General features: G+C 65.3%; 56 protein-coding genes (2 of these 56 only partly in view). 26 read left to right on the top strand and 30 right to left on the bottom strand.

Annotation, left to right across the window (positions count from 1 at the left end):
* Together HNP49_RS12480 and ftsH are read left to right on the top strand one after the other, a co-directional pair.
* Positions 1-281 carry the 3' portion of a YceK/YidQ family lipoprotein gene (locus HNP49_RS12480; RefSeq protein WP_184683701.1) on the top strand. 10 nt of this gene lie to the left of the window's left edge, so only the last 281 of its 291 coding nucleotides appear in the window; its start codon lies off the left edge, out of view; it ends in the stop codon at positions 279-281.
* 75 nt (positions 282-356) lie between these two features.
* A complete protein-coding gene (gene ftsH, locus HNP49_RS12475; protein ID WP_184683700.1) occupies positions 357-2,168 on the top strand; it encodes an ATP-dependent zinc metalloprotease FtsH in 1,812 nt (603 codons plus the stop codon).
* On the opposite strand, the gene HNP49_RS12470 is transcribed toward ftsH, so the two are convergent.
* From HNP49_RS12470 to HNP49_RS12455, 4 genes are all read right to left on the bottom strand, one after another.
* The gene (locus HNP49_RS12470; protein WP_184683699.1) at positions 2,165-2,779 is read right to left on the bottom strand and encodes a class I SAM-dependent methyltransferase; all 615 of its coding nucleotides are present in this window, start codon (positions 2,777-2,779) and stop codon (positions 2,165-2,167) included. The genes ftsH and HNP49_RS12470 overlap by 4 nt on opposite strands.
* A 1-nt stretch (position 2,780) precedes the next feature.
* Complete coding sequence (locus tag HNP49_RS12465; RefSeq protein WP_184683698.1) at positions 2,781-3,422, bottom strand: oxidoreductase; 642 nt, start codon at positions 3,420-3,422, stop codon at positions 2,781-2,783.
* A 40-nt stretch (positions 3,423-3,462) separates the two neighbouring features.
* A complete protein-coding gene (locus tag HNP49_RS12460; RefSeq protein WP_184683697.1) occupies positions 3,463-5,172 on the bottom strand; it encodes a C13 family peptidase in 1,710 nt (569 codons plus the stop codon).
* A gap of 76 nt (positions 5,173-5,248) precedes the next feature.
* A complete protein-coding gene (locus HNP49_RS12455; protein WP_095940256.1) occupies positions 5,249-5,704 on the bottom strand; it encodes a MaoC family dehydratase in 456 nt (151 codons plus the stop codon).
* Positions 5,705-5,924: 220 nt separating this feature from the next.
* Here HNP49_RS12455 and HNP49_RS12450 point away from each other — a divergent pair, with 220 nt between their 5' ends.
* The 3 genes from HNP49_RS12450 to HNP49_RS12440 are packed head-to-tail and all read left to right on the top strand — an operon-like array spanning position 5,925 to position 7,598.
* Complete coding sequence (locus HNP49_RS12450) at positions 5,925-6,284, top strand: CidA/LrgA family protein (protein WP_184683695.1); 360 nt, start codon at positions 5,925-5,927, stop codon at positions 6,282-6,284.
* Positions 6,281-6,997: an LrgB family protein gene (locus tag HNP49_RS12445; protein ID WP_184683693.1), complete on the top strand. Its 717-nt coding sequence runs from the start codon at positions 6,281-6,283 to the stop codon at positions 6,995-6,997. The genes HNP49_RS12450 and HNP49_RS12445 overlap by 4 nt, the downstream gene beginning before the upstream one ends.
* A gap of 10 nt (positions 6,998-7,007) precedes the next feature.
* The gene (locus HNP49_RS12440) at positions 7,008-7,598 is read left to right on the top strand and encodes an LON peptidase substrate-binding domain-containing protein (RefSeq protein WP_184683691.1); all 591 of its coding nucleotides are present in this window, start codon (positions 7,008-7,010) and stop codon (positions 7,596-7,598) included.
* A gap of 6 nt (positions 7,599-7,604) precedes the next feature.
* Here the strand turns inward: HNP49_RS12440 and HNP49_RS12435 are convergent, their stop codons facing one another.
* Positions 7,605-8,924 carry a bifunctional DedA family/phosphatase PAP2 family protein gene (locus HNP49_RS12435; RefSeq protein ID WP_184684111.1) on the bottom strand — a complete coding sequence of 440 codons (1,320 nt, stop codon included), beginning with the start codon at positions 8,922-8,924 and terminating at the stop codon, positions 7,605-7,607.
* Entirely contained in the window at positions 8,921-9,646 is a 726-nt protein-coding gene (locus tag HNP49_RS12430; protein WP_184683689.1) for a DNA-3-methyladenine glycosylase, read from the bottom strand. Before HNP49_RS12430 ends, HNP49_RS12435 begins: the two co-directional genes overlap by 4 nt.
* A 105-nt stretch (positions 9,647-9,751) precedes the next feature.
* Here HNP49_RS12430 and HNP49_RS12425 point away from each other — a divergent pair, with 105 nt between their 5' ends.
* Entirely contained in the window at positions 9,752-10,594 is an 843-nt protein-coding gene (locus tag HNP49_RS12425) for a class I SAM-dependent methyltransferase (RefSeq protein ID WP_184683687.1), read from the top strand.
* On the opposite strand, the gene HNP49_RS12420 is transcribed toward HNP49_RS12425, so the two are convergent.
* Positions 10,595-11,818 (bottom strand): alpha/beta fold hydrolase, encoded by a 1,224-nt coding sequence (locus HNP49_RS12420; RefSeq protein WP_184683685.1) that lies wholly within the window; start codon positions 11,816-11,818, stop codon positions 10,595-10,597. It abuts the gene before it with no gap.
* Positions 11,819-12,130: 312 nt separating this feature from the next.
* On the opposite strand from HNP49_RS12420, the gene HNP49_RS12415 reads away from it, so the two are divergent.
* The 11 genes from HNP49_RS12415 (at position 12,131) to lipB (ending at position 22,354) form a co-directional block, all read left to right on the top strand.
* Positions 12,131-13,396: a glutamate-5-semialdehyde dehydrogenase gene (locus HNP49_RS12415; RefSeq protein WP_184683683.1), complete on the top strand. Its 1,266-nt coding sequence runs from the start codon at positions 12,131-12,133 to the stop codon at positions 13,394-13,396.
* A gap of 13 nt (positions 13,397-13,409) precedes the next feature.
* A complete protein-coding gene (gene nadD / locus HNP49_RS12410; RefSeq protein WP_184683681.1) occupies positions 13,410-14,054 on the top strand; it encodes a nicotinate-nucleotide adenylyltransferase in 645 nt (214 codons plus the stop codon).
* Between the two features lie 20 nt (positions 14,055-14,074).
* Entirely contained in the window at positions 14,075-14,434 is a 360-nt protein-coding gene (gene rsfS, locus HNP49_RS12405; RefSeq protein WP_184683679.1) for a ribosome silencing factor, read from the top strand.
* Between the two features lie 9 nt (positions 14,435-14,443).
* Positions 14,444-14,911 carry a 23S rRNA (pseudouridine(1915)-N(3))-methyltransferase RlmH gene (gene rlmH, locus HNP49_RS12400; RefSeq protein WP_095940247.1) on the top strand — a complete coding sequence of 156 codons (468 nt, stop codon included), beginning with the start codon at positions 14,444-14,446 and terminating at the stop codon, positions 14,909-14,911.
* An 11-nt stretch (positions 14,912-14,922) separates the two neighbouring features.
* The gene (gene mrdA / locus HNP49_RS12395; RefSeq protein WP_184683678.1) at positions 14,923-16,836 is read left to right on the top strand and encodes a penicillin-binding protein 2; all 1,914 of its coding nucleotides are present in this window, start codon (positions 14,923-14,925) and stop codon (positions 16,834-16,836) included.
* A complete protein-coding gene (rodA, locus tag HNP49_RS12390; protein ID WP_184683677.1) occupies positions 16,836-17,978 on the top strand; it encodes a rod shape-determining protein RodA in 1,143 nt (380 codons plus the stop codon). Before mrdA ends, rodA begins: the two co-directional genes overlap by 1 nt.
* A 32-nt stretch (positions 17,979-18,010) precedes the next feature.
* Positions 18,011-19,006 carry a lytic murein transglycosylase B gene (gene mltB / locus HNP49_RS12385; protein ID WP_409372547.1) on the top strand — a complete coding sequence of 332 codons (996 nt, stop codon included), beginning with the start codon at positions 18,011-18,013 and terminating at the stop codon, positions 19,004-19,006.
* A complete protein-coding gene (locus tag HNP49_RS12380) occupies positions 19,003-20,007 on the top strand; it encodes a septal ring lytic transglycosylase RlpA family protein (RefSeq protein ID WP_184683675.1) in 1,005 nt (334 codons plus the stop codon). Before mltB ends, HNP49_RS12380 begins: the two co-directional genes overlap by 4 nt.
* Before the next feature lie 94 nt (positions 20,008-20,101).
* Positions 20,102-21,271, top strand: coding sequence for a D-alanyl-D-alanine carboxypeptidase family protein (locus tag HNP49_RS12375; protein ID WP_184683674.1), 1,170 nt, complete (start codon positions 20,102-20,104; stop codon positions 21,269-21,271).
* A 184-nt stretch (positions 21,272-21,455) separates the two neighbouring features.
* Complete coding sequence (locus HNP49_RS12370) at positions 21,456-21,734, top strand: DUF493 domain-containing protein (protein ID WP_184683672.1); 279 nt, start codon at positions 21,456-21,458, stop codon at positions 21,732-21,734.
* On the top strand, positions 21,734-22,354 hold the full coding sequence (gene lipB / locus HNP49_RS12365; protein ID WP_184683670.1) for a lipoyl(octanoyl) transferase LipB: 621 nt from the start codon (positions 21,734-21,736) through the stop codon (positions 22,352-22,354). The genes HNP49_RS12370 and lipB overlap by 1 nt, the downstream gene beginning before the upstream one ends.
* Positions 22,355-22,387: 33 nt before the next feature.
* On the opposite strand, the gene lipA is transcribed toward lipB, so the two are convergent.
* The 6 genes from lipA to leuS all read right to left on the bottom strand — a co-directional run bounded on the left by lipA (position 22,388) and on the right by leuS (position 29,507).
* Positions 22,388-23,440, bottom strand: coding sequence for a lipoyl synthase (gene lipA, locus HNP49_RS12360; RefSeq protein WP_184683668.1), 1,053 nt, complete (start codon positions 23,438-23,440; stop codon positions 22,388-22,390).
* Between the two features lie 101 nt (positions 23,441-23,541).
* Positions 23,542-24,834: a lytic murein transglycosylase gene (locus HNP49_RS12355; RefSeq protein WP_184683666.1), complete on the bottom strand. Its 1,293-nt coding sequence runs from the start codon at positions 24,832-24,834 to the stop codon at positions 23,542-23,544.
* 51 nt (positions 24,835-24,885) lie between these two features.
* Complete coding sequence (gene arfA / locus HNP49_RS12350) at positions 24,886-25,044, bottom strand: alternative ribosome rescue factor ArfA (protein ID WP_095940237.1); 159 nt, start codon at positions 25,042-25,044, stop codon at positions 24,886-24,888.
* An 80-nt stretch (positions 25,045-25,124) separates the two neighbouring features.
* Entirely contained in the window at positions 25,125-26,162 is a 1,038-nt protein-coding gene (gene holA, locus HNP49_RS12345) for a DNA polymerase III subunit delta (RefSeq protein WP_184683664.1), read from the bottom strand.
* 55 nt (positions 26,163-26,217) lie between these two features.
* The gene (gene lptE / locus HNP49_RS12340; RefSeq protein WP_184683662.1) at positions 26,218-26,826 is read right to left on the bottom strand and encodes an LPS assembly lipoprotein LptE; all 609 of its coding nucleotides are present in this window, start codon (positions 26,824-26,826) and stop codon (positions 26,218-26,220) included.
* A gap of 68 nt (positions 26,827-26,894) precedes the next feature.
* Complete coding sequence (leuS, locus tag HNP49_RS12335; RefSeq protein ID WP_184683660.1) at positions 26,895-29,507, bottom strand: leucine--tRNA ligase; 2,613 nt, start codon at positions 29,505-29,507, stop codon at positions 26,895-26,897.
* A gap of 248 nt (positions 29,508-29,755) precedes the next feature.
* On the opposite strand from leuS, the gene HNP49_RS12330 reads away from it, so the two are divergent.
* Together HNP49_RS12330 and HNP49_RS12325 are read left to right on the top strand one after the other, a co-directional pair.
* Complete coding sequence (locus tag HNP49_RS12330) at positions 29,756-30,217, top strand: hypothetical protein (RefSeq protein ID WP_184683658.1); 462 nt, start codon at positions 29,756-29,758, stop codon at positions 30,215-30,217.
* A gap of 169 nt (positions 30,218-30,386) precedes the next feature.
* Complete coding sequence (locus HNP49_RS12325; protein ID WP_184683656.1) at positions 30,387-31,145, top strand: YdcF family protein; 759 nt, start codon at positions 30,387-30,389, stop codon at positions 31,143-31,145.
* A gap of 6 nt (positions 31,146-31,151) precedes the next feature.
* Here HNP49_RS12325 and lnt read toward each other — a convergent pair whose 3' ends face one another.
* The 5 genes from lnt to miaB form a co-directional block, all read right to left on the bottom strand.
* The gene (lnt, locus tag HNP49_RS12320; protein ID WP_184683654.1) at positions 31,152-32,672 is read right to left on the bottom strand and encodes an apolipoprotein N-acyltransferase; all 1,521 of its coding nucleotides are present in this window, start codon (positions 32,670-32,672) and stop codon (positions 31,152-31,154) included.
* Between the two features lie 102 nt (positions 32,673-32,774).
* Complete coding sequence (locus HNP49_RS12315) at positions 32,775-33,611, bottom strand: HlyC/CorC family transporter (RefSeq protein WP_184683652.1); 837 nt, start codon at positions 33,609-33,611, stop codon at positions 32,775-32,777.
* Positions 33,612-33,617: 6 nt separating this feature from the next.
* A complete protein-coding gene (gene ybeY, locus HNP49_RS12310) occupies positions 33,618-34,100 on the bottom strand; it encodes an rRNA maturation RNase YbeY (protein WP_184683646.1) in 483 nt (160 codons plus the stop codon).
* The gene (locus HNP49_RS12305; protein ID WP_184683645.1) at positions 34,097-35,116 is read right to left on the bottom strand and encodes a PhoH family protein; all 1,020 of its coding nucleotides are present in this window, start codon (positions 35,114-35,116) and stop codon (positions 34,097-34,099) included. The genes ybeY and HNP49_RS12305 overlap by 4 nt, the downstream gene beginning before the upstream one ends.
* A 78-nt stretch (positions 35,117-35,194) precedes the next feature.
* Positions 35,195-36,535, bottom strand: coding sequence for a tRNA (N6-isopentenyl adenosine(37)-C2)-methylthiotransferase MiaB (gene miaB, locus HNP49_RS12300; RefSeq protein ID WP_184683643.1), 1,341 nt, complete (start codon positions 36,533-36,535; stop codon positions 35,195-35,197).
* Between the two features lie 125 nt (positions 36,536-36,660).
* Between miaB and HNP49_RS12295 the strand changes: the two genes are divergently transcribed.
* Complete coding sequence (locus HNP49_RS12295) at positions 36,661-36,987, top strand: DUF1820 family protein (protein ID WP_184683641.1); 327 nt, start codon at positions 36,661-36,663, stop codon at positions 36,985-36,987.
* Here HNP49_RS12295 and HNP49_RS12290 read toward each other — a convergent pair.
* Positions 36,984-37,928, bottom strand: a complete 945-nt coding sequence (locus tag HNP49_RS12290; protein WP_184683640.1) for a LysR family transcriptional regulator — start codon at positions 37,926-37,928, stop codon at positions 36,984-36,986. The genes HNP49_RS12295 and HNP49_RS12290 overlap by 4 nt on opposite strands.
* Positions 37,929-38,028: 100 nt before the next feature.
* Here HNP49_RS12290 and HNP49_RS12285 point away from each other — a divergent pair, with 100 nt between their 5' ends.
* Positions 38,029-40,017: an alkyl/aryl-sulfatase gene (locus HNP49_RS12285; RefSeq protein WP_184683638.1), complete on the top strand. Its 1,989-nt coding sequence runs from the start codon at positions 38,029-38,031 to the stop codon at positions 40,015-40,017.
* A 1-nt stretch (position 40,018) separates the two neighbouring features.
* Here HNP49_RS12285 and HNP49_RS12280 read toward each other — a convergent pair whose 3' ends face one another.
* From HNP49_RS12280 to HNP49_RS12265, 4 genes are all read right to left on the bottom strand, one after another.
* Positions 40,019-40,264 carry a hypothetical protein gene (locus HNP49_RS12280; RefSeq protein WP_184683637.1) on the bottom strand — a complete coding sequence of 82 codons (246 nt, stop codon included), beginning with the start codon at positions 40,262-40,264 and terminating at the stop codon, positions 40,019-40,021.
* A 131-nt stretch (positions 40,265-40,395) separates the two neighbouring features.
* Entirely contained in the window at positions 40,396-43,197 is a 2,802-nt protein-coding gene (locus HNP49_RS12275; RefSeq protein WP_184683635.1) for an FAD-binding and (Fe-S)-binding domain-containing protein, read from the bottom strand.
* Positions 43,198-43,210: 13 nt separating this feature from the next.
* Complete coding sequence (lldD, locus tag HNP49_RS12270; protein ID WP_184683633.1) at positions 43,211-44,365, bottom strand: FMN-dependent L-lactate dehydrogenase LldD; 1,155 nt, start codon at positions 44,363-44,365, stop codon at positions 43,211-43,213.
* 52 nt (positions 44,366-44,417) lie between these two features.
* Positions 44,418-46,106, bottom strand: a complete 1,689-nt coding sequence (locus HNP49_RS12265; RefSeq protein WP_184684109.1) for a lactate permease LctP family transporter — start codon at positions 46,104-46,106, stop codon at positions 44,418-44,420.
* Positions 46,107-46,379: 273 nt separating this feature from the next.
* Between HNP49_RS12265 and HNP49_RS12260 the strand changes: the two genes are divergently transcribed.
* The gene (locus HNP49_RS12260) at positions 46,380-47,147 is read left to right on the top strand and encodes an FCD domain-containing protein (protein WP_184683631.1); all 768 of its coding nucleotides are present in this window, start codon (positions 46,380-46,382) and stop codon (positions 47,145-47,147) included.
* A gap of 7 nt (positions 47,148-47,154) precedes the next feature.
* On the opposite strand, the gene fabR is transcribed toward HNP49_RS12260, so the two are convergent.
* From fabR to HNP49_RS12225, 7 genes are all read right to left on the bottom strand, one after another.
* A complete protein-coding gene (gene fabR, locus HNP49_RS12255) occupies positions 47,155-47,796 on the bottom strand; it encodes an HTH-type transcriptional repressor FabR (RefSeq protein ID WP_184683630.1) in 642 nt (213 codons plus the stop codon).
* Between the two features lie 91 nt (positions 47,797-47,887).
* Positions 47,888-48,799, bottom strand: coding sequence for a glycerophosphodiester phosphodiesterase (locus HNP49_RS12250; protein ID WP_184683628.1), 912 nt, complete (start codon positions 48,797-48,799; stop codon positions 47,888-47,890).
* Between the two features lie 91 nt (positions 48,800-48,890).
* Positions 48,891-49,463: a HupE/UreJ family protein gene (locus HNP49_RS12245; RefSeq protein ID WP_184683626.1), complete on the bottom strand. Its 573-nt coding sequence runs from the start codon at positions 49,461-49,463 to the stop codon at positions 48,891-48,893.
* 27 nt (positions 49,464-49,490) lie between these two features.
* Positions 49,491-50,105, bottom strand: a complete 615-nt coding sequence (gene ureG, locus HNP49_RS12240) for an urease accessory protein UreG (protein ID WP_095940219.1) — start codon at positions 50,103-50,105, stop codon at positions 49,491-49,493.
* A gap of 14 nt (positions 50,106-50,119) precedes the next feature.
* Positions 50,120-50,794 (bottom strand): urease accessory protein UreF, encoded by a 675-nt coding sequence (locus tag HNP49_RS12235; protein WP_184683623.1) that lies wholly within the window; start codon positions 50,792-50,794, stop codon positions 50,120-50,122.
* Complete coding sequence (gene ureE, locus HNP49_RS12230; RefSeq protein WP_184683621.1) at positions 50,791-51,291, bottom strand: urease accessory protein UreE; 501 nt, start codon at positions 51,289-51,291, stop codon at positions 50,791-50,793. Before ureE ends, HNP49_RS12235 begins: the two co-directional genes overlap by 4 nt.
* 190 nt (positions 51,292-51,481) lie before the next feature.
* Entirely contained in the window at positions 51,482-52,426 is a 945-nt protein-coding gene (locus HNP49_RS12225; protein ID WP_184683619.1) for a YbhN family protein, read from the bottom strand.
* 251 nt (positions 52,427-52,677) lie between these two features.
* Between HNP49_RS12225 and HNP49_RS12220 the strand changes: the two genes are divergently transcribed.
* From HNP49_RS12220 to HNP49_RS12205, 4 genes are all read left to right on the top strand, one after another.
* Entirely contained in the window at positions 52,678-53,424 is a 747-nt protein-coding gene (locus tag HNP49_RS12220; protein WP_184683617.1) for an ABC transporter substrate-binding protein, read from the top strand.
* Between the two features lie 77 nt (positions 53,425-53,501).
* Positions 53,502-54,254, top strand: a complete 753-nt coding sequence (locus tag HNP49_RS12215) for an ABC transporter substrate-binding protein (RefSeq protein ID WP_184683615.1) — start codon at positions 53,502-53,504, stop codon at positions 54,252-54,254.
* Positions 54,247-55,239: a type II secretion system F family protein gene (locus HNP49_RS12210; RefSeq protein ID WP_184683614.1), complete on the top strand. Its 993-nt coding sequence runs from the start codon at positions 54,247-54,249 to the stop codon at positions 55,237-55,239. The genes HNP49_RS12215 and HNP49_RS12210 overlap by 8 nt, the downstream gene beginning before the upstream one ends.
* 164 nt (positions 55,240-55,403) lie before the next feature.
* A protein-coding gene (locus tag HNP49_RS12205) for an oxaloacetate decarboxylase (protein ID WP_184683605.1) crosses the window boundary here: on the top strand, positions 55,404-55,806 show its 5' end (the start). 461 nt of this gene lie beyond the right edge of the window; 403 of the gene's 864 nt are visible here — the first part of the coding sequence; the start codon lies at positions 55,404-55,406; its stop codon lies beyond the right edge, outside the window.

Here is a 55,806-nt window from a genome sequence, read left to right as displayed (position 1 = left end):
CGCTGTCAGTCCTGCTGCTGGCCTGCGTACTCCTGCCGGGTTGCGCCAGCGTCAGCACACTGAATGCGGCCAAGGCTGATGCGCCGGTGATCTATGCCGGCACCCGGCTGGACTGGTACGCCATCAACGGCGGCTGCTGCCCGACCGAGCGCTTCGGCACATCGGCTCCGGCTTATCCCAGTGTCGACCTGCCATTCAGCGCGCTGCTCGATACCCTGCTGCTACCGTTTGCCGTGGCCGCCGAACTGGGCGTGACCCTGGGCGTTAGCGGCGGCCTGTAAACCGGTGGCCTGATCTGCGGCAGGACCGACCGGCCCTGCACCTGCCACACTCCTGAGACGACAAGGAGGAGCGGCATGAAAGAACAGATCCAGTTCAACCTGCGCTACTGGCTGGTGGCGGTGCTGCTGTTCAGCGGCTTGCAGTACCTGATGGCGCTGCAGCAGCGAACCGTGGAAATCCCCTACAGCGAATTCGAACAGTACCTGCAGGAGGGGCGCCTGGAGTCGGTGGCCGTGTCCGAGCGCTTCGTCGAAGGGACACTCAAGGAGCCCCTGGCCAGCGGCCAGAATCTGGTGCGGGCCAACCGTATCGAGCCCGAACTGTCCGCTCACCTGCAGCAGTACGGGGTGCGTTACAGCGGGCGCATCGAGAGCACCCTGCTGCGCGATCTGTTGTCCTGGCTGCTGCCGTTGCTGCTGTTCTTCGGCGTCTGGTTCTTTCTCATGCGCCGTTTGGGCAATGGCATGGGCGGCGGCATGATGCAGATCGGCAAGAGCCGCGCGCGCATCTACATGGAAACCGACAGCAAGGTGAGCTTTGCCGATGTCGCCGGGGTCGACGAGGCCAAGGACGAGCTGCGCGAGATCGTCGAGTTCCTGCGTGATCCCCAGACATACGGCCGCCTCGGCGGGCGCATGCCCAAGGGCGTGCTGCTGGTCGGCCCGCCGGGCACCGGCAAGACCCTGCTGGCCAAGGCGGTTGCCGGCGAGGCGCGGGTGCCGTTTTTCTCCATTTCCGGTTCGGAGTTCGTCGAGCTGTTTGTCGGCGTGGGCGCCGCGCGGGTGCGCGACCTGTTCGAGCAGGCGCGCAGCAAGGCGCCGGCCATCATCTTCATCGACGAGCTGGACGCTCTGGGGCGCGCGCGGGGCATCGGCCCCATGGGCGGCGGCCATGACGAAAAGGAACAGACCCTCAACCAGTTGCTGGCCGAGCTGGATGGTTTCGATACCTCCAGCGGGCTGGTGCTGCTGGGGGCAACCAACCGCCCGGAAATCCTCGACCCGGCCCTGCTGCGCGCCGGGCGGTTTGACCGGCAGGTGCTGGTCGACCGGCCGGACAAGCTTGGACGCCTGCAGATTCTCACCCTGCACCTGAAAAAGGCGCGGCTGGCGGCCGATGTCGATGCCCAGGCCATCGCCGCGCTGACGCCGGGCTTCACCGGTGCGGACCTGGCCAACCTGGTCAACGAGGCGACCCTCTTGGCGACCCGGCGTCAGGCTGAGGCGGTGGCCATGGGCGATTTCAATGCGGCCATCGAGCGCATCGTCGCCGGTCTGGAAAAGCGCAATCGCCTGCTCAACCCGCGTGAGCGCGAGACCGTGGCCTATCACGAGATGGGCCACGCCCTGGTGGCCATGGCGCTGCCGGGCGTCGACCCGGTGCACAAGGTGTCGATCATTCCGCGTGGCCTGGGCGCGCTGGGCTACACCATCCAGCGGCCCACCGAGGACCGTTTCCTCATGAGCCGCGAGGAGCTGGAGAACAAGATGGCGGTGCTGCTGGGCGGGCGCGCGGCCGAATGGCTGGTGTTCGGCCAGCTGTCCACCGGTGCGGCGGACGATCTGGCCAAGGTCAGCGACATCGCCCGCGCCATGGTCACCCGCTATGGCATGAGCGAGCGCCTGGGGCCGGTGGTACTGGAGCGCGAGCGCCAGCGCTTTCTCGACAGCGAGGCTATGTACGGCCTGACCCGCGCCCACGATTATGGTGAAGCCACCGCGGATGCCATCGACGAGGAAGTCCGGCGTCTGGTCGAGGAGTCATTCCAGCGCAGCCTGACGCTGCTGGAGGCGCGCCGCGAGCTGCTCAAGCGCTGCGCCAGTGAGCTGCTCGAGCACGAGACCCTCGATGCGGCGCAGCTGCAGGCGTTGCTGCAGAGCGTTTAGCTTGCCCAGCCGCGATAGACCCAGGTCATCGGACGCGGGCCCTTGAGGTAGCTGGTTTCCAACTGGCCGATGGTGAAACCGCCGGCTTCGAGCAGGGCCGGGATGTCGCGGTTGAGGTGGCAGCCGCCGGCCAGGGGCTTCCACACTGGGGTGAGGCGGTGCTGCCAGCGCACCACGCTGGCGTCGGGGGCCAGGCCGTGTTCGCTGAACAACAGCTTGCCGCCGGGCTTGAGCACCCGGCGCATCTCGCGCAGAGCGGCGACGGCGTCGGGGATGGTGCACAGGGTGAAGGTGCAGACGATGCTGTCGAAGCGGGCATCCTCGGCCTGGATCTGCCCGAGTTCGAGGGCAATCATCTCCACCGGGATGCTGATCTGCTCGGCACGCTGGCGGGCCAGCTTCTGCATGTCGGCGGAGGGGTCGACGCCGACGATGCGGCGGACTCTGGCCGGGTCATAGAAGCTCAGGTTGAGACCGCTGCCGATGCCGATTTCCAGCACCTCGCCTTCGGCCAGCGGAACAACCTGGGCGCGGGTCTTCATCACCGCGCCCATGCCGCAGGCGTAGTCGATCAGGTGCGGCAGCACATGGCGTTCGTACAGGGCCTTCATCTCAGCGTCCCAGCTGGCGCAGTTCGGTGGATTCGACGATGCGCACGCCCTGGCCTTCTTCTAGGGCGAGGCGCCACAGGGCGCGGGCCAGGGTGCATGCCTCTATGGCGCGGTAGTTGCCGGGGATCAGGCGCATCAGCGGGGCGGCCAGGCCTTCGCCGGGGCGTGGTTGGCTGCGGTTGCCCAGCAGCAGCGAGGGGCGGGCGATGGTCAGTTGCTCAAAACCGAGGCTCTGCAGGGCCTGCTCCAGCTCGCCCTTGACCCGGTTGTAGAACACCAGCGAGCGGGCATTGGCGCCCAGTGCGCTGATTACCAGCAGATGGCGCACGCCGAGGGCCTTGGCACGCTCGGCGAAGGCCAGCACCAGTTCATAGTCGACCGCGCGGAAGGCTTCCTGCGAGCCGGCCTGCTTGATCGTGGTGCCCAGGCAGCAGAAGGCGGTATCCAGCGGGCCCTGCAACTGGGGCAGCAGGTCAGCTAGTTCACCCACGGGATTTTCCAGATGCGGGTGTTCGGCCAGCGGCCGGCGGCTCGGGGCAAGCACGCGCTCGACGGTGCGCTCGTTGAGCAGGCGGTCGAGCAGGTGTTCGCCGGTCAGACCGGTGGCGCCTGCAAGGAGAATGCGTTGTGGCGTCAGATACATCGTGAACTCCCTGGTGCCTGTTCTAAAGACTTATGTGGGCTCATGGCGCGCTCTCCTGGCGGCTGTTCTGCGCCAGTGCGGCGCGTTGCTGCTGGCGCAGATCGTTCCAGGCCTTCTGCACCTTTGGTGCGTCGGCCAGTTGCGGCTCGGAGGCCTCGAAGTCCTCGGCCTGCTCGCGTTCGCTGACATAGCGCTTGGCCAAGGCAAAGGCCTGGCCGAGGTCGTCGGTTTGCTGTAGAGCCTGCTCGAACAGGGCGCGGCCGAAGTAGGTGAAGTCGTTTTCCTCGGAGCAGCCGAAGGAGACCCGGTCGGCGCGGGCGGCCGTCATGATCAGGGTCTTGTCGTCCTGCAGCGGGGCAATGAAACCGCCGGAGAAACAGGCGGAAATCACCAGCACCTTGTGCCGTTCGCGCAAGGGTTTGAGCAGCTCGGCCAGCTCGGCGGCCGGCAGGTTGTTGAGTTCAAGACCGGGCTGTTGCAGCACCAGCTGGTGATCGCGCGAGCCGTGGCTGGTGAGGTAGAGGAAGATCAGGTCTTCGTTGCCGCTGCGTTCGGCCAGCGTCTCGATGGCCTGACGCAGACTTTCGCGGCTGGCCAGCGGGCGTTTGGCAAACTGTTCGCGGTGGTTGATCAGGGTGATATTGCCGCGCGCGCCGAAGCGCTCACGCAGCAGCCGGCTGACGTAGTCGGCCTCGCGCAGAAACACGCTCTGCTGGCCGTCGCCGGCCAGGGTCAGGCTGTACAGCTCGCTGGCCGGGGTGGAGGGCGGTACTGCCGCGAGGGCGTCCTGCAGCAGCTGCCCCTGCCTGAGAATGCCCTGTTCCAGCGGGTCGGCCAGTGGCTGCCCCTGGGCATCGCGCAGGCGCACGCCGTTCTGCCAGTGACCGGCCTCAATCTGGCCGTCGGCCAGGGTCAGGCGACCCTCACCCTGATACTGGCCATGGGCGAACTGGCCCTGATAGCGGCTGCCGTCGCTCAGGCTCAATGTGCCTTGCCCGTGGTACTGCCAGTTGCGCAGCTCACCGACGTAGTGTTCACCGTCGGCACTGCGGAACTCGCCCTGGCCGCGCAGTTCGCCGTGACGGAACTGGCCGCTCCATACGTCGCCCTCGGCGCTTTCATAACGGCCCTGGCCATGAAAGCGCTGATCCTTGAACTGGCCGCTGTAACGGCTGCCGTCACTGCCGACAAAGCTGCCTTCGCCGTTCAGGCGGCCGCGCTTGAACAGTCCACTGAACTGATTGCCATCGCCGTCGACCAGTACGCCCTGGCCGGTGGCTTCGCCCCTGACGAACTGCCCCTGATGGCGGCTGCCGTCGGCCAGTTCGAGGGTGCCGTAACCGTGGAAGCGATCTTTGCGAAAGCCGCCGCTATAGCTCAGCTCGCCCTGGCTCAGGCGCCCTTCGCCGTGCATGCGGCCGTGCTTGAAGGTGCCGACATACTCGCTGCCGTCGGCATAGGTCAGGTGGCCCTGGCCGGAAAATTCACCCTCGACGAATTCGCCCTGATATTGACCGCCCTTGGGATCGCGCCATTCCCCCGGGCCGTTGAGCTGGCCGTTGACAAAACGGCCGCTGAGCCAGCTGCCATTGGGGTAGTCGAGGCGGCCCTGACCCTGCAGCAGTCCGTCGACGACGGCGCCGCGGTAACGCGAGCCGTCAGGCAGGCGGGCATCGGGCGGTGTCAGCGGCTCACCGTCGCCGCAGGCGGCGAGCAGAAGCGCAAGGCTCAGTGGCAGTAGGCGGTGCATGACAGGTCCTTGGCAGTATTGCTTCCATTCTGGCGCAAAAAAGCCCGCCGGAGCGGGCTTTTCCGTGGAGCCGGACTCAGACGAAGCAGAGGGTCAGCGGCTCGGCGATGTAGGCCGGTTTTTCCTGGCCTTCGATCTCCAGCACGGCCTTGGCCTTGAGCAGCCACTGGCCGGGGTTCTTCTCGTTGGCGTCGGTCAGGGTGACCACCAGGCGCACCTTGGAATTGACCTTGACCGGCTGGATGAAGCGTACGCTGTCCAGGCCATAGTTGACGGCCATTTTCAGGCCTTCGGGCATGATCATGATTTTTTCCATGAGCATGGGCACCAGCGACAGCGAGAGGAAACCGTGGGCGATGGTGCCGCCGAACGGGGTCAGCTTGGCTTTCTCCGGATCGACGTGGATGAACTGATGGTCGCCGGTGCACTCGGCGAACTGGTTGATGCGTTCCTGGTCAATGGTCAGCCACTCTGAGCGGCCGAGTTCCTTACCGATATAGTTCTTGATGTCTGCAACTGCTACGAACGGCATACGTCCTCCATGAGGGGCGGGTTGTTATTCTTATTGGCCCCGGTCTGCCAGCTTGGCTGTGCTGTCCTGCTCAGCCTCGGGTGCTGGATCGCCCGGTGCGCTATGGCCCTAGATCATCACGTGGCTGCGCCTTGGTCAAGCGCATCACTGCGCGAAATCATCGTTTATCCACGCCGCGGCGAACTGCCATAATGCCGCGGCATGCTTGCAGGAGATTTCCATGCTGCTCCGTGGCCTGACCGCACTGGTGCTCTTCCAATTGCTCGGCACTCTGCTCAATGTGCTGTGGCTGAGTTTTCTGCCCGGGCCGATCATCGGCCTGGTGCTGTTGTTCATCTTCCTGCTCTGGCGCGGTGAGGTGGACGAGCCGCTGGCCGTGGCCTCGACCAGCCTGTTGCGCTACCTGCCCTTGCTGCTGGTGCCGGCGGCGGCCGGGGTGATGCTCTATGGCCCGGTGCTGCGGGCCAATTTCTGGGCGCTGGCGGCGGCACTGTTGCTGTCGCTGGTGCTGGCCCTGCTGTTTACCGGCTGGCTGATGCAGCGCCTGATCGAACGTCAGCAGCGCCGGGAGGCACCATGAGTGCCGACTGGCAGGCGGCCTGGCAGGCTGTGATCCATCACCCGCTGTTTGCCTTCGGTCTGACGCTGGGCAGTTACCAGCTGGCCATGGCCGCTTACGAGCGTACTCGCTGGGTATTTCTGCAGCCGGTGCTGGTGTCCATGGCCCTGGTCATTGGCTGCCTGTGGCTGCTGGATATCGGCTTTGAGGAATACCGCCGGCACAGCGAGCTGCTGACCCTGTTCCTGGGGCCGGCCACCGTGGCCCTGGCCGTGCCGCTGTTCATGAACATCAAGCGCATCCGCCTGCTGTTCTGGCCGGTGCTGATCACCCTGGTGCTGGCCGGTGTGGTTGCGACCGTGCTGGGGGTGGGGTTGGGCTGGCTGTTCGGAGTTGATCAGCAGATGCTCATGACCCTGGCGCCCAAGTCGGTGACCTCGCCGATCGCCATGCTGGTGGCCGCAGAGATCGGCGGCGTGGCAGCGTTGGCGGCGGTGTTCGTGCTGCTGACTGGAGTGCTGGGTGCGATGTTCGGTCCCGAGCTGCTGCGCCTGATTGGCGTGCGTCACCCGGCAGCCCACGGTATGGCCCTGGGCCTGGCCGCCCATGCGGTGGGTACGGCGCGGGCGCTGCAGGAGGGCGAGGAGTGTGGCGCCTTTGCCGCGCTGTCGATGAGCCTGATGGGTGTGGCCACCGCGGTGGTGCTGCCACTGGTCGTGGCGCTGATCGTGTGAGGAGCTTTCTGTGAGCCTGCCGTTGTTCCCTCTCAATACCGTGCTGTTTCCCGGCTGCCGTCTCGATCTGCAGATTTTCGAGGCGCGCTATCTGGATATGGTGTCCGCCTGCATGAAGCGCGGCGAAGGCTTTGGCGTGGTCGGCATTCTCGAAGGTCGCGAGGTGGGCGAGGCGCCAGGGCGTTTTGCCTGGCATGGCTGCGAAGCGCTGATTCGCGACTTTCATCAGCAGGACAACGGCCTGCTCGGCATTCGGGTCGAGGGTGGGCGGCGCTTTACCGTGCAGTCCTCCCAGGTGCAGCCTGATCAGTTGCTGCTGGCTGAGGTGCAGTGGCTGGACGAGGGCGAGGACCGCCCGCTGCTGGCCGAGCATGTTGATCTGGCGGCCCTGCTGCTGGCGCTGGCCGAACACCCCATGGTGGCGGCGCTGGGCATGGGCGGCGTGGTCGAGGGGCAGCAGGCGCTGGCGCATCAGCTGGCCTATCTGCTGCCACTGAGTCAGGAGCAGAAGCTTGAACTGCTGGAGGAGGCGGATGCCGCGCAGCGTCTGGCGCGTATCCAGACCTTTCTCAGTGCCCTGCAGGGCGAGCTGATCGCCTGAAGACGGTCAGCGGTAGCGATACAGCTCGAAGGCCGCCGGCAGCGCCCAAGTGGCGAAGGCACCGAACAACGCCAGCAGGGCCGGTAGCAGCAACCACCAGACTCTGGCCGGCAATGCCGGCATTACCTGATGACGCTGCATCAGTGCCAGGCTGCAGGCGCACCAGGTGCTGGCCAGCAGGCCGCCCGCCAGCAGGTCGCTGGGCCAATGCACGCCTAGGTACAGGCGCGATACCGCAATGGCCAGGGCCGGCAGGCAGGCCAGCAGCAGCCAGGCGAGGCGTGAGCGCCCCGGAAGACCGCGACCGGCGAGAATCCCCAGCACCAGAAAGAAGGCAAAGGCCGCGGAGCTGTGGCCGCTGGGCAGGCTGAAACTGTGCAGCGGCTCCAGCAGAACCTCGGGACGTGCGCGTTCGATCAACTGTTTGAGCAGTCCGTTGCTGACGGCTGTGCCAAGCAGCGCGACGGCGGCAAACAGCATGGCACGCCACTGGCGGGCCAGTGCCAGCAGGGCTATCAGCAGCGTGCCGGCGGCGAGCTGGGTGCTCAGGTCACCGAGGCGGGTGACCACCACCATCAGGCCATCCAGCGCACCATGACGCTGCTCCTGCACCAGGTTGAGCAGGCCCTGGTCGAGGTCGGCCAGGCCGCGCCAGCCCAGCAGCAGGGCGATCAGCAGAGCGAGGCTGAGTAGGGCGCTCAAGGGTGTGGTCCGGCGCTGTTCGCGCAGGGTGCCGTGGATTGTCAGGCCCAGCAGCAGCGCCAGGCCGCCAGCGACCAGCGCGGCGTTCTGCCAGAAGTCCGCCGGTAACGGCAGGCGCAGGGCGGCGCCGGTAGCCCAGCCGGGCAGCAGATAGGCAATCGCCCAACCGCTGCCGGCCAGCAGGCTGACGGCGGTGAAGCGGCCGAACGGCATGTCGAGCATGCCGGCGACCATGGGCAACATCGGGCGCAGCGGGCCGATGAAGCGCCCTGCCAGCAGGCTGATCACGCCGTAGCGCTCAAAATGCTGCTCGGCGCTGGCCAGCCATTGGGGATGGTCGCGCAGCACCGGCAGCCCGCGGATGTTCTGGTGGAAGCGGCGTCCCAGGGCATAGCTGCACAGGTCGCCGAGCATGCCGCCGACAAAGCCCAACAGCAGGGTTTCCCACAGCGGCAGGGCGCCGTTGCCGGCCAGCACGGCCACTGCAAACAGCAGCACGGTGCCGGGAATCAGCAGACCGACGATGGCCAGGCATTCGCCGAAGGCGAGCAGGAAAACGGCCAGGCCCAGCCAGTGCGGGTGGGCCGCCAGCCAGGCGGTGAGGGTGTCGAGCCAGGCCATCAGTGGGCGATCTCCAGTGCGTCGGTGTTGTCCAGCCAGCGGTAGTCGCGCCCGGCCACTTGCCCACGGCGCAGCGGATTGCGGGTGCAGTGGCGGGTGTATTCGGCTTCGACCAGGCGGTAGGGCAGGTGTTCGTCGCGACCGGTCGGGATGCCCAGGCGGGTGGTCTGGATGATGGCCGCCGGGCGCTCGCCAATGTCATCGACAAATAGTCGTTGCGGGTCGAAGCTGCGGGCATCCCAGTCCGGAACCTTGAGGCCGAGTGCGCGACAGAGCAGGGTCTGGCCGCTGCACAGCGCCTGCAGTGAGCGTGGCCGGCCCAGGCGGTCGGGGTTGTTGTGCTGCATGCGGGCGACGGCCTCGGCTGTGCAGAAAGCGTCCGGCCAGGCCATGGCGGATTTGATCAGTACAGCATTGCCGGGGCCGGCAGCGCTGAAATTCAGCGAATCGCCACCGCGGGCGTAGTACATATAGATGTGGCCGCCGTCGAGGAACAGCGCGCGGCGTTTGTGGGTATAGCCGAGCGAGGCATGGCTGCCTTTTTCCGCGCCATAGTAGGCCTCGGTCTCGATGATGCGGGCACTGAGCCAAAGCCCGTCGACACGGTGGCGGATCACCTTGCCCAGCAGATTGGCGGCAACCTGCAATGCATCACGCTGGAAAAACGCGGCCTCCAGCGGGCGGGCTTCTGGCCAGGGCAAACTTAGGGTGGGTTCGTCGCGCATGGGGCTGTCGTCGGGCTCGGTAGCGGCATAGGCTGGCCGATTATAGGGGGAGCGCCGGGCCTGCCGGAGCTGCCGAAAAACACAGAAAAACAATAAGAGCCATCCATGCCCCGTACCGATAGCGCCCATATCAGCCCCAGTGCGCACTACACCGGCTATGTCTGGTACCGCCATCAGCTATCCAATCCGGCTTTCGTTACCGATTTCGGCCGCTTTGCCCATGTCGTGCTGAGTCCGATCACCTGGGCGGCGCGGCGCTTCGATATCGATCTGGAACGCCTGCTGCTGCAGCGTCATCTGCTGATCGATGCCTTGCTGACGGAGGCCATCGAGCAGCGCGGCGTGACCCAGGTGGTGGAAATTGCCTGCGGCCTGTCGCCCCGTGGGCAGCGCTTTCGTCAGCGCTATCCGCAGCTGCACTACGTGGAGGCCGATCTACCGCCGATGGCGGCGCGCAAGCGCCGTCTGCTGGCCAGTCAGGGCTGGCTGGGCGAGCAACATCAGGTGCAGGCGGTGGATATTCTGGCCGCTGACGGTGAGTGCAGTCTGGCGGCCCTGTTCGCCCGGCTGGACCCGGCGCAGCCGGTGCTGGTGATTACCGAAGGCCTGGTCAACTACTTCGAGCTGGGGGTGATTGAGGGGTTCTGGGCGCGCCTGGCCGAGCAGCTCAAGGGCTTTGTCCAGGGCAGTTACCTGACCGATCTGTATCCCGATCTGCAGGAACATCCCAGCTACCGGCAGTTACGCTGGGGTGTGGGGCTGGTGGGGCTGCTGACCCGCGGCAAGTATCCGTTGCACTACCGCGATCAGGCGGCCATCGAGGCAGGCTTTGCCCGTTGTGGCTTCAGGCAGGTCGCGGTGCTCGACCCGCATGAGGAAAGCCTGCGCCGTCAGCTGCCGCGTGGGCGCCTGCCCGGGCTGGTGCGGGTGATCGACGCCCGCGTCTGATCAGGCGCAGGCGGACAGTGGCGCGGGCTGCAGCTGGGCGGCCAGGGCGCCGCTGGCATCGGCATCGCTGTGCAGGGTGACGAAGCTGAAGCCCTGGTTGTTGTGCTGCAGCGGCAGAATTTCCAGGGCCGGCCTGTCACTCCACTGCAATTGCCAGCCGCGTGCGGGCAGGCCGGTCGGCAGGGCGGCATTCAGTTTGCCGCCGAAGAAGCCCAGTTCACTGACCTCCACCGACCAGCTGCCGATCTCGGCATGGCGCAGCTGCGCGCGTGGCAGTTGCGGGCGACGGCGCGCTTCGCTGCGGCGTTCCAGTTGGGTCAGGTGCTGTGACGCCAGGGTCCGTCCGCCGCTGACCTGCTCGGGGACTGGCTCGCCGCGCAGGAAGGGCTGATACAGGGCGGCGCAGGCTTCGCGGCGCTCGAATTGGGCCAGGTGGTCGGCGCCCTGGATCAGGCTGTAGCGCCCCTGCGGGCAGGCGGCGGCAAACAATGCCTGCTCCCAGGGCTGGGTGAAGTGGTCGAACTCGCCGGCCAGTACCAGGGTCGGACATTGCGGGTGCTGACGGAAACCGGTGAAGTCGAGCAGACGCTGGCTGTTCTGCTGGTAGCGGGCGATCTCGGCGGCTGACAGGCGTTGCATCTGCCGCAGCAGGGCCTTGCGAAACGCCGGGGCGACATCGGTGTGCTGCAGCTGCTGCGGGTTGAGCAGGTTGTTCAGCGCGGCTTGGGCGAAGGCCTGCTGGCGTCCTTCGGCGAGCAGGCTGAGGCCCTCTTCGAGCAGGCGCCGCGAGCCCGGACGGCCGAAGGCGGTGATGCCCGACAGCAACAGGCGGGCACAGCGCTGCGGATGACGGCTGGCGAACAGGGCGGCCAGGGTCGAGCCGTAGGACAGGCCAATCGGCATCAGTGGCGGCAGGTCGAGGCTGTCGGCAAAGCCGGCGATCAGATCGGCCAGCTGTTCCAGGCTGAGTTCGCCGGCCTCCTGCAGGTTACCGCCCTGGCCGGGCAGGTCGAGGAGGATCACCGGGTGCTCGGCGAGCAGCTCCTGCACCTCATTGGCGAAGGAGCGAAAGCTCTGGAAGGCGCCGCCGAGCATCAGGACCGGTTCGCGCGAGTCGCCAGCCGAGCTGGCGAACGCCAGGTAGTGCAGGCGCCAGGGGCCCAGCTCCAGCACGTCCGGGGTTGTGCCAAGCAGGCTTGGGTTGAAGTCGGTGCGGTAGCGCATGGGCGATCTCCGGCATTCCAGTGCCTTGTTGTTGTGCTCCGCCGTCGGGTCGGTACGCCGCTGCGACGGGGGCTGTGGTATTCAAAGTAAACATCGGCGGTGTTTTTGTTTACCCATCCTTCGGGTGGGGGAGGGTGTGCGACGTGCGGCGGGTGTCACCGTTTCAGCGCGCAGGCCCAGCCTGCCGGGCTGGCGCGGTGACGAGGAGGGTCAGTGGGATGCACTGTCTACCATCTGGCCGGCATGGCTGGGCTTGCTGGGGCTGCGCGGCTATAATCGGCCGTTTTCCTTGAACGTCAGGCTTGATTGACCATGACCGAGTCCGTGCTCGACTACATGACCCGCCTGGGTCAGGCTGCCCGTGAAGCGTCGCGTGTGCTGGCCCGTGCCAGTACTGCCCAGAAGAACCGCGCCCTGCAGGCGGCTGCCGGCGCCCTCGATGCCGCCCGCCCGGCGCTGGTGGCGGCCAATGAGCTGGACCTGGCTGCCGCCCGTGCCAATGGCCTGGAGCCGGCCATGGTCGACCGTCTGGCACTGACGCCGGCGGTCATTGACAGCATGATCGAAGGCCTGCGCCAGGTGGCGACCCTGCCCGACCCGATCGGCGAAATCCAGGGCATGCGCTACCTGCCGTCTGGTATCCAGGTCGGCAAGATGCGCGTGCCGCTGGGCGTGATCGGCATCATCTATGAGTCGCGGCCCAATGTGACCATCGATGCCGCCAGCCTGTGCCTGAAATCCGGCAATGCCACCATCCTGCGCGGCGGCTCCGAGGCCATTCATTCCAATCAGGCGATTGCCCGCTGTATCCAGCAGGGCCTGGCCGAAGCCGGCTTGCCGGCGGCGGCCGTGCAGGTAGTGGAAACCACCGATCGCGCAGCGGTTGGCGCGCTGATCAGCATGCCGGAGTTCGTCGACGTAATCGTGCCACGAGGCGGCAAGGGCCTGATCGAACGCATCAGCCGAGACGCCAAGGTGCCGGTGATCAAGCACCTCGATGGCGTGTGCCATGTGTATATCGACGTGGCCGCCGATGTGGAGAAGGCCATTCGCGTCGCCGACAACGCCAAGACCCAGCGCTACTCGCCCTGCAATGCCATGGAAACCCTGCTGGTGCACAGTGCGATCGCTGATCGCGTGTTGCCGCCGCTGGCGACCATCTACCGCGACAAGGGTGTCGAACTGCGTGGTTGCGAGCGTACCCGCGCGCTGCTGGGTAGCGATGTGCTGGCTGCGAGCGAGGATGACTGGTACGCCGAGTACAATGCGCCGATCCTGGCGATCCGCATAGTCGATTCGCTGGATGAGGCCATCGAACACATCAACCAGTACGGCTCGCAGCACACCGATGCGATCATTACCGAGAACTTCACCGATGCGCGGCGCTTCCTCACCGAGGTGGATTCCAGCTCGGTGATGGTCAATGCCTCGACCCGTTTTGCCGACGGCTTCGAGTACGGCCTGGGCGCGGAGATCGGCATTTCCACCGACAAGCTGCACGCCCGTGGCCCGGTTGGCCTGGAAGGCCTGACCAGCGAGAAATATGTGGTGTTCGGCGACGGGCACATTCGTACCTGATGAGGCGTACCTGATGGCCCTGCGCATCGGCGTCCTCGGCGGCACCTTTGATCCGATTCACATTGGACATCTGCGTGGCGCACTTGAGGTGGCCGAACTCCTGGCGCTGGATGAGGTCCGACTGATCCCCAGTGCCCGGCCACCGCACCGGGATACGCCGCAGGTCACTGCCGAGCAGCGTCTGCAGCTGGTGCGCTTGGCGGTAGCGGGAGAGCCGCTGCTGCGGGTCGATGACCGTGAACTGGCCCGGACGACGCCGTCCTGGACCATCGACACCCTGGAGTCGCTGCGTGGCGAACTGGGGGCGGATGACCAGTTGTTTCTGTTGCTGGGCTGGGATGCTTTTTGTGGCTTGCCCAGCTGGCAACGCTGGACTGAACTGCTGCAGCACTGCCACTTGCTGGTGCTGCAACGACCGGATGCCGACAGTGAGGCACCGGAAGCGCTGCGCGATCTGCTGGCGGCGCGCAGTGTGAACGAACCGGCGGCCCTGTGCGGGCCGGCCGGGCAGATTGCCTTTGTTTGGCAGGCGCCGCTCGCGGTGTCGGCCACGGATATTCGTCGCCGCCTGGCGGCAGGCTGCTCGGTGCGCTTTCTGCTGCCCGACGCGGTGTTGCACTACATCGATGCGCACGGACTGTACCGGGCGCCGAACTGATTACCGAGGACGTGTTACCCATGCAAAACGAACAACTGGTCCAGCTGGCGGTTGCCACACTGGAAGATATGAAGGCCCAGGACATCACCGTGATCGATGTTCGTGGCAAGACCAGCGTCACCGACTTCATGGTGATCGCCAGCGGTACCTCCAGCCGTCACGTCAAGTCGATGGCCAATGAGGTGCTGGAAAAGGTCAAGGAGCAGGGTGTGCGCCCGATCGGCAGCGAAGGCCTGGAAGGCGGCGAGTGGGCCCTGCTCGATCTGGGCGATGTGGTGGTGCATGCCATGCAGACCGCCACCCGCCAGTTCTATGACCTCGAGCGGCTGTGGCAAGGGGCTGAGCAGAGCCGTGCCCAGCATGGTGCGGAACACGAGTAAGCCGCTGCCATGCGCATTCGCCTGATTGCCGTCGGTTCGCGCATGCCGCGCTGGGTCGAGGAGGGGTGGCAGGAGTACGTCAAGCGCCTGCCGCCGGAATTGCCCCTGGAACTGGTGGAAATTCCGCTCAACACCCGCGGCAAGAATGCCGACGTTGCCCGCCTGATCCGTCAGGAGGGTGAGGCCATGCTGAGCAAGGTGCAGCCCGGCGAGCGCATCGTCACCCTGGAAGTTCACGGCAAACCCTGGAGCACCGAACAACTGGCTGCCGAGCTGGAACGCTGGCGCCTGGATGCGCGCACGGTCAACCTCATGGTCGGTGGCCCGGAAGGGCTGGCGCCGGAAGTCTGTGCGCGCAGTGAGCAGCGCTGGTCGCTGTCGCCGCTCACTCTGCCGCATCCGCTGGTGCGCATCCTGCTCGGTGAGCAGATCTATCGGGCCTGGACAGTCTTGTCCGGACATCCGTACCACAAATAAGACCGTCGTCGATGCCGCAGCCGATCCGCCTCAAGGACCACGAAAGAGACGCCCGCCTGGTCAGGCGGCGCGTGGTGGTCGGCGCCGTGCTGGTGGTCATGCTGACGCTGGTGCTGGTGGCGCGGGCCTATTACCTGCAGGTTATCCAGTACGATCATCACACCACCCTGGCGGAAAACAACCGCATCCACGTGCAGCCGATTCCGCCCACCCGCGGGCTGATCTTCGACCGCAACGGCGTGATCATCGCCGACAACCGGCCCAGCTTCAGCCTGACCGTGACCCGCGAGCGCGCCGGTGACTGGCAGGCCGTGCTGGATACCCTGGTGCAGGTGCTGGAGCTGACCTCCGAGGATCGCGCCATCTTCGAGAAGCGCTTCCGCCAGGGGCGCCGTCCGTTCGAGCCGGTGCCGATCCTGTTTGAGCTGACCGAGGAGCAGATTGCCCGAATCGCGGTGAACCAGTTCCGCCTGCCCGGGGTGGAGGTGACCGCGCAGCTGGTTCGCCACTATCCGTTGGGCGAGCACTTCGCCCAGTCGGTGGGATATGTCGGGCGAATCAATGAGCAGGAGCTGAAAAAGCTCGATCCGGTGGATTACAGCGGCACCCACCATATCGGCAAGACCGGTGCGGAGAAATTCTACGAGAACGTTCTGCACGGCGAAGTGGGTTACGAGGAAGTCGAAACCAACGCCCGTGGCCGCGTGTTGCGGGTGCTCAAGCGGACCGAGCCTCAGTCCGGACGCGACCTGACTCTCAATCTCGACCTCAGGCTGCAGCAGGCCGCGGAGGCGGCGCTGGCCGGACGGCGTGGCGCGGTGGTGGCGATCGAACCAGCCACTGGCGGTATCCTGGCGATGGCCAGCCAGCCGAGCTTCGATCCCAACCTGTTCGTCACCGGCATCAGCTTCAAAGATTACGCGGCGTTGCGCGATTCCATCGATCGTCCGCTGTACAACCGCGTGCTGCGCGGCCTGTATCCGCCGGGCTCGACCATCAAGCCGATGGTGGCTGCTGCGGGGCTGGATGCCGGGGTGATCACCGAGCGCAGCCGCATCTTCGATCCGGGTTATTACCAACTGCCCAACTACGAACACAAGTACCGCAACTGGAACCGCAATGGCGAAGGCTGGGTCGACCTGCAGCTGGCGATCATGCGTTCCAACGACACCTACTTCTATGACCTGGCGCTCAAGCTGGGTGTACGCCGGCTGCACGATTATCTGTACGGCATGGGCATCGGCCGGCGCGTGTCCATCGACCTGGGCGAGGAAGCCGAAGGCCTGATGCCGTCGCCGGAGTGGAAGCGGGCACGCTATCGTCAGGCCTGGTATCCCGGCGAGACGCTGATCCTCGGTATCGGCCAGGGCTACATGCAGGCCACACCCCTGCAATTGGCCCAGGCCACGGCGCTGGTGGCCAACAAGGGCCGCTGGGTGCGTCCGCGCCTGCTGCGCTCGGCCGCCGGCCTGACGCCGGAGCAACTGATGGCCGATGGCCAGATTCCCCAGGTGGAGACGCCGCCGGACGTGGTGCTCAAGGACATGAAGTACTGGGATATGGTCAGTAACGGCATGCAGCAGGTGCTGCACAATCCGCGCGGTACGGCATTCAAGGTCGGCTCCCAGGCGCTCTACCGCATCGCCGGCAAAAGCGGCACGGCGCAGGTTGTGGCGATCAAGCAGGGTGAAAAGTACGACCGCAGCAAGATTCAGGAACGTCATCGCGACCATGCCCTGTTCATTGCTTTCGCTCCGGTGGAAAACCCGCAGATCGCTGTGGCAGTGATGGTGGAGAACGGCGAGTCCGGCTCCGGCGTCGCGGCCCCGGTGGTCAAGCAGGTGATGGATGCCTGGCTGCTGGATGACAGCGGCCAGCTCAAGGCGCAGTTCCGCCCAGCGCCACCGGCCGTGGAGAGTCACTAATGGGTAATTTCGACCGCACCCTGTCCAGCGAGGACGTGGTTCGCCGCCGTGCCACCCTGCTGCAGCGCCTGCATATCGATGGCTGGCTGCTGCTGATCCTCCTGGTGCTGGCGGCCGGCGGGCTGTTCGTCCTGTATTCGGCCAGTGGCAAGAACTGGGACACCCTGCTCAAGCAGGCCAGCTCCTTTGGTCTGGGCCTGCTGGCGATGTTCATCGTGGCGCAGATCGAGCCGCGCTTCATGGCGCGCTGGGTACCGCTGGCCTATCTGGGCGGTTCGGCGATGCTGCTGTATGTGGAGCTGTTCGGTTACACGGCGATGGGAGCCACGCGCTGGATCCACATTCCCGGGGTGATCCGCTTCCAGCCCTCGGAGTTCATGAAGCTGATCATGCCGGCGACCATCGCCTGGTACCTGGCGCGTGGCAGTCTGCCGCCGCGGCTCAAGCACATCTGCATCAGTCTGCTGCTGATCGGCATTCCCTTTGTCCTGGTTCTGAAACAGCCGGATCTGGGAACAGCCATGCTGATCCTGGCGTCCGGTGCCTTCGTCCTGTTCATGGGCGGCCTGCGCTGGCGCTGGATCAGTGCGGCGGTGGCCGCGGCGGTGCCAATCGCGGTAGCCATGTGGTTTTTCGTTCTGCATGACTACCAGAAGCAGCGCATTCACACCTTCCTCGACCCGGAAAGCGATCCGCTGGGCTCGGGCTGGAACATCATCCAGTCCAAGGCGGCGATCGGCTCGGGCGGGGTGTTCGGCAAGGGCTGGTTGCTTGGCACCCAGTCGCACCTGGATTTTTTGCCGGAAAGCCATACGGACTTTATCATTGCCGTGCTCGGCGAGGAGTTCGGCCTGGTCGGTATCTGCCTGTTGCTGATGGTCTATCTGGTGCTGATCGGACGTGGTCTGTTTATCACTGCGCAGGCACAGACGCTGTTTGGCAAGTTGCTGGCCGGCAGCATCACCATGACGTTCTTCGTCTACGTATTCGTTAACATCGGCATGGTCAGTGGCCTGTTGCCGGTGGTGGGGGTTCCCCTGCCGTTCATCAGTTATGGTGGCACCTCGTTGGTGACCCTGATGACGGGCTTTGGGGTATTGATGTCGGTCCACACGCACCGCAAGTGGATCGCGCAGGCATAACAAGGTTGGTTAATTTGAAAGACACAATTGGCGTGCGCAAACACCTCCGGGCCCTCGGCCTGGCCCTGCTCGGCAGTCTGGCCTGTCAGCCGCTGCTGGCCAGCGATTACGTGGGTGTGCCGCAGGTGAGCGAGTTCATCGCAGGTATGACCCGTGATCATGGCTTTGCCAGTGAGCAACTGACCGCCCTGTTCGCCCAGGCCGAGCGCAAGCAGGCCATTCTCGATGCAATTTCGCGCCCGGCCGAGCGGGTCAAGCCGTGGAGTGAATACCGCCCGATCTTCATCACCGAGGCGCGCATCGACAAGGGCGTGGCGTTCTGGCAACAGCATGCCGAGACCCTGGCCCGCGCCGAGCAGAGCTACGGTGTGCCGGCGCAGGTAATCGTCGCCATCATCGGCGTGGAAACCTTCTACGGCGGCAATACCGGTAGCTGGCGCGTGCTCGATGCCCTGTCGACCCTGTGTTTCGATTACCCGCCGCGTTCGCCGTTCTTCTGCCAGCAGCTCAAGGAGTTCCTCCTCCTTGCCCGCGAAGAACAGGTCGATCCGCTCACCCTCAAGGGTTCCTATGCGGGCGCCATGGGCTTGCCGCAATTCATGCCGAGCAGCTTCCGCGCCTATGCGGTGGATTTCGACGGTGACGGCCATATCAATATCTGGACCAACCCGGTGGATGCCATCGGCAGCGTGGCCAGCTACTTCAAACACCATGGCTGGGCTCAGGGCGAACCGGTGGTCAGCCGCGCCGATGTGCGTGGCCAGCAGTTCGACAAGGGCCTCACCGTGGGCCTCGACCCGCAGCTGAATGTCGGCCAGTTGCGCACTCTGGGCTGGTCCAGCCATGATGCGCTGCGCGATGACCTGCTGGTCAGTGCCTTCCGTTTCGAGGGCGAGGCCGGTCCTGAGTACTGGCTGGGTCTGCCGAACTTCTTCGTGATCACCCGCTACAACCGCAGCAACATGTACTCGATGGCGGTGTACCAGCTGTCCGAGGCCTTGCGTGCCAACCGGGAGAAAGCCCAGTGAGATTGCCGACGCTTGCGCTCTATGCCGCCCTGGCGACCGTGCTGGCCAGCTGTTCGAGCAGCCGCGCGCCGCAGCCGGTGCAGCCGGGTACGGGGCCGCTCAGCGGGCCGGGTGACTTCTCCAGGCCGCACCGCGATGGCTCGCCGTGGTGGGATGTCGATGTGTCGCGAATCCCCGATGCCGTGCCGATGCCGCACTATGGGCGCTACAAGGCCAACCCCTATTCGGTGATGGGCAAGACCTACTTCCCGTTGCAGGATGCCCGCCGTTACCGTGCCACGGGCACTGCCTCCTGGTATGGCACCAAGTTCCACGGTCAGGCCACCGCCAACGGCGAAACCTATGACCTTTATGGCATGACGGCGGCGCACAAGACCCTGCCGCTGCCCAGCTACGTCAAGGTGACCAATCTCGACAACGGCAAGACCGTGATCCTGCGCGTCAACGACCGTGGCCCGTTCTATTCCGATCGCATCATCGACCTGTCCTTCGCTGCAGCGAAGAAGCTCGGCTATGCCGAAACCGGTACCGCGCGCGTGACGGTCGAAGGTATCGACCCGCATGAGTGGTGGGCCCAGCAGGGTCGCCCGGTGCCGCTGGTGCTGGCCGCCCCGCAGCAGGCCTCGAACAAGCCGCTGTCGCTGCCGGCCACTTCGGCCCAGGCCATGCCGGCGCCGGTCGAGCAGTACACGCCGCCGCTTGAGCAGCATGCCGCCGCTGTCCTGCCGGTGCAGATCGACGCAAAAAAAAACGCTTCAGCCGGGCTGTCTGGCCTGTATCTCCAGGTGGGCGCCTTCGCCAATCCGGACGCTGCGGAGCTGCTCAAGTCGAAGCTGGGCAGTCTGACGGCTGCCCCGGTATTTATCAGCTCGGTGGCGCTGAATCAGCAGATCCTGCACCGCGTGCGCCTGGGGCCGATCGACACGCAGGATGAAGCGCTGAAGCTGCAGGACAGTATCCGCCTGGCCAATCTGGGGCAGCCGACCCTGGTCAAGCCGTAAGTCCGTACCACGATTCGCCCGCATCTTGCGGGCAGCACGGTCGCCCAGGGATGGGAGGCCGATCGACCATCATGAGTAACAGTCAGAGATTCGGATGAACATCAACACCCTGCAACGCCTGCTTATTACTGTCCTGTTGATCTGTGCGCCCAGCGCCTGGGCTGTCGATGCCCTGCCTTCGCCGCCGCAGCTGGCCGCCAAGTCCTATGTGCTGATGGATCACGCCAGCGGCAAGGTCCTGGTGGAAAACAATGGCGACGAACGCCTGCCGCCGGCCAGCTTGACCAAGCTGATGACCGCCTACATCGCGACCCTGGAAATCCGCAAGGGCAAGATCGGCGAGGAAGACCTGGTGCCGGTCAGCGAACATGCCTGGCGTACCGGTGGTGCCGCCTCGGGTGGTTCGACCATGTTCCTGCCGCTGAACAGCCAGGTGAAGGTCGATGATCTGCTGCACGGCATCATCATCCAGTCCGGCAATGACGCCAGTATCGCCCTGGCCGAGTACATCGCAGGCTCCGAGGATGCCTTCGCTGACATGATGAACGAGACCGCCGAGCGCCTGGGCATGAAGAACTCCCACTTCATGAACGCCACCGGCCTGCCACATCCGGAGCACTATTCCAGTGCCCACGACATGGCCATTCTGGCTCGCGCGATCATCAACGAAGACGCTCAGCATTATGCGATCTACTCGCAGAAGGACTTCTTCTGGAACAACATCAAGCAGGGCAACCGCAACCTGCTGCTGTATCGCGACAAGACCGTCGATGGCCTGAAAACCGGCCACACCGAGGAAGCCGGCTTCTGCCTGGTGGCTTCTGCCGTCCGCGAAGGCGCACGCATGATCACCTCGGTATTTGGTACCGCCAACGAGTCGGCGCGTGCTGCCGAAACCCAGAAACTGCTAACCTACGGCTTCCGCTTCTTCGAAACCAAGACCTTCTATCAGAAGGGTGCCGAGCTCGCCAAGGCGCAGGTCTGGAAAGGCGCTACCCGTGAAGTGAAGGCAGGCCTGGCCAGTGACCTCAGCCTGACCCTGCCCAAGGGCCAGTTGGCCAAGCTGCAGGCCAGCATGAACCTGAATCCGCAGCTGGTGGCGCCGATCAAGCAGGGCGATGTGATCGGCAGCGTGCAGGTCAAGCTGGGTGAGGAAGTGGTGCATAGTGCCGATCTGGTGGCCCTGGAGGCTGTCGAAGAGGGCGGTTTCTTCCGCCGTCTATGGGACGGTATTCGTCTGTTCTTCTTCGGTCTGTTCAACTGAGACCACTCAGCTGAGACAGAAGGGGACGCACCCGACCGTGCGTCCGCCAATGCTAGCCCGGCCTTGAAAATCCCGAGGCCGGGCTTATTTATAGGGAAGCGCCCACTCCGGGCTGACTTCCTTCCGTGCAGCGCTCCCACTCTGGAGCCTGCCTCTGCCAACGGGCCAATAGCCCGCCGATGCCATGACCGATAGCGACGTTCAAGCCCCGAAAATCGAATTCCCCTGTCCGAACTACCCGATCAAGGTGATCGGTGAGGCCGGCGAAGACTTTGCCGATCTGGTCATTCAGGTCATTGGCCGCCATGCCCCAGGCCTCGACAGCAGCACGCTGGTGGTGCGCGACAGCCGCAACGGGCGCTTCCTGTCCGTTCAGGTGCTGATCACCGCGACCGGTGTCGAGCAGTTGCAGGCCATCCATGTCGATCTGCGCGCCACCGGGCGCGTGCACATGGTGCTCTAGTGGCACCGCCCCTGCTGGTGCGTCATCTGGGGTTGGCGGATTACCTGCCGACGCTGGAGGCGATGCGTCGCCTGACGGACGAGCGTGACGAGCAGACGGCGGATGAAATCTGGCTGCTGCAGCATCCCCGGGTTTTCACCCAGGGGCAGGCCGGCAAGCCTGAACACCTGCTGGCGCCCGGTGACATTCCGGTGGTGCAGGTCGAGCGGGGTGGTCAGGTGACCTACCACGGCCCCGGCCAACTGGTGGCCTATCTGATGCTGGACCTGCGTCGTCTGGATCTGGGCGTGCGTGAGCTGGTCAGTGCCATGGAGTTGAGCCTGGTGGATGTGCTGGCCGGCTATGGCATCAAGGCGGCGCCCAAGGCCGAGGCTCCCGGAGTCTATGTGAAAGACGACAAGATCGCCTCGCTGGGTCTGCGGGTCAGGCGTGGCTGCTCGTTCCACGGCCTGGCACTGAATGTCGACATGGACATGACGCCCTTTCAGCGCATCAACCCCTGTGGCTATGCCGGCCTGAAGATGGTGCAGATGAAGGATTTGCTGGCCACGCCGCCTGTATTCGACGAAGTGGCACAACGCCTGGAACAGGCATTGCGTCAGCGTCTTGGCTACGTGTAACAGGCGTCGGCCAACGGCCTGAGCCAGGCAGGCTCAGTTCAGGTTCAGCGCCGGGATCAGGCTGCTGTCGAGTTCCTGGCCAGGGACCGGAACCGGTGCGGCCAGCCCCAGGTTGTTCTTCTCGAATACCCGGTCGGCGCGGTAGCTGGAACGCACCAGCGGACCGGCGGCGACTTCCATGAAGCCCTTTTTCAGACCGATCTCGCGGAAGCGGTTGAACTCTTCCGGGCTGACCCAGCGCCTGACCGGCAGGTGATTGCGCGTCGGTTGCAGGTATTGGCCGAGGGTGAGGATGTCCACACCAATGGCGCGCAGATCATCCATGGTCTGCAGCACTTCCTCGTCGGTCTCGCCCAGGCCCAGCATCAGACTGGTTTTGGTCAGTACCTGCGGGCGATGCTGTTTGGCGTGCTTGAGTACATGCAGGGTCTTCTCGTAGCCGGCGCGGGGGTCACGCACCTCATGGGTCAGGCGCTCGACGGTTTCGACGTTCTGTGCGAACACTTCCAGTCCCGAGTCCACGACCTGCTCGATGGCGTGCAGATCGCCGTCGAAGTCCGGGGTCAGTGCTTCGACCACGACCTGCGGGGTGTTCTGCTTGATGGCCTGCACGCAGGCCGCGTAGTGACTGGCGCCACCGTCGGCCAGGTCATCGCGGTCCACCGAGGTCAGTACGATGTAGCGCAGGGCCATCAGTTCCACCGACTTGGCGGTGTTCTGCGGTTCTTCCAGGTCCAGCCAGCCGTTGGGGTTGCCGGTATCCACCGCGCAGAAGCGGCAGGCTCGGGTGCAGACCGAGCCCATCAACATGATGGTGGCGGTGCCGTTGGACCAGCATTCGCCCATGTTCGGGCAGTGTGATTCCTGACAGACCGTGCTCAGGCGATGTTCGCCGACATTGCGCTTGACCGCCTCGAATCGGCTGCCGCTGGGTGCCTTGACCCGCAACCACTTGGGCTTGGGTTCGAAAACCTGAGCCTCGCTCGACGCGCGGCGCTTCTGACCATCCTTGATCGCGGTAATGCCCTGGGCGGTGCGGAATTTCTCGCCGCTGGCTACGGGTTTGGACGGGGGCGTGTCGGACATCGGCAGTCTGGGCTCCGGGTGAGGCTCAGTGGGCGGGGCGGCTTGTGGCCGCCGCGCAGTTTATCACAGCCTGACCGGCTGGTCGGGCTTGGGGTTGGGCTTCAGCGCTTGCGCAGTTCAGTCAGCAGTTGGGGCGTCGGATAACCATCGGCCGGCCAGCCTAGGTGCTGCTGGAAACCCCGCACGGCGCGGCGGGTGTTGGCGCCGATGATGCCGTCGGCAATCCCCGGATCGAAGCCCAGCCGGCTCAGCTGCTCCTGCAGTTCGATGCGTTCATGGCGCGAGAGCGGCTTGTCGCCCCGTGGCCATTGCAGGGCGAGCTGCTGGCCACGAATGGCATCGCTGAGCAGGCCGATGGCCAGCGCGTAGGAGGTCGAGTTGTTGTACTTGAGAATGCTGTTGAAATTGCCGAAGACCAGGAACGCCGGGCCACGGTGGCCAGCCGGCAGCAGCAGGTAGCCGCGGTCGTCAGGTGCCAGCCCCTGTGGAGTGCCCTTGATGCCGAGGGCGTACCACTGGGCGTAGGTCTTGCGAATGCCGGTGTCGGCCAGTGCATAGTCGAAGTTATCCGGCAGGGCGACCTGGAAACCCCAGGGTTTGCCGGCCTGCCAGCCGGAGGCCTGCAGATAGTGCGCGGCGGAGCCGAGGGCGTCGCTGGCCGAGTTCCAGATGTCGCGGCGGCCATCGCCGTCGAAGTCCACCGCATGGCTGGCAAAGGTGGTCGGCATGAACTGGGTCTGACCCATGGCGCCGGCCCAGGAGCCGATCATGCCGCGGGCACTAATGTCGCCGGCATCGAGGATGCGCAGAGCGGCGAGCAGTTGTTCCTGCCAGAAGTTGGCGCGGCGACCGGCATAGGCCAGGCTGGCCAGCGAGCGGATGACGCTCTTGTTGCCGATGTTATGGCCGAAGGCACTTTCCATGCCCCAGACCGCTAGCAGCACCTGAGCATCTACGGCATAGCGCTGCTCGATGGCGCTGAGGGTGACGGCATGTTCGCTCTGCAGCTGCTGACCGCGCTTGACCCGGCTGGCCGAGACGGCGCCGTCCAGGTATTCCCACACCGGGCGGGTGAATTCGGGTTGGCTGCTGTCGGCGGCAATGACGCCGGGATCGGGTTCAAGGCCGGTGAGGGCGGCATCGAGGGTCGCGACGCTGATACCCTGGGCCAGAGCCAGGCGGCGGAAGTCACTCTGCCAGGCGCTGAAACTCTCATGGCGGGCCGGTGTGTCGGCCGGGCTGCTCGCGGTGCTCTTGGCCTGTGCGGCAACGACCGGGGTGGGCGCTTGGGTCGGGCTCGTCGAGTTGCTCGTCGCGGGCGGGGTGCTGCTGCAGGAGCAGAGCAGGGCGAAGGCGATGGCAAAGCCAAGGCGGTTGGGGGACAGCATGGACATGGGTGTTCCTGAACCAGCGGACAGGTCGCTACCCTAGCACGAATGGGCTTTTCAGGCCGCCAGAAACACAGAAGCCTCCCAGTTTTGCTGGGAGGCTTCGCGGCGGTAGCTGCCTTTTCCTTTCTTTGGTTGTTCCTGGCGGCAGCGGAACAGCGGTTGGGCAACCAGGGATTTGGCCTGATTCGGTCGTCGTTTGCGGGGCTTGGCCATGTGCGAGTTCCTCGATGAACACCAGCGGGTTGCTGGCGTGCGGAGCATGCGCGGCTGGTCAAAAAATGTCCAGCTGCCGTTTACTCGGCGGGCAAGTGCAGGCGCTGACCGGCCAGCAGCAGGCACAGGCGGCTGAGGCCGTTCCACGGCGAACCTTCGGCCTGGCCCTTGATCTGCGCGTCGATACGCTGGGCATCCCCCAGCATCTGCTGCCAGCGGGCATGCGGATGGCGCTGCAGGGCCTTGGACAGCAGCGGCCGACGCTTGTCCCAGACCGGCGGACGGCAACTGGCGAAGGCCTTGTCCATCGGCACGCCGGCGGCAAACTGCTGAGCGAGCCCCGCCAGCAGGCGGATCTCCCGGGCCAGGGCCCAGAGAATTACCGGTGCTTCGACTCCCTCGCCGCGCAGCCCTTCGAGCATGCGCAGGCTGTGCTGGGCTTCGCCGTTGAGGGCGGCATCGATCAGGCCGAACACGTCGAAGCGTGCACTGTCGGCAACTGCCGCCTGCACGGTGGCGGCGTCGATCTGATTGCCCTCGGCCATCAGCTTGAGCTTCTCGATTTCCTGCTGGGCGGCCAGCAGGTTGCCCTCCACACGAGCGGCGATCAGCTCGACCGCTTCGGGGCTGGCGGCCAGGCCGGCATTGGCCAGGCGCTGGCGAATCCAGGCGGGCAGCTGGCTGCTCTCCACTGGCCAGATCTGCACGAACTGGCTGTGCTGGCCGTCGATCAGCGCCTTGGCCCACTTGGTTTTCTGCGTGCTGCCATCGAGCTTGGGCAGGCTGATCAGCAGCAGGGTGTCCTCGGCCGGGCGGGCCAGGTAGTCGAGCAGAGCAGCAGCGCCCTTGTCGCCAGGCTTGCCGCCGTCGATACGCAGCTCGATAAGCTTCTTTTCGGCGAACAGCGACAGGCTGGCGCCGGCCGCATAGAGCTGGCCCCAGTCGAAGTTCTTGTCGACATGAAATACCTGGCGCTCGCTGAAACCCTGGGCGCGGCAGGCGGCGCGAATGGCGTCGCAGGCTTCCTGGCAGAGCAGGTGCTCGTCACCGCTGACCACGTAGACCGGGGCCAGCTGGTTTTGCAGGTGTTTGCCGAGTTGCGCGGGGTTGAGTTTCATTGCGGAGCGAGCTTCGTCAGGTGTGAAAAGGGCCGGTTACCCGGCCCTTGTCTGCTTACTGGCTGATCGGCAGTTGGATCGGCGATTGCTGCGGCTGCTCGGCGCGGGCCTTGGCGGCTGCCTCCCGGACATCGGCTTCGGCCTTGGCCTTGGCGCGCGCGGTGGTTTCCAGTTCGGCCAGGCGCTCCGGGTTGATCAGCTGCAGACGCATGGCCATCTGCTGCACCAGGTCGCGGCGGATCTCACCACGCAGCTGGGCGGCTTCTTCGTCGGAGCCGATCAGGTTGTTGCCGTCCTGCACATAGACCTTCTGCACTTCCACCTGATCCTGCAGCAGGAGCAGGCCGTCGCGGCTCTTGATCTGGTAGTCGAGGGTGCTGGTCAGCTGGGTTTCCGCGCTACGGGTATTGGTGGTGTAGCTGGCGGTACGCTGGCTTTCCTGTTCGTTGGCCAGGTCCAGAGTGTAGGGCGCCGCGGTGCTGACCTTGACTTGGCTGCTCTGCAGCAGGTCGCGCAGTTGCTTGAAGGTTTCGCCGTAGCTGTTGCGCGCCGTCAGGTTAATTTCCTTGATGGCGAACTGGGTGTCGCCGGTACCGCGCAGCTGAAAGCCGCAGGCGCTGAGGACGGTGGCCAGGCCGATTACCAGCAGATTCCGTTTCATCATTCTCTCTTTCCCCTTGCTGAGTTCCGCCGCAGCGCGGGCTGCGACGGCCTGGATCAGTTGGCGACTATTCAGTTGGCAACAATGTTGACCAGTTTGCCTGGCACCACGATGACCTTGCGAATGGTCAGGCCGTCGAGGTAGCGCAGGACGTTTTCGTTGCCGCGTGCTGCCGCTTCGACCTCTTCGCGGCTGGCGGCGGCCGGAACTTCGATCTGGCCGCGCAGTTTGCCGTTGACCTGGATGACCAGGGTCAGGCTGTCCTGCACCAGAGCGCTTTCGTCGACCTGAGGCCACTGGGCGTCGATGATGGCACCGCTGTTGCCCAGTTCCTGCCACAGCGCATGGCTGATGTGCGGGGTGATCGGGGCCAGCAGCAGGGCCACGGTCTGCAGGCCTTCCTGCAGCAGGGCTCGGTCCTGTTCGGTGGCGGTGGCAGCCTTTTCCAGCACGTTCATCAGGGTCATCACGGCGGCGATGGCGGTGTTGAACTTGTGGTGCAGGCCGACGTCATTGCTGGCCTGCTTGATGGCCAGGTGGATGGCGCGGCGCACGGCCTTCTGCTCGTCGTTCAGGCTGGCAACATCCAGCGTACCCGGCAGACCGGCGCTGACATGGCTGTGGGCCAGGCGCCAGACACGGCGCAGGAAGCGGCTGGCGCCCTCGACGCCGGAGTCGGACCACTCCAGGCTCATGTCGGGCGGCGAGGCGAACATCATGAACAGGCGGCAGGTGTCGGCGCCGTAGGCGTCGATCATGGCCTGCGGGTCCACGCCGTTGTTCTTCGACTTGGACATCTTCTCGGTGCCGCCGATCTCCACCGGCAGTCCGTCGGTTTTCAGCTTGGCGCCGATGACCTTGGCTTTGGCGTCACGCTCGACTTCCACGTCGGCCGGGTTGAACCAGTCCTTGCCGCCGTTTTCCAGGGTGCGGTAGTAGGTCTCGGCGACCACCATACCCTGGGTCAGCAGGTTCTTGAACGGCTCATTCGAGCTGACCAGACCTTCGTCGCGCATCAGCTTGTGGAAGAAGCGTGCGTACAGCAGGTGCAGGATGGCGTGCTCGATGCCGCCGATGTACTGATCGACCGGCAGCCAGTGGTTGGCCGCTTGCGGGTCGACCATGCCGCCGGTGTATTGCGGCGAGGCATAGCGGGCGTAGTACCAGGAACTTTCCACGAAGGTGTCCATGGTGTCGGTTTCGCGCTTGGCGTCGGCACCGCACTTCGGGCACTTGCACTGGTAGAACTCGGGCATCTTGGCCAGCGGGCTGCCGGCGCCGTCCGGCACCACGTCTTCGGGCAGGACTACCGGTAGTTGGTCTTCCGGCACCGGCACGTCGCCGCAGGTGTCGCAGTGGATGATCGGGATCGGGCAGCCCCAATAGCGCTGGCGGCTGATGCCCCAGTCGCGCAGGCGGAACTGGGTCTTGCGCGCGCCGTGGGCGCTGGCTTCCAGATCGGCAACGATGGCGTCGAAGGCGGCGCTGAAGTCCAGGCCGTCGTATTTGCCGGAGTTGATGGTGGTCAGGCCGGCCTTGTCGCCGTACCAGTCCTGCCAGGTGCTGGCGTCGTAGTCCTTGTCCGCCGCGACATACACCTGCTTGATCGGCAGGCCGTACTTGCTGGCGAATTCGAAGTCGCGCTCGTCGTGTGCCGGCACGGCCATCACCGCGCCTTCGCCGTAGCCCCACAGCACGTAGTTGGCGACGAATACCGGCAGCTTGTCGCCGGTCAGCGGATGGATGACGAACTGGCCGGTGGCCACGCCCTTCTTCTCCATGGTCGCCATATCGGCTTCTGCGACCGATCCTGCCTTGCATTCGGCAATGAACGCAGCGATGGCCGGATTGCTTTCGGCCGCGCGCTGCGACAGCGGGTGCTCGGCGGCCACGGCCACATAGGTGGCGCCCATCAGGGTGTCGGGGCGGGTCGAGTAGACCTTCAGCTGGCCTTCGATACCGATGCTGGCAACATCGTAGTCGAACACGATGTCGGCGCCGAAGCTCTTGCCGATCCAGTTGCGCTGCATGGTCTTGACCTGCTCGGGCCAGCCTTCCAGCTCGTCCAGGCTGCTCAGCAGCTCTTCGGCGTAAGCGGTGATCTTGAAGTAGTACATCGGGATTTCGCGCTTCTCGATCAGCGCGCCCGAACGCCAGCCACGGCCATCAATGACCTGCTCGTTGGCCAGTACGGTCTGGTCGACCGGGTCCCAGTTCACGGTGCCGTTCTTGCGGTAGATCACGCCTTTCTCGAACAGGCGGGTGAACAGCCACTGTTCCCAGCGGTAGTAGTCCGGCTTGCAGGTGGTGACTTCGCGGGTCCAGTCAATGGCCAGGCCCAGCGATTTCAGCTGGGACTTCATGTAGTCGATGTTCTCGTAGGTCCACTTGGCCGGCGCGACCTTGTTCTTCATGGCGGCGTTTTCCGCCGGCATGCCGAAGGCGTCCCAGCCCATCGGCTGCAGCACGTTCTTGCCCTGCATGCGCTGGTAGCGGGCGATCACGTCACCGATGGTGTAGTTGCGCACGTGGCCCATGTGCAGCTTGCCGCTCGGGTAGGGGAACATCGACAGGCAATAGAAGGTGTCCTTGCCCGGTTGTTCACTCACGACAAAGGATTTCTGCGCGTCCCACTGGGACTGCGCGGCGGCTTCGATATCACGGGGCGAGTACTGTTCGTGCATGGCTTCTGGCGCTGGGGAATGGGCTTACGGATAAACGCCGTAGGATACATGAGGCAGGCACTGCGAGGGAAATGCCGCCAGGCCGTGTCGGTTGGCTGACGATGCCCTCAGTGCTGAGCGCAGGTCGACAAATTTCTGTCTTGTTGGTCAGATTGTCGTGCCGTTTGTCGCGCTGGACCTGCGCCGCGGAGAGTGCTGACTAAGCTCATGACAATGGCCTCAGCGGCTTGTGGTACAGGGTTGTTGTCATGATGGAGTCGAGAAGGTCGGAACCGGCTGGTGGATTGTACGAGCGCTTGCTGCAGCGTCTCGCCCTGGCCCTGGATGAGGCGGAAAGTGCGCGCCGACTGCGCGACATCGAACCGCAACTGGTCGAGCTCAAGGGCTTGACCAATGCCGAGATGGAGCTGATTCAGGCTTACCTGGAGCGTGACCTGCACTGGCTGCAGGGTTGGCATGCGGCCGCGGCGGAACTGGAGCAGTTGGAGCATCAATCCATGCGCCAGGCGCGCACCATGGGGGCGCGAGTCAATGGCAAGCAGCCGCGCCCGGCTGCCAGCAAGCTGGTGCTGGTCAAGCCGCGCCTCAAGCGCCGCCAGCAGCTGTGCTGCGCCATGTGTGGCACGCAGGTGCCCTGGCTGCGCGGGCAGGGTGTGACGCCTTGCCCGGCCTGCGGCTCGCAGCTGTTTCGCGCCAGTGCACCGCGCTAGCAGGTCGTTGAGAAACGTTGGCGAGGCAGCCAGTGCAAGGCAAAAACAGGTGAAGAAGCGCAGTTACGAGCGGTAAATGAGCATTCTGAGCCTGTTTTTAACGCTGCGATGGCAACGTAGGTAGTTTTTCAGCGGCTTGCTAGGCTAGTACCCTCTTCCGGGAGGGCCTATGCCGATTCGATACCTCTTCAAGCAGTTTTTCCTGCCGCCTGGGCTGTTCCTGCTCATGCTGCTGGCGGCCTGGTGGCTGCGTTGGCGTTATCCGCGGCTGGCCAGGGGCGGCTTTGTCGGTGGCTTGCTCGGCTTGTGGCTGATGTCTCTGCCGATCGTGGTGGAGTGGGGCGGTCGGGCCTTGGAAAACGATGCGCCCTTGCCGCAGTCGGCCTGGACGCAGTTGCAGCGGGAGGCTCAGGCCATCGTGGTGCTGGGCGCAGGCCGCGAGCGCGGCGATCCGGCCTGGGAGGGCGATCAGCCCAGTCATCTGGCTGCTGAGCGACTGCGTTATGCGGCACGTCTGGCCAAGGCCAGTGGCCTGCCCTTGCTGGTTACGGGTGGGTTGCATTACGGCCAGCCACCTTCCGAGGCCGCATTGATGGCGGAGAGTCTGGCGCGCGACTACGGCATCACGGTGCGCTGGCGCGAGGAGCGCAGCCGTACCACCCGGGAAAATGCCCTGTTCAGCGCGCCGCTGCTGCGTGAGGCGGGTGTGCGGCGCGTTGTGCTGGTGACGCAAGCGGCGCATATGCCGCGAAGTCGTTGGTGCTTTGAGCGGCAGGGGCTGCAGGTGGTGGCCGCGCCTGTTGGCTTTCTCGGTGTCGCCAATGCCCGCCCCTTCGGCGGCTGGCTGCCAGAGGGCAAGGCCTTCTGGCAGAGCGCGCAGTTGCTCAATGAGGCGCTGGGCCGCCTGCTGTATCCCTGGCTGTACTAGTCAGGCTTACAGCGCCTTGCTCAGGCGGCTGGTCAGGCGCGCCCACAGCAGCAGAGTCAGGCATAGACCGATCAGCGGCCAGCTGCCGTAGCGCAGATAGGGCGTGAGCCCCTGCATGGCGCTGACTTCACCCTGCAGGACGGCGCGCTGGAATTGCGGCACCTGGCGGGTGATCTGCCCTTGGGGATCGATCAGTGCGGTGACGCCGTTGTTGGTGGCGCGGATCATCCAGCGCCCGGCTTCGAGGGCGCGCATCTGTGCCATCTGCAGGTGTTGCAGCGGGCCGATGGAGCGACCGAACCAGGTGTCGTTGCTGACCGTCAGCAGTAGGTCACTGTCTTTGGCCAGGCTGGCGGCGAACTCCGGGTAGACCACCTCATAGCAGATGTAGGGCGCGATTTTCAGGCCTTTGGCCTCCAGCAGCGGCTGGTCGGCCGGACCGCGGGCGAAGTCCGACATCGGCAGGTCGAAGAAGGCGATCAGGCCGCGCAACAGGTCCTGTAGCGGCACGTATTCGCCGAATGGCACCAGTTTCTGCTTGAGGTAGGTACCGCTGCCTTCACCCACCACGGTGATGCCGTTGTAGTAGCGCTTCTCGCCGCGCTCGTTGACCTCACGCACCGGCACGCCGGTGATTAGCGCCGACTGGCGATCACGGGCGAACATCGCCATCACATTCAGGTAACCCTCGGCGTATTCCTTGAGTACCGGCACGGCGGTTTCCGGCCATACCAGCAGATCGGCCCTGGGGCTGTTGAAGCTCAGCTGGCGATAGAGGTCGAGCTGCATCTCCAGCTGCCGCGGGTCCCACTTCATCTGCTGTTCGATATTGCCCTGAATGGCCACCACCGACAGCGGCTCACCCTTGCTCTGGGTCCAGGCATGGCCCTGAAGTGCCAGACCAGCCAGCCAGGGTGCAACCAGCAGGGTGGCAGCGGCCAGCAGGGCGGGTTTGCGGCTCAGCAGGCGAGGCAGGTTGACCAGCAGAGCGGCGCTGAGGGCCAGGGTGAAGGTGATCAGCCAGACACCGCCCAGCGGCGCGAGTGGCGCCAGCGGGCCATCCAGCTGGCTGTAGCCGGCGTACAGCCAGGGAAAACCGGTGAGGAACCAGCCGCGGAAAGCATCCAGCGCCACCCACAGGGCGGCGAACGCCAGGGCATCGGCCAGTGGTGCTTCGGTGCGGCGCAGCCAGCGCGCCCAGAGGGCAGCAGGCAGGGCAAAGAAGAAGGCGATGGCCATGGAAAACGCCAGCATCAGCAGACCGGCCAGTGCCGGTGATGCCGCGCCGTAATCATGGATGCTGACGTAGATCCAGCTGGTACCCGCGGCGAAGGTGCCCAGGCCGTACCACCAGCCGCGCCAGAGGGCCGCGTGGGTCGGCAGCTCGCGCAGGCCGAGGTAGATCAGGCCCAGTGACAGCAGAGCCAGCGGCCACCAGCCAAAGGGCGCCAGACTCGGCGTCATCAGGGCGCCGGCGGCAGCGGCGAGCAGGTGTCCGGGCCAGCCGGGAGCAGTAATCCAGCGCATAGCGATCCTTGAGGGTGGTGCAAGGCCGCCAAGGCTACTGGTCGAAGGCTAAAAGCAAAAGCCCCAGCAGGCGGGGGCTTGGTATCACGGTATTGCCGGTGCTCAGCGTTCCAGCGGGGTCAGGCGCAGCAGGTGAATGCGGCGGCTGTCGGCGTTGATCACGCGGAAGCGGTAGCCGGCTAGCTCCAGGCTTTCGTTGCGCTTGGGCACGTGGCCGAACTCGTCCATCAGCAGGGCGCCGATGCTGGTGCAGCCGTCGCTTTTCAGGTCGGTATCGAAATGCTCGTTGAAACTGGCCAGCGGGGTCTGTGCCTTGACGATGAAGTCGCCGCTGGGCAGGTCCTTGAAGTAGCTGTCCTGCTCGACGTCGTGCTCGTCCTCGATATCGCCGACGATCTGCTCCAGCACGTCCTCGATGGTCACCAGGCCGGCGACGCTGCCGTATTCGTCGATGACGATGGCCATGTGGTGGCGGTTGGCGCGGAACTCGCGCAGCAGCACGTTGAGGCGCTTGGATTCGGGAACGAAGGTGGCCGGGCGCAGCATCTCGCGGATGTTGAAGTCTTCACGGCCGCGCAGCAGCAGGGGGAGCAGGTCCTTGGCCAGAAGGATACCGAGCACATCGTCGGCACCATCGCCGATCACCGGGTAGCGCGAGTGTGCCGAGCTGGTGACCGCCGGGAGGAATTCCTCGGGGCTCTGGCTGGCCTTGATGCTGATCATCTGCGAGCGCGGAATCATGATGTCGCGCACCTGCAGGTCGGCGACCTGGATGGCGCCTTCGACAATCGACAGGGCCTCACTGTCGAGCAACTTGTTCTGGTGCGCCTCGCGCAGCAGCTCCAGTAGCTCCTGGCGGTTCTTCGGTTCATGGGCAAAGGCCTGGAAGATTTTACTCAGCCAGGACCTGTGCCCGTTACTCGATCGGTCTTCGCTCATGCGGTGTTACTCGGTCTCTTCGTCGTCGCGGTAAGGGTCGGGATAACCCAGTTCCGCCAGCAATTGTCGTTCCAGGCCTTCCATTTCCTCAGCTTCCTCATCGTCGATGTGGTCGTAGCCGAGCAGGTGCAGGCAGCCGTGGATGACCAGATGGGCCCAGTGGGCCTCCAGTGCCTTGTTCTGTTCGCGGGCCTCGTGCTCGACCACCGGGACGCAGATCACCAGATCGCCCAGCAGCGGAATGTCGAGCAGCGGTTCGCCGTCCGGCCCGTCCGGTACTTCGGCGGGGAAGGACAATACGTTGGTGGCGTAGTCCTTGTGCCGGTAGGTGCGGTTGAGCTCCTGACCTTCTTCTGCATCGACCAGGCGGATGGTCAGCTCGGAATCGGCTGTGCGCTGGCGCAGGGCCAGTTCCACCCAGCGACGCAGTTGCGCCTCAGCGGGTAGGTCGCTGGCCTCGGTGGCCAGTTGCAGGTCAAGTTCGATCACGGGCGCGGCTCCTGGTCCTGGCGGGCGGCCTGGCGTTCGGCCCGCTCACGCTCGGCGGCGCTGTCGAAACGCTCATAGGCTTCGACGATGCGCTGCACCAGCGGGTGGCGGACCACGTCCTTGGATTCGAAATGGGTGAAACCGATACCCGGTACGTCCTTGAGCACTTCGATCACATGGCGCAGGCCGCTCTTGGTGCCGCGGGGCAGGTCGACCTGGGTGATGTCGCCGGTGATCACGGCGGTGGAGCCGAAGCCAATCCGGGTGAGGAACATCTTCATCTGCTCGGTGGTGGTGTTCTGACTCTCGTCGAGAATGATGAAGCTGTTATTAAGGGTACGGCCGCGCATATAGGCCAGCGGGGCAACTTCGATCACCTGCTTCTCGATCAGCTTGGCCACCTGCTCGAAGCCGAGCATCTCGTACAGCGCGTCGTACAGCGGGCGCAGGTAGGGGTCGATCTTCTGCGACAGGTCGCCGGGCAGGAAACCGAGTTTCTCGCCGGCCTCGACTGCCGGGCGCACCAGCAGGATGCGGCGGATTTCCTCGCGCAGCAGCGCGTCCACCGCGCAGGCCACCGCCAGGTAGGTCTTGCCGGTGCCGGCTGGGCCGATGCCGAAGTTGATGTCGTGGGCCAGGATCGATTTGACGTAGCGCTGCTGGTTGGCGCCGCGCGGCTTGATCATGCCCTTGCGCGTCTTTAGCGAAACCATCTGCTCCGGCGCTGAATTATTAAGCGCCTCCACCCCAGACTCCTGGAGAAACAGGTGAACCAGATCCGGCGACAGCTCGGTGGCTTCGGTCTCACGGTACAGGCGGCGCAGCAGCAGCTCGGCGGCATGGCTGCGGTGGCCTTCGCCGACCACTTCGAACTGGTTGCCGCGGTTGCGGATTTCCAGACCGAGGCGTTGCTCGATCAGGCGCAGGTGTTCATCGAACTGCCCGCACAGGTTGGCGAAGCGCTTGGCTTCGAAAGGGTCGAGGGTGAAGCGGTGCAGTTCCAGGTTCGCGTTCAATGTGCTGTTTGGCCGAGGGCGATGGGAGTTCAGGATAAACCCGGTTGGCGGAAGGTGAAAGTTCCGCCGGCCTGGGCTTTAGATCAGACTTTGGTCGAGCAGGCTGCCGCGCAGCGAGTGGGGCAGGGCGTCGTCGATCTGCACGTCGACGAACTGGCCGATCAGGCTCGGGGTGTTGCAGCGGAAGTTGACCACGCGGTTGCTCTCGGTACGGCCCTGGAGCATGCCTGGGTCCTTCTTCGAATAGTCGGTGACCAGAATGCGCTGGGTGGTGCCGACCATACGCCGGCTGTTCTCGAAGCCCAGCTGGGCGATGCGTGTCTGCAGGATCGACAGGCGCTGCTTCTTCACCTCTTCCGGGGTGTCGTCGGCCAGGTCGGCGGCCGGGGTGCCGGGGCGCGCGCTATAGACGAAGGAGTAGGAGAAGTCGAAGCCGACGTCCTCGATCAGCTTCATGGTCTGCTCGAAGTCCTTCTCGGTCTCGCCGGGGAAGCCGACGATGAAGTCGGTGCTGAGCAGAATGTCCGGCACCGCCGCCTTGAGCTTGCGGATGCGCGACTTGTATTCCAGTGCGGTGTGGTTGCGCTTCATGGCCGCGAGGATGCGGTCCGAGCCGGACTGCACCGGCAGGTGCAGGTACTTCACCAGTTTCGGAATGTCGGCATGGGCCTGGATGATGGCGTCGGAGAACTCCAGCGGGTGGCTGGTGGTGTAGCGGATGCGCTCGATGCCGTCGATCTCGGCCACCGCGTAGAGCAGCTCGGCGAAGTCGGCGATATGGCCGTCCGGGGTCGGGCCGCGGTAGCCGTTGACGTTCTGCCCGAGCAGGGTCACTTCCTTCACGCCCTTCTCGGCCAGCTGGGTGATTTCCAGCAGCACGTCGACCAGCGGCCGGCTGACTTCCTCGCCGCGGGTGTAGGGCACCACGCAGAAGGTGCAGTACTTGCTGCAGCCTTCCATCACCGAGACGAAGGCGCTGGGGCCGTCGACGCGGGCTTCGGGCAGGTGGTCGAATTTCTCGATTTCGGGGAAGCTGATATCGACCTGCGCGGTCTTCGTGGTGCGCGCTGCGTCGATCATTTCCGGCAGGCGGTGCAGGGTCTGCGGGCCGAACACCACATCGACATAGGGGGCGCGGTCGCGGATGGCGGCGCCTTCCTGGCTGGCCACGCAGCCGCCAACGCCGATCACCAGCTCCGGGTTTTCCAGCTTCAGCTCGCGCCAGCGGCCCAGTTGGGAGAACACCTTGTCCTGCGCCTTTTCACGGATGGAACAGGTGTTGAGCAGGATCACGTCGGCTTCGGCCGGATTTTCAGTGACTTCCATGGCCTGGTGTTCGCCCAGCAGATCGACCATGCGCGAGCTGTCGTACTCGTTCATCTGGCAACCGTGGGTTTCGATGTAAAGCTTCTTGGCCATGGGTGTTTCACTGGGGGTAATGACAGGACCGCGCATTATAGTGACCGTCGGGCAGCCTTCCTAGCTCCGCGTGCCCAGCGGCTGTTATGATGCGCGCCCCGTTTTTCCGGCGTCACTTCCCCAGCATGAACAAGCGTGAAAACCCCATCTTCAAGGTGATCTTCCAGAGCCAGGGCCAGGTCTTCGAGATCTATGCCAAGCAGATCTTCCAGAGCGAACTGTGGGGCTTTCTCGAGGTGGAAGAGCTGGTGTTTGGCGAGCGCAGCCAGATGCTGGTCGACCCCAGCGAGGAAAAGCTCAAGGCCCAGTTCGACGGTGTGCTGCGCAGCTTCATCCCGATGCCCAGCATCATTCGCATCGACGAAGTCGAGCGCATCGGTACCCCAAAGGTGACCGAGGCGCAGGTCGGCAATGTCATGCCTTTCCCGATGCCGCCGATTCCCCAGCGTTAAAGCCTCAGCAGGTCAGCTTCGCGGCCGGCCAATACGGTGTCATGCGCCTGCAGCAACTCGATATAGCGCTGCGCTGGTCGTGACAGGCGTCGTCCCTTCAGCCAGGCCACGCCAAAGCGCCCGTGTAGGCCAGGATCGAGTTGCGGCAGGGCGACCAGGCGGCCATCGCGCAGTTCCTCCTCGGCCATGAACAGCGGCAATACGGCGACCGCATCGGAATGCAGCAGAATGCTCTTGAGCGTCGGCGAGCTGTCGCAGGTGATGCTCAGCTTCAGTTGCTGACGCAGCGTCTGATGTAGAGCGTGGGGCAGCCTGTCGAGAAACTGCCGGCTGACGGCCGGGGGCAGGTTGGGCCCGGCCAGCGGGTAATCCAGCAGCGCCGGCAGTGACAACTCGGTCTGTCGGCTCAGTGGGTGGCCGGCACGGCACACCGGCAGCGTCAGGTGTTCGCCAAAGGGCAGGCGCTCATAGTCTTCCAGTGTCTCGATTTCATGCAGGTCGGCGACCAGCAGGTCGATCTCCCGGCGCTGCAGGCGTTCGGGCAGTTCCAGCCAGGGCGCGATGATCACCTCCACATGCAGCTGCGGATGCTGTTGGCACAGTTGGCCCACCGGTGCGCCGACCAGCGCGGCACCGGCAAAGGGGCCGGCGCCGATGCGCAGTTCGCCCAGCTCCATGCCGCGGGCCAGTTGCAGATCACGCTCCAGTTCGGCGGCGGCCAGATTCAACTGACGGGCATGGCGTAGCAGCAGTTCGCCCATGGCGGTGGGGGTGACATCCCGGCGGCTGCGGTCGAACAGGGTTTCGCCGAAGTGCGATTCCAGAGCCTGGATACTGCGGCTCAGCGCGGGCTGAGTCAGGTGCAGGGCCTCGGCGGCACGGGCGAAATTGCGGTGCTCGGCCAGTGCCAGCACATGGCGCAGGTGGCGCAGGTCGATCATGATGCCTTCGTGTAATGGTTTGAATGATTTAAATGCATTGGACTCATTGTATGCGCTGAGCAATGCTCTGCCCATAACGAGCAGAACTGAGGACCTCGTCATGTCCAATGCATTACGTGTACTGGCTTTGCCCCTGTTGCTGGGGCTGGCTGCCTGTGATCAGTCCGGGTCTTCCGCACCTGTTGCCGGCGGCGTAGCTGGCAAGGCCAGCGAACAGACCCGTGCGGCCAACGCGGACGTGGCTGCGCGTTATTCGCTGGATATCGAGGCCGAGCTGAAGAATGTGCGGCGCGGTCTGATTGCCTCGCCCAGTGGCCAGGTGCGCGATAGCGAAGGCAACCTGGTGTGGGATTTCGAGGGTTTCAGTTTCCTTCAGGGGCAGGCTCCGGATACCGTCAATCCGAGTCTGTGGCGCCAGGCCGTGCTGAACAATCAGGCGGGTCTGTTCAAGGTCACCGAAGGGATCTGGCAGCTGCGTGGTTTCGACCTGGCCAACCTGACGCTGGTGCAGGGCAAGAGCGGCTTGATCGTGATCGACCCGCTGACCGCACGCGAGACCGCCGAATATGCGATTGCCTTTGCCCGCAAGCATCTGGGCAACCAGTCGGTATCGGCGGTGATCTTCACCCACAGCCATGTCGACCACTTCGGCGGTGCGCTGGGCGTGTTGAGTGCCGAGGAGGCCCGCGCGCGTCAGGTGCCGGTAATTGCGCCGTCCGGGTTCATGGAGGAGGCCACCAGCGAGAACCTGATGATGGGCGTGGCCATGGCCCGCCGTGCCACCTACATGTACGGCAAGCTGCTGCCGCGCTCGCCCGAAGGCGCCGTGGACACCGGACTGGGCAAAGCCGTGGGCTTTGGCCACATGGGCGTGCTGCCACCGACCCGGCTGGTCAGCCAGCCCAGCGAGGAGGTCGAGGTCGACGGAGTACGCTTCGTCTTCCACAGCGTGCCCGGCAGCGAGGCGCCGGCCGAGATGACCTTCGCGCTGCCCGATCTGAAGGCCTTCGGCGGTGCGGAGCTGCTGTCGCAGACCATGCACAATCTTTACACCCTGCGCGGCGCCAAGGTGCGCGACTCGCTCAAGTGGTCGGACTATATCGAGGCAACCCGTGCGCAGATCGGCGATGCCGAGGTGCTGTTCAACCAGCACCACTGGCCGATCTGGGGAGGCCAGTCGATCGACGAGTTCCTGGTGGCCCAGCGTGACGTCTACCGTTACATGCACGACCAGACCGTGCGCCTGATGAACGAGGGCTACACAGCTCCGGAAATCGCCGAAATGCTCAAACTGCCGGAGTCGCTGGAGCGTCACCTGCACGTGCACGGCTACTACGGCACGCTCAAGCACAACGTGCGTGGCATCTACCAGTTCTATCTGGGCTGGTTCGACGCCAATCCGGCCAACCTCGACCCGCTACCGCCGGTGGAGGCTGCCAAGGGCTATGTGGCGCTGGCCGGTGGTCCCGACAAACTGCTGAGCGCCGCCCGCGAGGCCTATGCCCGCGGTGATTACCGCTGGAGTGCCGAGCTGAGCAAGCAACTGGTGTATGCCGATCCGGGCAATCGCGATGCTCGTGAGATCCAGGCGCAGGCGTTCGAGCAGATGGGCTATGTGGCCGAGTCGGCGCCCTGGCGCAACTTTTACCTGACCGGCGCCCAGGAGCTGCGTCAGGGTCGGCCCAAGGAGGGCGTCACCCCGGTGATGATGCTGGATCTGCTGGCACACACCGAGACCGAGCTTTTCCTCGATGTGATGGCCACCAAGCTGCGCGCTGAAGACGCCAAGGATCTCGGCCTGCGCATTGCGCTGAACTTCTCCGACAGCGGCGAGCGTTATCTGCTCTGGCTGGAGAACTCGGTACTGCACCACCGCCGGCTGGCCGAGGGCGAAGAGGTGGCGACCGATGCCGGGTTGACCCTGACCAAGGGCTTCTTCCTGCAGATGGTCAGCGGTCAGGCGGGCGCCAAGGACCTGCTGACCTCCAGCGAAGTCAGCCTGCAGGGCAGTACGCTGGATCTGGCGAAGTTCTTCGGTCTGCTGGGCAAGCCGGACGGCACCTTCCCGATCGTCACCCGCGAGTTCTGAGTCAGTTAGGTGCCTGCAGCAGGTCCAGGGCCTGCTGCAGCACCTTCATCGAGCCGGCGTGATCACCTGCCTTGTGCAGGGCCTCTCCCTCCGCCCGCAGTCGGCGGACCTCGGCCAGCTGTTCGACACTGACAGCCGGGTTTTCGGCGAGCAGGGCATCGATACGCGCCATGTCCTGCGGACAGTGCATGGCCCACAATCCGGTACTCATCAGCAGACTGGCGACAAACAGGCAGGTCCGGCGCATGGCGGCGACTCCTTTGAGCTGTAGGGTCAGCCTAACGCGTGGCGGGAGCTTGCCTGGTCCGGCTGCCGAACGGTCAAAAAAAGACCCCGCCGGGGCGGGGTCTGAAACGTGCAGAGCACGCACCTTGAGCTTTAGTGGTGGGGTCGACTGACCCGGTCCAGCAGGTAGACCAGCGAGTGGTAGTCGATGCCGCTGTGGGTCGACAGGCCGATCTCGCAGGTGCGACTGGTCGAGATGCCTTCCTCACAGATCTGAACTGCATCCTTCAGCGAACGTAGCGCATGGGCGTTCAGCTCTGGCGTGGTAAAGCCCTTGTCGCCGGCGAAGCCGCAGCAATGGATTCCCTCCGGGATCACCACCGTCTTCGCGCAGCGCCGGGCGATCTCGATCAGGTGCTCGGCCTCGCCCAGGTGCTGGGTGGAGCAGGTGACGTGGACCGCCACCGGCGCTTCCTGTGGGGTGATCTCCAGCCTGTCCAGCAGCTCTTCGCGGATGAATTTCACAGGGTCGTACAGGCGCAGTCGTTGGTCGGCGTTGCCCTGTACCAGTCGCAGGGTGCAGGGGCTGGTGTCGCAGTAGATAGGGTCCTGGCCGTTGCGGCTGGCGCTGAGCAGGGCTGCCAGCAGCTCGTCGCGCTTGGCGTCGCCCTGCTGCGCATAGCCCTTGGAGGTGAAGGGCTGGCCGCAGCAGAGGTTGTCCAGCTCCGCGGGGAAGATCACCTCGAAGCCGGCCTTCTCAAGCAGGGCGCGGGTCTTGTCCAGCAGGCTGGTCTGCTCGGCATCGGCGAAGGCCGGGCCCATGGCGCGCGATACGCAGGCGGGCAGGTAGACCACCCGCGGTTTGTCGCTGGGCGCTGGCGCAATCCATTTCAGTGGCTGCACCGGCTGCGGCATGGCGGGCGTCCACAGCGGTGTGCCGAATTGCTGGTGCAGACCGGCGGCCCAGCGCGCCAGGCGCGGCGCACCGAGCAGGCGGCGGGCGCTGTCGGCGGCCAGCAGGCCGAGGCGGGCGCCCTTGAGGGCCGTGGCGAAATGCCCGGCCAGCCAGTCGGCCGTGCCGCTGTGCTGCGCCTGTTGGCCGCGCAGCTTGCGCACCAGCTCGCCGGTATTGATGCCCACCGGGCAGCGCTGGGCGCACAGGCCGGTGGCCGCGCAGGTGTCGAGGCCGTGGTGCTGGTAGGCGGCTTCCAGCTCGCGGGTGTCGATGCCCGCGCGTTTCCTGGCCTGGATATCGCGCCAGATGACGATGCGCTGGCGCGGCGTCAGGGTCAGGCCGCGCGAGGGGCAGACCGGCTCGCAGAAGCCGCACTCGATGCACTTGTCGACGATCGCGTCGGCGGCCGGCAGCGGCTTGAGGTTTTTCAGGTGCAGCTCGCGGTCTTCGGAGAGGATCACGTCCGGATTGAGGATGCCTTGCGGATCGAGCAGGCGCTTGATGGCCCACATCAGTCGGTAGGCCTCGCTACCCCACTCCAGCTCCACAAAGGGCGCCATATTGCGTCCGGTGCCGTGCTCGGCCTTGAGCGCGCCGCCGAACTCCACCGCCACAAGTTGCGCTACCTCACCCATGAAGGCGTCGTAGCGGGCGACTTGGGCCGGGTCGTCGAAGCCCTGGGTGAAGACGAAGTGCAGGTTGCCTTCCAGGGCGTGGCCGAAAATGATCGCTTCAAAGTAGCCGTGGCGATCGAGCAGTTCGAGCAGGCGGTTGACGCCCTCGGCCAGTGCTTCGACCGGGAAGGTCACGTCCTCGATAATCACCGTGGTGCCGGTGGCGCGTACCGCGCCGACAGCGGGGAAGGTGTCCTTGCGCATCTTCCACAGCTGGTTGTACACGGCGGGGTCGCTGCTGAAGTCGACGCGCTTCTCCAGCGGGAATTCGGCGATGGAGGCCATGATCCGTTCGATCTGCTCGGCCAGCACGGAGGCCGAGGCGGCGCGCGACTCGATCAGCAGGGCGCAGGCGCCGTTCGAGAGGCTTTTGACCCACTCGGGCATGCCGGGCTTGTCCTGCACCGAGCGCAGGCTGCGCCGGTCCAGCAGTTCCACGGCCGATACCGGCTGCTGCCTGAGCACCGGTACGGCACGGCAGCAGCTTTCCACATCGGGGAATACCAAAAGCGCGCTGGCCTTGTGCGGGTGTTCGGGCACGGTGTGGTAGGTCACCGCGCTGATAAAGCTCAGTGTGCCTTCGGAACCGACCATCAGGTGGCTCAAGATATCCAGCGGTTCATCGAAATCGACCAGCGCATTCAGCGACAGGCCGGTGGTGTTCTTCAGCCGGTACTTGTGGCGGATCTTCGCCGCCAGTTCGGTGTTGGCGCGGGTCTGTCGGCCCAGTTCGGCCAACTGCGCCAGCAGCCCCGCATGGCTGGCGCGGAAGGCCGTGACGCTGGCCGAGTCTTCGGTATCCACGAGCGTGCCGTCGGCCAGCACCAGGCGCAGGCCGGCCAGGGTGTGGTAGCTGTTCTGCGCGGTGCCGCAGCACATGCCGCTGGAGTTGTTGGCGACTATGCCGCCGATCTTGGCCGCGGCGATGGACGCCGGATCGGGGCCGATCTTGCGCTGCAGCGGGGCCAGTACGGCGTTGGCGCTGGCACCGATCACGCCCGGCTGCAGGCGGATCTGTGCGCCGCCCGCGCGAATCTCGCGGCCGTTCCAGTTGTCGCCGAGCACGATCAGCACCGAGTCGGAAATCGCCTGCCCGGAGAGACTGGTGCCGGCGGCGCGGAAGGTCACCGGCACGCGGTGGGCGCCGGCCAGCTTGAGCAGCTCGATCACCTCCCGCTCGCTTTCGACGCGGATCACCAGCTGCGGAATCAGCCGGTAGAAGCTGGCGTCGGTGCCGAAGGCCAGGGTCGACAGCGGGTCGTCGAAGCGCCGTTCTTCCGGGATCAGGCGGGCGGTGGCAGCGAGAAAGGCGGCAGGCAGGCTCATGGCGGCTCCGGGGTCAGGACGCAGCGTGGCGCAGTTCGCGCACCAGTGAGTCGGCGCCGATCTCGCCGATCGAGCGGGCGCCGGTGAGGGTCATGGCCACGCGCATTTCCTTGTCGAACAGCTCCAGCAGGTTGCTCACCCCGGCACCGCCGGCAGCGGCCAGGGCGTAAACGAAGGCGCGGCCGAGCATCACCGCGTCGGCGCCGAGGGCAAGCATGCGCACCACGTCCAGGCCGGTGCGGATGCCGGAGTCGGCGAGAATCTTGATCTCGCCCTTCACCGCGTCGGCGATGGCCGGCAGGGCGCGGGCGCTGGACAGCACGCCGTCGAGCTGGCGACCGCCGTGGTTGGACACGACGATGCCGTCGGCGCCGAACTTCACCGCGTCGCGGGCATCCTCGGGGTCGAGGATGCCCTTGATCACCATCGGGCCGTCCCAGAAGTCGCGGATCCACTCTAGGTCTTTCCAGGAGATCGACGGGTCGAAATTGGCGCCCAACCAGCCGATATAGTCGGCCAGGCCGGTGGGGTTGCCACGGTAGGTGGAGATATTGCCCAGGTCATGAGGCTTGCCCAGCAGGCCCACGTCCCAGGCCCAGGCCGGGTGGGTCATGGCCTGCAGCACACGACGCAGGGCGGCGTTGGGACCGCTCATGCCGGAGTGGGCGTCACGGTAGCGCGCGCCGGGGGTGGGCATGTCAACGGTGAACACCAGGGTGGTGACGCCGGCGGCCTTGGCGCGCTCCAAGGCGTTGCGCATGAAGCCGCGGTCCTTCAGCACATAGAGCTGGAACCACATGGGCCTGTCTATGGCCGGCGCCACTTCCTCGATGGGGCAGACCGAGACGGTGGACAGGGTGAAGGGAATGCCCTTGGCCGCTGCCGCCTTGGCTGCCTGCACCTCGCCGCGGCGTGCGTACATACCGGTCAGGCCGACCGGGGCCAGGGCCACCGGCATGGCCAGCTTCTCGCCGAACAGCTCGGTTTCCAGGCTCAGCTCGGCCATGTTCTTCAGCACGCGCTGGCGCAGGGCAATGTCGGCCAGGTCGGCGACGTTGCGCTTGAGCGTGTGCTCGGCATAGGCGCCGCCGTCGATGTAATGGAACAGGAAGGGCGGCAGCTTGCGCCGGGCGGCTTCGCGGTAGTCGGTAGAGGCGGAGATGATCATGGCTGCAGATTTCCCTGAGCTGAGGCCGGGCCTTGCGGCCCGGCGGTAAACCTTAGTGCACCAGCATGCCGGTGAAGACGTAGGCCTGGGCCAGGGTGATCAGGCCGACGAAGGTGGCGAAGATCAGGCTGTGCTTGAGGGTGAAACGGAACAGGTCCGACTCGCGGCCGACCATGCCGGTGGCGGCGCAGGCTACGGCGATGGATTGCGGCGAGATCATCTTGCCGGTCACGCCGCCGCTGGTGTTGGCGGCCACCAACAGGGTGTCGTTGACCCCGATCTGGTGCGCAGTGGTGGCCTGCAGCGAGCCGAACAGGGCGTTGGACGAGGTGTCCGAGCCGGTGAGGAACACGCCCAGCCAGCCGAGGAACGGCGAGAAGAACGGGAACAGCACGCCGGTGCCGGCCAGCACCAGGGCCAGGGTGGTGGACATGCCGGAGAAGTTGGTGACGAAGGCGAAGGCCAGCACCATGCCGATGGAGAGGATCGGCCACTTCAGCTCGACGAAGGTTTCCTTGAGGGTGCTCAGACCGCTCTTCAGGTCGATCTTCAGTACCAGCATGGAAATCAGCGCGGAGAAGAAGATCGCCGTACCGGTGGCCGAGATCGGGTCAAGCTTGAAGATGGCTGGGATAGCCGTGGCGTTGGTCACGATCGGCGCGACCTTGATCACCAGCTGGTCGAGGTGCGGGATGGCGAAGAGGAACACCAGCTGCTCGAGCGCACCGCCGGGGGCGAACAGGGCCTTGAACGGCTTGAGGGTCCAGATTGTCACCAGCACGGTGAGGATGAGGAACGGCGACCAGGCCTTGAGGATTTCTCCGAAGCTGTACGGCGAGGGCAGGGTACTGCGCGCGCCGCCGAAGCCGCCAGCGAAGGCGCTGACCTCGGCACTGACGCCGGCAACGGCGGCCTTGGCTGCGCGGGCCGGTTGCCAGACCTTGAGGAACAGGGTCAGGCAGATCAGACTGACCAGTGCCGAGGTGATGTCCGGCAGTTCCGGGCCGATGAAGTTGGAGGTGAAAAATTGAGTGACGGCGAAGCTGGCGCCGGCGACCAGCGCGGCCGGCCAGGTTTCCTTCACGCCTTTCCAGCCATCCATCATTGCCACCAGCCAGAACGGCACGATGATCGACAGCAGCGGCAGCTGGCGCCCGGTCATGGCGCCGATCTTGAAAGCGTCGATGCCGGTGACCTGGCCGGCCACGGTGATCGGGATGCCCAGAGCGCCGAAGGCCACCGGCGCGGTGTTGGCGATCAGGCACAGGCCGGCTGCATACAGTGGGTTGAAGCCGAGGCCGACCAGCAGGGCCGCGGTGATCGCCACTGGCGCGCCGAAGCCAGCCGCGCCTTCGAGGAAGGCGCCGAAGGAGAAGCCTATCAGCAGCACCTGCAGGCGCTGGTCGTCGGTGATCGACAGCACCGAGCTGCGGATCACCTCGAACTGGCCGCTTTTCACCGTGAGTTTGTAGAGGAAGACCGCCGCGACGATGATCCAGGCGATGGGCCAGAGGCCGTAGGCGAAGCCATAGCCGGCGGCGGCGAAGGCCATGTCGGCGGGCATGCCGTAAGCGAGGATGGCCACACCCAGGGACAGCGCCAGGGTGATGCTGCCGGCGACGTGGCCCTTCATGCGGAATACCGCCAGGGCGAGGAAGAAGAAAATGATCGGGATCAGCGCGACCAGCGCCGAGAGTCCCAGTCCGCCAAGCGGGGTGTAGAGCTGCTGCCAGGTGTTCATGGTGGTGGCTTCCGGATTGTTGTTGGCTTGCCGTTCTGGCCGGGTGTCGCGGGTGAGGGCAGCGCGCACCTGGCAGAGTTGCTGGTTAATTGGTAATACCAATTTACAAGACTGCCCGGTCAGAGTAAGAGTGACGTTCCGGCCTGTCAATTTGCCGGTCTTCGACTTTGGTCGAATAAGCCAGGCTTGCCGGGCTTTGTGCGGCGGCGATAGGCTTGGCGGCAAGTGCCGAAACAGAGCGATTGAACTGGTCAAACCAGTGGGAGAGGGGTGATGGAAGTGGGTCAGGTGCGGCAGCGCCGTCTGTCGGATGACATCGTTCTGCAGCTGGAGGCGCTGATTCTCGAAGGCAGCCTCAAGGCTGGCGAACGGTTGCCCGCCGAGCGTGTCCTGGCCGAGCGTTTCGGCGTGTCACGGCCGTCGCTGCGCGAGGCGATCCAGAAGCTGGTGGCGCGCGGCCTGCTGGTCAGCCGGCAGGGCGGCGGCAACTACGTGGCCGAGCAGGTCGGCTCGACCTTCAGCGACCCGCTGCTGCACCTGCTCGAAGGCAATCCCAGTGCCCAACGTGATCTGCTGGAGTTCCGCCATACCCTGGAAGGCTCCTGTGCCTACTACGCCGCGCTGCGGGCCACGCCACCCGATCACCTGCGCCTGCGTGAGGCCTATGAGGTGTTGCAGGCCTGTTATGAAACGGACGGCACGGCTACTCAGGCCGAGGAGGGCGCCGCCGATGCGCGCTTCCATCTGGCCATTGCCGAAGCCAGCCACAATGCCGTGCTGCTGCACACCATCCGTGGTCTGTTCGACCTGCTCAAGCACAACGTGGTAACCAACATCGGTGGTCTCTATCTGCAGCGCAGCGAGACCCGCGAACGCCTGCGCGAGCAGCACCGGCAGCTGTTCGAGGCGATCATCGAGGGGCGTGCCGAGGATGCGCGTGAGTGTTCGCAGCGGCATATCGACTATGTGCAGGAAGTGCTGCACGAAGGCGGCGAGGAAGCCAAACGCATGGCGCGGGCCCAGCGCCGCCAGGGGCACTGAGGGGCGTTCAGTTGTCGGCTGGTGAGCGGCCCAGGCCACGCCAGTGCTTGCCGCCGATCATGATGAAGCGCAGCTGCTGGGTGATCTTGGCTTCGGGCTGCAGGTGCGCCGGCAGGCTTTCGGCCGGCGGGTCGATCAGTTCCGGCAGGGTGGCGAAAACGGTTTTCACCACCAGGTCGGCGATCACGTCCATGGCCGGTTCATCCAGCTGCGGCATGCGGTTCATCAGCTTGAGGTCGGCGGCCAGGTCGTCGGTAATGCGCTGGCGCATGGCGGCGATGGCCTGACGCACGCGCTGCGAGCCGCCGTACTGTTCGCGGGCGAGGAAGAGGAACTGCGAGCGGTTGGCGCTGACCGCGTCGAGGAAGATCCGCGTGCTGGCCTCGACGATGCCGCCCAGCTCGAATTCGTTCTGCCGGACCACGCGCAGGGTATCGCGGAAGGTGCCGCCAACCTCGGCCACCAGGGCCAGGCCCAGCTCGTCCATTTCCTGGAAGTGCCGATAGAAGGCGGTGGGCACCACGCCGGCTTCGCGGGTGACCTCGCGCAGGCTCAGGCTGCCGAAGCCGCGGCCGCTGTCCATCAGGCGGCGGGCGGCATCCATCAGGGCCAGACGGGTTTGCTGTTTCTGTTCGGCGCGGGCAGACATGACGGTTCCAACGGACGGAGTGCGCCGCACTCTAACAAAAAAGTTCCGCCCGGCGTCACTGGCTGAGTGATGGGGGCAGCCTCGCCGTCGGCTAGTCGTCCTGCCGGGCCAGCGCCGTATGGCGGCCGAGCAGCTGCAGGGCGCGGTCCGGGTAGTCGGTGATAAGGGCCTGGGCGCCACGGTCGAGCAGGCGGCGCATGTCGGCCTGTTCGTTGACGGTCCACAGTTGCACATGCAGGCCGCGTTCGCGGGCGTGTGCGATCAGGCCGGTGCTGGCCACGGCCATGTCCCCATGCCGTTCCGGGATCTGCAGGGCCTGGTAGCTCGGACTCAGCAGGCGGCTCAGGCCGAGCCAGTCGAGGGCCACCAGCAGCTTGACTGAGCCGGGCCCGGCGGAGGTGGCTACCTGGGGGCATAGTTCGCGGAACTGCTGCAGGCTGCTCTCGTAGAAACTGCCGACGATCACCCGCTGCATTTGGCCCTGTGCCTGCAGCACCTGGCACAGCTGTCGTTCGAGGCCGGCATCGGGCACCTTGATTTCGATGACCTTGGCGATCGGCCCGGTGGCCTTCAGTACTTCCTCCAGGGTCGGAATGCGCAGGCCCTGCCCGCGATAGGGGAAACTCTGGCCACCGTCCGGGCTCCAGTGATAGCCGGCATCCAGTGCCTGCAGCTGAGCCAGATCGAGATCACTGACCCTGCCTTGCCCATTGGTGGTGCGGTTCACCCGGCGATCATGGATGACCACCAGATGGCCGTCGCGGGAGCGGTGTACGTCCATCTCCAGCAGGTCGACGCCCAAGGCGCTGGCACGCTGGAAGGCAAACAGGGTGTTTTCCGGCCACAGGCCCCGGCCGCCCCGGTGGGCAATCACCAGCGGCCGCTCGGCGAACCCGGCCAGTACTGCCGGTGTGCTGGCCGGACGGCTCAACAGGCTGGCCGTCAGCAGCGCACCACCGAACAGGCAGAGGGGAATGAGCAGGAAGCGGGCCAGTCGCAGCATGGGCAGAGGATTCCGGAAAAACACCGAGCACAGCATAGGTCGATGACAGACTCATGACGGCGGGCACAGGCAGGCTGTGCCCGCCGGGGTATCAGTGCGCCAGCAGCCAGAGGCCTGCCCCCGCACTGCCGAGGCCGGCCAGGCGGACCAGCGGTGCGGCCGTCAACGGCAGGAAACGCACCACGGCATAGCCGATGCCGTGCAGGGCGGCGGTGGCGGCGAGGAAACCCAGGGCGTAGCTGATCGGCTCGGCCATCTGCGGAAGCTCCAGGCCGTGTGCCACGCCATGGCTGAGCGCGAACATGCTGGTCAGCGACAGAGCGACCGCCATCGGCAGGCGGGCGGCCACGGCCACCAGCAGACCGAGTGCCAGGACCGAGGCGGCGATGCCGCTTTCCAGTCCGGGAACTTGCAGGCCGTCGAAGCCAGCCAGGCCGCCGAACAGCATGCTGATCACGAAGGTCAGCGGCAGCGCCCAGCGGGCAGTGCCTTTCTGCTGCGCGGCCCACAGACCGACGGCCAGCATGGCCAGCAGGTGATCGAGGCCGCCGAGCGGATGGGCCAGCCCGGCGAGCAGCCCGGAGTGGTCGTGACCGCTGTGGGCGAAGGCGGCGGCGGGCGCGAGGCAGAGGGCAACAGTGGCGAGGTGTTGGCGCAGATTCATGGCAGTCTCCTTGACTGATCCGGTGCTTCAGGCAGCGCTGAGCATGCCGTGGCGTTCGATGAAGGCGATGATCTCGTCCAGGCCCTGACCGATCTTCTGGTTGCTGAAAACGAAAGGCTTGTCGCCGCGCATCTTCTTCGCATCGCGCTCCATTACCTCCAGCGAAGCGCCGACCATGGGCGCCAGATCGACCTTGTTGATTACCAGCAGGTCGGACTTGCAGATGCCCGGCCCGCCCTTGCGCGGCAGCTTGTCGCCGGCCGATACGTCGATCACGTACAGGGTCAGATCGGACAGTTCCGGGCTGAAGGTGGCCGACAGGTTGTCGCCACCGGATTCGACGATGATCAGCTGCAGGCCGGGGAAGCGGCGGTTGAGCTGCTCCACGGCTTCCAGATTGATCGAGGCGTCCTCGCGGATGGCCGTGTGCGGGCAGCCGCCGGTTTCCACACCGATGATCCGCTCCGGTGCCAGTGCCTCGTTACGCACCAGAAACTGGGCGTCTTCCTGGGTGTAGATGTCGTTGGTCACCACGGCGATGTTGTAGCGCTCGCGCAGGGCCAGGCAGAGGGCCAGGGTCAGGGCGGTCTTGCCGGAGCCGACCGGGCCGCCGATGCCGACCCGCAGAGGTTGACTGTGCATGTTGAGGTTCCTTGTCATGAGCGGAAGAGACGCGAGTACTGGCGCTCATGCGCCATGCTCGCCAGGGCCAGGCCAAACGCGGCGCTGCCCCAGTGTTCGGTGGGATGCTGGCTGGCCAGCTGTTGTGCCTGCTGCAGGCTGGGCAGCAGGTCGGAGGTCAGGCGCTGGGCGGCCTGCTGGCCCAGCGGCAGGCTCTTCATCAGCACGGCCAGCTGGTTTTCCAGCCAGCCCCAGAGCCAGGCGGCCAGGGCGTCCGCCGGGGTGATTTGCCAGGCCCGCGCAGCCAGTGCCCAGGCCGGTGCCAGTCCGGTTTCGGGCAGTTCTGCCAGAAAGCTGCGGGCGCTTGCATCCAGTTCGGGCAAACCGTCGAGCAGTTGCTTCAGCGAGTAGCCCATCTGCCGGCTTTCCTGGGCTAGCTCGCGGGTTTCACGGCTGGCCAGGTGTTCGGCAGCGAGGTTGGCTAGGTGTGCCCAGTCTTCATCGGCAGCGGCCTGGCAGTGGGCCAGCAGCAGCGGGGCCTCGAAGCGGGCCAGGTTGAGCAGCAACTGATCCTCAAGCCAGCGCCGGGCACTGCCAGCGTCATGCACCAGCCCCTGATCGACCGCCAGCTCAAGCCCCTGGGAGTAGCTGTAGCCGCCAATCGGCAGCTGCGGACTGGCCAGGCGCAGCAGTTGCCAGGCCGGGTTCACAGGCGCACGCCAAACTGGTGCAGGCGCGGCGCGTAGTTGAACTCGGCCTCGCCGGCATGGGAGTGGTGATGGCCACCGCCATAGGCGCCCTGTTCCGGCTGGAACGGCGCTTCGATCAGCTCGACCTGCGCGCCCAGCTGTTCGAGCATGGCCTGCAGTACATAATCCTGCGGCAGGCGCAGCCAGCCTTCACCCAGTTGCAGAGCCACATGGCGATTGCCCAGGTGGTAGGCCGCGCGCATCAGCTCGAAACTGTTGGCGCAGGTGACGTGCATCAGCGCTTCGGGGCTGGCGATGACCCGCACCACGCGGCCGTCGGCGGCCTGCAGGCAGTCGCCGTCGGTCAGGGCCGGTTGGCCGCGCTCGAGGAACAGGCCGGTTTCTTCACCGGCGGTGCTGAAACAGCGCAGACGACTTTTGCTGCGCGCCTCGAAACTGAGTAGCAGTTCGGCGTCCCAGTCGGGCTGAGGGGAGATACGTTGATGGATGACCAGCATGAGAATCCTTGCTCGCAAGCGGTAATGGCTTGTCTGAGCAAGAGCCTTGCCAAGCGTCCAGTCGCGCAGGGACCGGGGCATGGGTGATGGCTGTAGCCTGGCGCCGCACGCTATTGGTGCGAACTGTTTGGTGTGTGCTCTTTTGGGGCGTTCAGTTGTGTGGCGGAAGCCAGGCGCGGCGCTATTGCATTCAGTCCTGCGCCTGCTGGCGGCGTAGACGCCACTGGCCCAGCTCGAAACTCAGCACCACGACAATCGCCAGGGCAAAGGGCAGCAGCAGGTAGAAGCCGCGGAACACGATCAGGGCCGCCAGAACGTCGACCGTGGGCACTTCCGGCATGGCGCTGATAAAGGTCACTTCCAGCACGCCGAGACCGCCCGGGGCATGGGACAGCAGGGCCAGGGAGAAGGAGGCGAGGAACACCCCGAGCACCACGAGAAAGCCCGGGTGGTTGGCTTCAGGCAGGGCGAAATAGATGATCGCCGCCGCGCACACCAGCTCCAGCGGGCCGGCCAGCAGTTGGCGGGCGACAATGCCCAGACGCGGGTATTCGACGTGCAGCTTGCCCCAGGTCCAGGGTTTGAACTGGCGCCAGGAACCGAGCACATAGAGGGTCACCAGGCTCAGCAGCAGGCTGCCGATGGCCACCGAGACCCAGGGCGTGATGTCGGCCACGCGCTTGATCAGGTCAGGCTGGCCGACCAGCACCACGCCACCGGCCAGTAGAGTGCCAAGGACGAAGGTGAAGGAGCAGAAGACGATGAGGATGCCAATTTCCTGCGGCGTCAGATCCTTGCTGCGGTAGGCGCGATAACGCACCAGTGCGCCGGAAAACACCGAAGCGCCGATGTTGTGCGCCAAGGCGTAGGTGGTGAAGGAACACAGGGTGATGAACCACCAGGAAATCTTCTTGCCCAGATGGGCGATGGCGATGCGGTCGTACCAGGCCAGTGCCGTATAGGCGCCCAGCGTCGCGCCGGCTGCCAGCAGCCAGTTGCTGAAGGGAATCGCACGCAGACTGTCGGCCAGTTCGGCCAGCGAGATGGTGCGAATTTCCTTGTAGAGCAGATAGCAGGACAGCACCACCGCCAGCAGGCCGATGACGGTCCAGGCCAGATCGCTCTTTCTAACCATGGGGGAATCCTTGAAACACACGCCGGCGCTGAATTGCCGGTCGGGGCATGCCGCAGGCTGAACCTCTCCTGAGGTTAGCAGCGGCGCGATCAACGGCGCGCAGTATCGGCGACGCGCCGGAGATACACAATATAAGCCGGCGGTTCATGCACGGGAGCTTGACCCTGATCAGCACTCCGCATGCCTTTGCCACTGGCTGCAGACGCCGGTACTTGACCTATGCTTGGCCCTTGGGTCGAGGAATCGTGACGATGGGCAAAGGCTGGCATCTACTGTTGCTGACTACCGTGCTGTTTTGGGGACTGCCTGGCGTGGCGGCGCCCCTACGGCTGCTCACCGAGGATGCCCCGCCGATGAGTTTCCTGCGGGAAGGGCGGGTCGAGGGCATGTCCGTCGAGGTGGTGCGTGAGCTGGCCCAACGTCTCGGTGAAGAGATCGAGATCGAGCTGGTGCCCTGGACCCGTGCCTACCTGCTGGCTCAGCATCAGGCCGATACCGCGGTGTTCTCCACCGTGCGCACGCCGGAGCGGGAAGCCCTGTTCCGCTGGGTCGGGCCGCTGGTGCGCGGGCAGACCCGCTTCTACTCGCTGAAATCGAGCAACCTGCAGGTCCGCGACCTGCAGGAGGCAACGCGTGCCGGCTGGATCGCGGTGCCGCGCGAGTGGTACACCTACCAGACCCTCAAGGCTCATGGCCTGAACAATGTCTATGGCACCAGTGGCTCGCGGCAGATGATCAACCTGCTCAAGCATGGCCGGGCCAGCCTGATCGCCACCGAGGACATTACCCTGGCCCAGGAACTGGCGGCCGGCGGCCTCGCGCTCGATCAGGTGCAGGCCCACTACAGCTTCATGAGCTCCGATTACTACATTGCCTTCTCTGCGCAAACCGCCCCTGAGCGTGTGCGGCGCTGGCAGGCCATGCTGGAAACGATGCGGGCCGATGGCTCGCTCCAGCGCATCGTGCAGCGCTGGTTGCCAGGCCAGAACCTACCCTGAGGTTCGCCTTAGCCATCGCCTGCTAATCTGCAGGAGTGCTTGGCGATCTTGGGTGGCTTATGTGGCGGCGTGTCGTGTTGTCCCTCTTGTTACTGTTCTGCCTGCCACTGCGGGCGGCCGATCTGTTGCTGTATACCGAGGAAGGGCCGCCTCTCAACTTCACCCGTGACGGCCAGCTCACGGGCTATGCCGTGGAGGTGGTACAGGAAATCCAGCGGCGCAGCGGCGATCAGCTACGCATCGAGGTGGTGCCGTGGAGCCGCGGTTATGCCCTGGCCCGCGAGCAGGCCAACGTGGGCCTGTTCTCCATGGCGCGCATCGCCGAACGCGAGGGGCTGTTCCAGTGGGTCGGGCCGATCATGCTGTCGCAGAACCGCTTCTATACCCGCAAGGGCAGCAGCTTGAAACTCACCTCGCTGGAACAGGCCAAGGGCTTGCGCATCGCCTTGCCGCGCCAGTGGTACACCTTGCAGTACCTGACATCCCGTGGGTTCAGCGACATCTTTGCGGTATCCAGTGCGAGCAAGATGGTTGATCTGTTCAGCAAGGGCCGCACCGATGTGCTGGCGGTCAGCGATATCAGCCTGCCCATGCTGCTGGCCGAGGTGGGGATGAATCCGGATCAGGTCGAGGCGCAGTACAGCTTCCTCCAGCACCAGTCCTATCTGGGGTTTTCGCCCGCCACCGACCCGGTGCTGGTGGCCCGCTGGCAGGCGGCACTGGATGAGATGAAGCGCGACGGCAGTTTCGGTCGCATTTACCAGCGCTGGTTCAGCCACCTGCCGATGCCTGAGATGCTGTTGCAACCGCCCCTGGTCGCCAATGAGTAGAGCGAACCTTCTGCCGCTGCAGCAGCGGGCCGAACTGTTTTCCCACCTGGGAGCCATGGAACAGGCTGGTGTGCCGGTCAGTCAGGCGCTGAGCAGCCTGAGCCTGGGGCCGGCCTGGCAGACGGCTATCGCCCGCCTGCAGCGTGAGGTGGCGGCGGGGCGTAGTCTGGCCGTGGCGGGACGCGTGAGTGGCCTGCTCAGTCCGCTGGAGGTCAACCTGCTGCAGGCCGCCGAACATGCTGGCAGTCCGGAACGCCTGTATCAGCGCCTGGCCAGTCAGTACGCCGAACAGGCCCGGCAGCGTCAGGCCATGCAGGCGCGGCTGTACCTGCCGGGCGCAACCTTGCTGTTGGCTCTGCTGATCCAGCCCCTCCCGGCGCTGGTAGGCGGCAGCCTGAGCGTGGCGGGTTATCTGTGGTCGGTGCTACAGCCTCTGTTGTGTCTGGCCCTGGCTCTATGGGGCTGGGCGCAGTTGCGTCGCCAGGGTGAGCAGGGGCTGCTGGCGACGAACCGGGGACTGGCCACTATCGGCCTGCGGTTGCCCATGGTGGGCGTGAGCCTGTTGCGGCGCGCGGTGCGTGACTATTTCACCAGCCTGGGCCTGTTGCTGGAGGCCGGCGTGGCGCTGTTCGAGGCCATGCCGCTGGCCGTGGCGAGCCTTGGCAATGCCGCGCTGCGCGAGGACTTCCTGGCCATGCAGGCGCGGGTTGTGGCGGGTCAGCCCCTGGCGCAGGCGCTGCAGAACATGGACTTCCCCGGGCAGCCGCAGTTGCGAGCCCTGGTGGCCAGTGGCGAGGCGAGCGGAACGCTACCGGCGGTGCTGCTGGCCTTTGCCCAGCGGCAGGGGCAACAGCAGGCCAGCTTCGAGGAACAACTGGCCACCTGGCTGCCGCGCCTGGCCTATCTGCTGGTGGCACTGTGGATGGCCCATGGGCTGATCACCGGCGGCGGTATTGGCCCGAGCGTGCCGCCTGATCTGCGTTAGCCGGCCGTAGTGGCGGCGCACCGCCACTCCATGAGCGCGGGTGGCGGGTGTTCGCCAGGCGCTGTCAGTGACCAGGCGTCATGGCGGGCATTGCAGCGGTGCGGTATGTGTCTTGCTATCGCCGGGTGACGACTCACTCTGTATCCCTGCTGCCGGAACCCATCATGCAAAGAACTTCCCATCACCAGTTGCGCCGTGATTTTCGGGCGTTGCTGGCCTCGTCCTCCTGTTACCACACGGCTTCGGTGTTTGACCCCATGTCGGCGCGGATTGCCGCCGACCTCGGGTTCGAGGTCGGCATACTCGGCGGCTCGGTGGCGGCGTTGCAGGTGTTGGCGGCGCCGGATTTTGCCCTGATCACCCTCAGCGAATTCGTCGAACAGGCCAGCCGTATCGGCCGGGTGGCGTGTCTGCCGGTGATCGCCGATGCGGATCACGGTTATGGCAATGCGCTCAACGTGATGCGCACAGTGGTGGAGCTGGAGCGCGCCGGCGTCGCGGCGCTGACCCTGGAAGACACCCTGCTGCCGGCGCAGTTCGGGCGCAAGTCCACCGACCTGATCGGCA

It is taken from the genome of Pseudomonas fluvialis, from assembly GCF_014207935.1.
Taxonomy (GTDB): domain Bacteria; phylum Pseudomonadota; class Gammaproteobacteria; order Pseudomonadales; family Pseudomonadaceae; genus Aquipseudomonas; species Aquipseudomonas fluvialis_A.
This window is presented reverse-complemented; position numbering and strand designations above follow the sequence as displayed.

Coding starts and splice junctions, on each gene's coding strand:
- lldD (WP_184683633.1), bottom strand. CDS start 44,365: ATGATCATCTCCGCCTCTACCGACTACCGCGAAGCCGCCCGGCGCAAG.
- ureG (WP_095940219.1), bottom strand. CDS start 50,105: ATGCACAGTCAACCTCTGCGGGTCGGCATCGGCGGCCCGGTCGGCTCC.
- HNP49_RS12285 (WP_184683638.1), top strand. CDS start 38,029: ATGTCCAATGCATTACGTGTACTGGCTTTGCCCCTGTTGCTGGGGCTG.
- HNP49_RS12455 (WP_095940256.1), bottom strand. CDS start 5,704: ATGCCGTTCGTAGCAGTTGCAGACATCAAGAACTATATCGGTAAGGAA.
- mrdA (WP_184683678.1), top strand. CDS start 14,923: ATGCCGCAGCCGATCCGCCTCAAGGACCACGAAAGAGACGCCCGCCTG.
- HNP49_RS12295 (WP_184683641.1), top strand. CDS start 36,661: ATGAACAAGCGTGAAAACCCCATCTTCAAGGTGATCTTCCAGAGCCAG.
- HNP49_RS12250 (WP_184683628.1), bottom strand. CDS start 48,799: ATGCTGCGACTGGCCCGCTTCCTGCTCATTCCCCTCTGCCTGTTCGGT.
- rlmH (WP_095940247.1), top strand. CDS start 14,444: ATGCGCATTCGCCTGATTGCCGTCGGTTCGCGCATGCCGCGCTGGGTC.
- lipA (WP_184683668.1), bottom strand. CDS start 23,440: ATGTCCGACACGCCCCCGTCCAAACCCGTAGCCAGCGGCGAGAAATTC.
- HNP49_RS12420 (WP_184683685.1), bottom strand. CDS start 11,818: ATGCGCTACCGCACCGACTTCAACCCAAGCCTGCTTGGCACAACCCCG.
- HNP49_RS12260 (WP_184683631.1), top strand. CDS start 46,380: ATGGAAGTGGGTCAGGTGCGGCAGCGCCGTCTGTCGGATGACATCGTT.
- HNP49_RS12265 (WP_184684109.1), bottom strand. CDS start 46,106: ATGAACACCTGGCAGCAGCTCTACACCCCGCTTGGCGGACTGGGACTC.
- HNP49_RS12325 (WP_184683656.1), top strand. CDS start 30,387: ATGCCGATTCGATACCTCTTCAAGCAGTTTTTCCTGCCGCCTGGGCTG.
- HNP49_RS12445 (WP_184683693.1), top strand. CDS start 6,281: ATGAGTGCCGACTGGCAGGCGGCCTGGCAGGCTGTGATCCATCACCCG.
- lptE (WP_184683662.1), bottom strand. CDS start 26,826: ATGATGAAACGGAATCTGCTGGTAATCGGCCTGGCCACCGTCCTCAGC.
- ftsH (WP_184683700.1), top strand. CDS start 357: ATGAAAGAACAGATCCAGTTCAACCTGCGCTACTGGCTGGTGGCGGTG.
- rsfS (WP_184683679.1), top strand. CDS start 14,075: ATGCAAAACGAACAACTGGTCCAGCTGGCGGTTGCCACACTGGAAGAT.
- ureE (WP_184683621.1), bottom strand. CDS start 51,291: ATGCTGGTCATCCATCAACGTATCTCCCCTCAGCCCGACTGGGACGCC.
- HNP49_RS12290 (WP_184683640.1), bottom strand. CDS start 37,928: ATGATCGACCTGCGCCACCTGCGCCATGTGCTGGCACTGGCCGAGCAC.
- HNP49_RS12450 (WP_184683695.1), top strand. CDS start 5,925: ATGCTGCTCCGTGGCCTGACCGCACTGGTGCTCTTCCAATTGCTCGGC.
- HNP49_RS12225 (WP_184683619.1), bottom strand. CDS start 52,426: ATGGTTAGAAAGAGCGATCTGGCCTGGACCGTCATCGGCCTGCTGGCG.
- HNP49_RS12355 (WP_184683666.1), bottom strand. CDS start 24,834: ATGTCCATGCTGTCCCCCAACCGCCTTGGCTTTGCCATCGCCTTCGCC.
- rodA (WP_184683677.1), top strand. CDS start 16,836: ATGGGTAATTTCGACCGCACCCTGTCCAGCGAGGACGTGGTTCGCCGC.
- HNP49_RS12425 (WP_184683687.1), top strand. CDS start 9,752: ATGCCCCGTACCGATAGCGCCCATATCAGCCCCAGTGCGCACTACACC.
- HNP49_RS12465 (WP_184683698.1), bottom strand. CDS start 3,422: ATGTATCTGACGCCACAACGCATTCTCCTTGCAGGCGCCACCGGTCTG.
- HNP49_RS12210 (WP_184683614.1), top strand. CDS start 54,247: ATGAGTAGAGCGAACCTTCTGCCGCTGCAGCAGCGGGCCGAACTGTTT.
- HNP49_RS12220 (WP_184683617.1), top strand. CDS start 52,678: ATGGGCAAAGGCTGGCATCTACTGTTGCTGACTACCGTGCTGTTTTGG.
- arfA (WP_095940237.1), bottom strand. CDS start 25,044: ATGGCCAAGCCCCGCAAACGACGACCGAATCAGGCCAAATCCCTGGTT.
- HNP49_RS12415 (WP_184683683.1), top strand. CDS start 12,131: ATGACCGAGTCCGTGCTCGACTACATGACCCGCCTGGGTCAGGCTGCC.
- fabR (WP_184683630.1), bottom strand. CDS start 47,796: ATGTCTGCCCGCGCCGAACAGAAACAGCAAACCCGTCTGGCCCTGATG.
- HNP49_RS12315 (WP_184683652.1), bottom strand. CDS start 33,611: ATGAGCGAAGACCGATCGAGTAACGGGCACAGGTCCTGGCTGAGTAAA.
- HNP49_RS12245 (WP_184683626.1), bottom strand. CDS start 49,463: ATGAATCTGCGCCAACACCTCGCCACTGTTGCCCTCTGCCTCGCGCCC.
- HNP49_RS12375 (WP_184683674.1), top strand. CDS start 20,102: ATGAACATCAACACCCTGCAACGCCTGCTTATTACTGTCCTGTTGATC.
- HNP49_RS12280 (WP_184683637.1), bottom strand. CDS start 40,264: ATGCGCCGGACCTGCCTGTTTGTCGCCAGTCTGCTGATGAGTACCGGA.
- leuS (WP_184683660.1), bottom strand. CDS start 29,507: ATGCACGAACAGTACTCGCCCCGTGATATCGAAGCCGCCGCGCAGTCC.
- HNP49_RS12330 (WP_184683658.1), top strand. CDS start 29,756: ATGATGGAGTCGAGAAGGTCGGAACCGGCTGGTGGATTGTACGAGCGC.
- HNP49_RS12275 (WP_184683635.1), bottom strand. CDS start 43,197: ATGAGCCTGCCTGCCGCCTTTCTCGCTGCCACCGCCCGCCTGATCCCG.
- HNP49_RS12460 (WP_184683697.1), bottom strand. CDS start 5,172: ATGCACCGCCTACTGCCACTGAGCCTTGCGCTTCTGCTCGCCGCCTGC.
- miaB (WP_184683643.1), bottom strand. CDS start 36,535: ATGGCCAAGAAGCTTTACATCGAAACCCACGGTTGCCAGATGAACGAG.
- holA (WP_184683664.1), bottom strand. CDS start 26,162: ATGAAACTCAACCCCGCGCAACTCGGCAAACACCTGCAAAACCAGCTG.
- nadD (WP_184683681.1), top strand. CDS start 13,410: ATGGCCCTGCGCATCGGCGTCCTCGGCGGCACCTTTGATCCGATTCAC.
- lnt (WP_184683654.1), bottom strand. CDS start 32,672: ATGCGCTGGATTACTGCTCCCGGCTGGCCCGGACACCTGCTCGCCGCT.
- HNP49_RS12370 (WP_184683672.1), top strand. CDS start 21,456: ATGACCGATAGCGACGTTCAAGCCCCGAAAATCGAATTCCCCTGTCCG.
- HNP49_RS12430 (WP_184683689.1), bottom strand. CDS start 9,646: ATGCGCGACGAACCCACCCTAAGTTTGCCCTGGCCAGAAGCCCGCCCG.
- HNP49_RS12470 (WP_184683699.1), bottom strand. CDS start 2,779: ATGAAGGCCCTGTACGAACGCCATGTGCTGCCGCACCTGATCGACTAC.